Source organism: Paractinoplanes ovalisporus (genome assembly GCF_016834655.1).
Lineage (GTDB): Bacteria > Actinomycetota > Actinomycetes > Mycobacteriales > Micromonosporaceae > Actinoplanes > Actinoplanes ovalisporus.
The window spans coordinates 1-57,671 of record NZ_JAENHP010000036.1; the positions used below are offsets into that span (position 1 = coordinate 1).

Annotated in this window: 48 protein-coding genes (1 of these 48 running past the window's edge); 20 read left to right on the forward strand and 28 right to left on the reverse strand. The window is 70.6% G+C overall.

The annotated features are described in order from the left end of the window. Window positions 1–355: 355 nt before the first annotated feature. The 3 genes from JIG36_RS48870 (at window position 356) to JIG36_RS48880 (ending at window position 3,380) form a co-directional block, all read left to right on the forward strand. Window positions 356–1,213: a TIGR03619 family F420-dependent LLM class oxidoreductase gene (locus JIG36_RS48870; protein WP_203383793.1), complete on the forward strand. Its 858-nt coding sequence runs from the start codon at window positions 356–358 to the stop codon at window positions 1,211–1,213. Window positions 1,214–1,628: 415 nt separating this feature from the next. Continuing rightward, window positions 1,629–2,312: an arginase family protein gene (locus JIG36_RS48875; RefSeq protein ID WP_307873225.1), complete on the forward strand. Its 684-nt coding sequence runs from the start codon at window positions 1,629–1,631 to the stop codon at window positions 2,310–2,312. 657 nt (window positions 2,313–2,969) lie between these two features. Next, on the forward strand, window positions 2,970–3,380 hold the full coding sequence (locus JIG36_RS48880) for a hypothetical protein (RefSeq protein ID WP_203383794.1): 411 nt from the start codon (window positions 2,970–2,972) through the stop codon (window positions 3,378–3,380). 576 nt (window positions 3,381–3,956) lie between these two features. Here the strand turns inward: JIG36_RS48880 and JIG36_RS48885 are convergent. From JIG36_RS48885 to JIG36_RS48905, 5 genes are read right to left on the reverse strand one after another with little or no spacing between them, the layout of a single operon-like run. Then, complete coding sequence (locus tag JIG36_RS48885; protein WP_203383795.1) at window positions 3,957–5,681, reverse strand: ABC transporter ATP-binding protein; 1,725 nt, start codon at window positions 5,679–5,681, stop codon at window positions 3,957–3,959. Beyond that, the gene (locus JIG36_RS48890; protein WP_203383796.1) at window positions 5,678–7,318 is read right to left on the reverse strand and encodes an ABC transporter ATP-binding protein; all 1,641 of its coding nucleotides are present in this window, start codon (window positions 7,316–7,318) and stop codon (window positions 5,678–5,680) included. The genes JIG36_RS48885 and JIG36_RS48890 overlap by 4 nt, the downstream gene beginning before the upstream one ends. After that, window positions 7,315–8,139, reverse strand: coding sequence for an ABC transporter ATP-binding protein (locus JIG36_RS48895; RefSeq protein ID WP_203383797.1), 825 nt, complete (start codon window positions 8,137–8,139; stop codon window positions 7,315–7,317). Before JIG36_RS48895 ends, JIG36_RS48890 begins: the two co-directional genes overlap by 4 nt. A 40-nt stretch (window positions 8,140–8,179) precedes the next feature. Continuing rightward, on the reverse strand, window positions 8,180–9,238 hold the full coding sequence (locus JIG36_RS48900; RefSeq protein WP_307873226.1) for a FecCD family ABC transporter permease: 1,059 nt from the start codon (window positions 9,236–9,238) through the stop codon (window positions 8,180–8,182). After that, complete coding sequence (locus JIG36_RS48905) at window positions 9,235–10,272, reverse strand: FecCD family ABC transporter permease (protein WP_203383798.1); 1,038 nt, start codon at window positions 10,270–10,272, stop codon at window positions 9,235–9,237. The genes JIG36_RS48900 and JIG36_RS48905 overlap by 4 nt, the downstream gene beginning before the upstream one ends. A gap of 163 nt (window positions 10,273–10,435) precedes the next feature. Here JIG36_RS48905 and JIG36_RS48910 point away from each other — a divergent pair, with 163 nt between their 5' ends. After that, window positions 10,436–11,494, forward strand: a complete 1,059-nt coding sequence (locus JIG36_RS48910; RefSeq protein WP_203383799.1) for an iron-siderophore ABC transporter substrate-binding protein — start codon at window positions 10,436–10,438, stop codon at window positions 11,492–11,494. An 82-nt stretch (window positions 11,495–11,576) separates the two neighbouring features. Here the strand turns inward: JIG36_RS48910 and JIG36_RS48915 are convergent, their stop codons facing one another. Both JIG36_RS48915 and JIG36_RS48920 read right to left on the reverse strand, forming a co-directional pair. Next, the gene (locus JIG36_RS48915; protein ID WP_236049969.1) at window positions 11,577–14,387 is read right to left on the reverse strand and encodes an AbfB domain-containing protein; all 2,811 of its coding nucleotides are present in this window, start codon (window positions 14,385–14,387) and stop codon (window positions 11,577–11,579) included. Between the two features lie 154 nt (window positions 14,388–14,541). Then, entirely contained in the window at window positions 14,542–15,696 is a 1,155-nt protein-coding gene (locus JIG36_RS48920) for an acyl-CoA dehydrogenase family protein (RefSeq protein ID WP_203383800.1), read from the reverse strand. Window positions 15,697–15,786: 90 nt separating this feature from the next. Between JIG36_RS48920 and JIG36_RS48925 the strand changes: the two genes are divergently transcribed. The 3 genes from JIG36_RS48925 (at window position 15,787) to JIG36_RS48935 (ending at window position 24,055) form a co-directional block, all read left to right on the forward strand. After that, window positions 15,787–17,145, forward strand: a complete 1,359-nt coding sequence (locus JIG36_RS48925; protein ID WP_203383801.1) for a UDP-glucose dehydrogenase family protein — start codon at window positions 15,787–15,789, stop codon at window positions 17,143–17,145. 120 nt (window positions 17,146–17,265) lie between these two features. Next, on the forward strand, window positions 17,266–22,392 hold the full coding sequence (locus tag JIG36_RS48930) for an SCO7613 C-terminal domain-containing membrane protein (RefSeq protein ID WP_203383802.1): 5,127 nt from the start codon (window positions 17,266–17,268) through the stop codon (window positions 22,390–22,392). Between the two features lie 1,000 nt (window positions 22,393–23,392). Continuing rightward, the gene (locus JIG36_RS48935) at window positions 23,393–24,055 is read left to right on the forward strand and encodes a histidine phosphatase family protein (protein WP_203383803.1); all 663 of its coding nucleotides are present in this window, start codon (window positions 23,393–23,395) and stop codon (window positions 24,053–24,055) included. Window positions 24,056–24,099: 44 nt separating this feature from the next. On the opposite strand, the gene JIG36_RS48940 is transcribed toward JIG36_RS48935, so the two are convergent. The 13 genes from JIG36_RS48940 to mca all read right to left on the reverse strand — a co-directional run bounded on the left by JIG36_RS48940 (window position 24,100) and on the right by mca (window position 37,230). Next, on the reverse strand, window positions 24,100–24,591 hold the full coding sequence (locus tag JIG36_RS48940) for a GNAT family N-acetyltransferase (protein WP_203383804.1): 492 nt from the start codon (window positions 24,589–24,591) through the stop codon (window positions 24,100–24,102). Window positions 24,592–24,605: 14 nt separating this feature from the next. Continuing rightward, window positions 24,606–25,352, reverse strand: a complete 747-nt coding sequence (locus JIG36_RS48945) for an SAM-dependent methyltransferase (RefSeq protein WP_307873227.1) — start codon at window positions 25,350–25,352, stop codon at window positions 24,606–24,608. Window positions 25,353–25,483: 131 nt separating this feature from the next. After that, the gene (locus tag JIG36_RS48950; protein ID WP_203383805.1) at window positions 25,484–25,936 is read right to left on the reverse strand and encodes a SitI3 family protein; all 453 of its coding nucleotides are present in this window, start codon (window positions 25,934–25,936) and stop codon (window positions 25,484–25,486) included. A gap of 12 nt (window positions 25,937–25,948) precedes the next feature. Continuing rightward, on the reverse strand, window positions 25,949–26,344 hold the full coding sequence (locus JIG36_RS48955; protein ID WP_203383860.1) for a CdiA C-terminal domain-containing protein: 396 nt from the start codon (window positions 26,342–26,344) through the stop codon (window positions 25,949–25,951). Window positions 26,345–26,670: 326 nt separating this feature from the next. Further along, the gene (locus JIG36_RS48960; protein ID WP_203383806.1) at window positions 26,671–27,021 is read right to left on the reverse strand and encodes a type 2 periplasmic-binding domain-containing protein; all 351 of its coding nucleotides are present in this window, start codon (window positions 27,019–27,021) and stop codon (window positions 26,671–26,673) included. Between the two features lie 336 nt (window positions 27,022–27,357). After that, a complete protein-coding gene (locus tag JIG36_RS48965; protein ID WP_203383807.1) occupies window positions 27,358–27,777 on the reverse strand; it encodes a glutaredoxin domain-containing protein in 420 nt (139 codons plus the stop codon). Window positions 27,778–27,787: 10 nt separating this feature from the next. After that, window positions 27,788–28,285, reverse strand: coding sequence for a 5-(carboxyamino)imidazole ribonucleotide mutase (gene purE / locus JIG36_RS48970; protein ID WP_203383808.1), 498 nt, complete (start codon window positions 28,283–28,285; stop codon window positions 27,788–27,790). Next, on the reverse strand, window positions 28,286–29,428 hold the full coding sequence (locus tag JIG36_RS48975; protein ID WP_203383809.1) for a 5-(carboxyamino)imidazole ribonucleotide synthase: 1,143 nt from the start codon (window positions 29,426–29,428) through the stop codon (window positions 28,286–28,288). Window positions 29,429–29,456: 28 nt separating this feature from the next. Continuing rightward, window positions 29,457–31,550 carry a thioredoxin domain-containing protein gene (locus JIG36_RS48980; protein WP_203383810.1) on the reverse strand — a complete coding sequence of 698 codons (2,094 nt, stop codon included), beginning with the start codon at window positions 31,548–31,550 and terminating at the stop codon, window positions 29,457–29,459. A 12-nt stretch (window positions 31,551–31,562) separates the two neighbouring features. After that, complete coding sequence (locus JIG36_RS48985) at window positions 31,563–33,062, reverse strand: ADP-ribosylglycohydrolase family protein (RefSeq protein WP_203383811.1); 1,500 nt, start codon at window positions 33,060–33,062, stop codon at window positions 31,563–31,565. Between the two features lie 40 nt (window positions 33,063–33,102). Then, on the reverse strand, window positions 33,103–35,640 hold the full coding sequence (locus JIG36_RS48990; RefSeq protein WP_307873228.1) for a putative bifunctional diguanylate cyclase/phosphodiesterase: 2,538 nt from the start codon (window positions 35,638–35,640) through the stop codon (window positions 33,103–33,105). Window positions 35,641–35,890: 250 nt separating this feature from the next. Then, complete coding sequence (locus tag JIG36_RS48995; protein ID WP_203383812.1) at window positions 35,891–36,247, reverse strand: hypothetical protein; 357 nt, start codon at window positions 36,245–36,247, stop codon at window positions 35,891–35,893. A 101-nt stretch (window positions 36,248–36,348) separates the two neighbouring features. Continuing rightward, a complete protein-coding gene (gene mca / locus JIG36_RS49000) occupies window positions 36,349–37,230 on the reverse strand; it encodes a mycothiol conjugate amidase Mca (protein WP_203383813.1) in 882 nt (293 codons plus the stop codon). 111 nt (window positions 37,231–37,341) lie between these two features. Between mca and JIG36_RS49005 the strand changes: the two genes are divergently transcribed. Both JIG36_RS49005 and greA read left to right on the forward strand, forming a co-directional pair. Further along, window positions 37,342–37,761, forward strand: coding sequence for a DUF4307 domain-containing protein (locus JIG36_RS49005; protein ID WP_307873229.1), 420 nt, complete (start codon window positions 37,342–37,344; stop codon window positions 37,759–37,761). 161 nt (window positions 37,762–37,922) lie between these two features. After that, on the forward strand, window positions 37,923–38,417 hold the full coding sequence (greA, locus tag JIG36_RS49010) for a transcription elongation factor GreA (RefSeq protein WP_203383815.1): 495 nt from the start codon (window positions 37,923–37,925) through the stop codon (window positions 38,415–38,417). 129 nt (window positions 38,418–38,546) lie between these two features. Here the strand turns inward: greA and ilvA are convergent, their stop codons facing one another. From ilvA to JIG36_RS49025, 3 genes are read right to left on the reverse strand one after another with little or no spacing between them, the layout of a single operon-like run. Next, on the reverse strand, window positions 38,547–39,794 hold the full coding sequence (gene ilvA / locus JIG36_RS49015; protein ID WP_203383816.1) for a threonine ammonia-lyase: 1,248 nt from the start codon (window positions 39,792–39,794) through the stop codon (window positions 38,547–38,549). A 23-nt stretch (window positions 39,795–39,817) separates the two neighbouring features. After that, window positions 39,818–41,176: an amidase gene (locus tag JIG36_RS49020; RefSeq protein ID WP_203383817.1), complete on the reverse strand. Its 1,359-nt coding sequence runs from the start codon at window positions 41,174–41,176 to the stop codon at window positions 39,818–39,820. A gap of 15 nt (window positions 41,177–41,191) precedes the next feature. Beyond that, a complete protein-coding gene (locus JIG36_RS49025; protein ID WP_203383818.1) occupies window positions 41,192–42,343 on the reverse strand; it encodes a cystathionine gamma-synthase in 1,152 nt (383 codons plus the stop codon). Between the two features lie 24 nt (window positions 42,344–42,367). On the opposite strand from JIG36_RS49025, the gene JIG36_RS49030 reads away from it, so the two are divergent. The 4 genes from JIG36_RS49030 to JIG36_RS49045 all read left to right on the forward strand — a co-directional run bounded on the left by JIG36_RS49030 (window position 42,368) and on the right by JIG36_RS49045 (window position 45,619). Further along, a complete protein-coding gene (locus JIG36_RS49030) occupies window positions 42,368–42,781 on the forward strand; it encodes an HIT family protein (protein WP_203383819.1) in 414 nt (137 codons plus the stop codon). A gap of 47 nt (window positions 42,782–42,828) precedes the next feature. Beyond that, entirely contained in the window at window positions 42,829–43,491 is a 663-nt protein-coding gene (gene msrA, locus JIG36_RS49035) for a peptide-methionine (S)-S-oxide reductase MsrA (protein ID WP_203383862.1), read from the forward strand. A 137-nt stretch (window positions 43,492–43,628) separates the two neighbouring features. Beyond that, window positions 43,629–45,059: an ATP-binding protein gene (locus JIG36_RS49040; RefSeq protein WP_203383820.1), complete on the forward strand. Its 1,431-nt coding sequence runs from the start codon at window positions 43,629–43,631 to the stop codon at window positions 45,057–45,059. 230 nt (window positions 45,060–45,289) lie between these two features. Next, on the forward strand, window positions 45,290–45,619 hold the full coding sequence (locus JIG36_RS49045) for a hypothetical protein (RefSeq protein WP_203383821.1): 330 nt from the start codon (window positions 45,290–45,292) through the stop codon (window positions 45,617–45,619). Here JIG36_RS49045 and JIG36_RS49050 read toward each other — a convergent pair. Next, window positions 45,616–45,789: a hypothetical protein gene (locus JIG36_RS49050; RefSeq protein WP_203383822.1), complete on the reverse strand. Its 174-nt coding sequence runs from the start codon at window positions 45,787–45,789 to the stop codon at window positions 45,616–45,618. The two genes, JIG36_RS49045 and JIG36_RS49050, sit on opposite strands and share 4 nt — an antisense overlap. Window positions 45,790–45,909: 120 nt before the next feature. Here JIG36_RS49050 and JIG36_RS49055 point away from each other — a divergent pair, with 120 nt between their 5' ends. The 4 genes from JIG36_RS49055 (at window position 45,910) to JIG36_RS49070 (ending at window position 50,092) form a co-directional block, all read left to right on the forward strand. Further along, window positions 45,910–47,322, forward strand: a complete 1,413-nt coding sequence (locus JIG36_RS49055; protein ID WP_203383823.1) for a CYTH and CHAD domain-containing protein — start codon at window positions 45,910–45,912, stop codon at window positions 47,320–47,322. A gap of 55 nt (window positions 47,323–47,377) precedes the next feature. Next, window positions 47,378–48,337, forward strand: coding sequence for a polyphosphate kinase 2 (gene ppk2, locus JIG36_RS49060; RefSeq protein WP_203383824.1), 960 nt, complete (start codon window positions 47,378–47,380; stop codon window positions 48,335–48,337). Between the two features lie 310 nt (window positions 48,338–48,647). After that, entirely contained in the window at window positions 48,648–49,559 is a 912-nt protein-coding gene (locus tag JIG36_RS49065) for a ribonuclease Z (RefSeq protein WP_203383825.1), read from the forward strand. Then, window positions 49,559–50,092: a GNAT family N-acetyltransferase gene (locus tag JIG36_RS49070; RefSeq protein WP_203383826.1), complete on the forward strand. Its 534-nt coding sequence runs from the start codon at window positions 49,559–49,561 to the stop codon at window positions 50,090–50,092. Before JIG36_RS49065 ends, JIG36_RS49070 begins: the two co-directional genes overlap by 1 nt. A 572-nt stretch (window positions 50,093–50,664) precedes the next feature. On the opposite strand, the gene JIG36_RS49075 is transcribed toward JIG36_RS49070, so the two are convergent. After that, on the reverse strand, window positions 50,665–51,009 hold the full coding sequence (locus JIG36_RS49075) for a hypothetical protein (protein ID WP_236049972.1): 345 nt from the start codon (window positions 51,007–51,009) through the stop codon (window positions 50,665–50,667). Between the two features lie 288 nt (window positions 51,010–51,297). Between JIG36_RS49075 and JIG36_RS49080 the strand changes: the two genes are divergently transcribed. Both JIG36_RS49080 and JIG36_RS49085 read left to right on the forward strand, forming a co-directional pair. After that, a complete protein-coding gene (locus JIG36_RS49080; RefSeq protein ID WP_203383827.1) occupies window positions 51,298–52,242 on the forward strand; it encodes a S1C family serine protease in 945 nt (314 codons plus the stop codon). Between the two features lie 167 nt (window positions 52,243–52,409). Continuing rightward, the gene (locus tag JIG36_RS49085; protein WP_203383828.1) at window positions 52,410–52,724 is read left to right on the forward strand and encodes a DUF1330 domain-containing protein; all 315 of its coding nucleotides are present in this window, start codon (window positions 52,410–52,412) and stop codon (window positions 52,722–52,724) included. 85 nt (window positions 52,725–52,809) lie between these two features. On the opposite strand, the gene JIG36_RS49090 is transcribed toward JIG36_RS49085, so the two are convergent. From JIG36_RS49090 to JIG36_RS49100, 3 genes are all read right to left on the reverse strand, one after another. Continuing rightward, window positions 52,810–54,936, reverse strand: a complete 2,127-nt coding sequence (locus JIG36_RS49090) for a TPM domain-containing protein (RefSeq protein ID WP_307873230.1) — start codon at window positions 54,934–54,936, stop codon at window positions 52,810–52,812. Between the two features lie 277 nt (window positions 54,937–55,213). Continuing rightward, complete coding sequence (locus JIG36_RS49095) at window positions 55,214–56,572, reverse strand: cystathionine beta-synthase (protein ID WP_203383829.1); 1,359 nt, start codon at window positions 56,570–56,572, stop codon at window positions 55,214–55,216. Window positions 56,573–56,575: 3 nt separating this feature from the next. Then, window positions 56,576–56,920 carry a YkvA family protein gene (locus tag JIG36_RS49100; RefSeq protein ID WP_203383830.1) on the reverse strand — a complete coding sequence of 115 codons (345 nt, stop codon included), beginning with the start codon at window positions 56,918–56,920 and terminating at the stop codon, window positions 56,576–56,578. Window positions 56,921–57,103: 183 nt separating this feature from the next. Between JIG36_RS49100 and JIG36_RS49105 the strand changes: the two genes are divergently transcribed. Continuing rightward, a protein-coding gene (locus tag JIG36_RS49105; RefSeq protein WP_438870815.1) for an SGNH/GDSL hydrolase family protein crosses the window boundary here: on the forward strand, window positions 57,104–57,671 show its 5' portion. Its footprint extends 494 nt past the window's final position; only the first 568 of its 1,062 coding nucleotides appear in the window; its start codon is at window positions 57,104–57,106; its stop codon lies beyond the right edge, outside the window.

The following is a 57,671-nucleotide window of genomic DNA, read 5'->3' on the forward strand; positions in this document are numbered from 1 at the left end:
ATCTAGCCGCGGTCGCGGCCGAACTCAACAGCCGCCCCCGCATGACCCTCGACTGGGACACCCCCGCCGAACGCCTCGCTAAACTCCTCAACACCGACCGTGTTGCAACGACCCCCTGAAACCACCCTCCCTGAGGGCATGGAAAAAATACGCGCCCGGTCCGACAGAAACGGGAGCCTGTCCACAGGTCGGCGCATGGCCGGCACGGCGTTTTCCACAGGCGCCACGCGGCGCTTTGCGCGTCTCCGCAGGTGGGGCGTGCTGCCGGCTTTCTGAGTGAGGGTGCACACGCTGCGCTCGTTGTGGGGCCACGGATAGCGTTCTCGTGGCGACAGGCGTCGGACGGAGGCACGGCATGAAGTTCGCGATCAGTTATGGCACACCGGCGTTCGGCACGGATCCGGACCGGATGATCGCGTACGCGCAACACGCTGAGAAATGCGGGTTCGAGGCGCTCTACATGCCGGAGCACGTGGTGCTCTACCCCGGGGCCGCGTTCGGGGAGATGGAGATTCCGCCGGATCTGCCCTACGTCGACCCGCTCGAGGCGCTCAGCTTTGTCGCGGCGGCCACCAGCCGGATCCTGCTCGGTACGGGCGTGGTCCTCATTCCGTACCAGCACCCGGTTGTTCTCGCCAAACGCCTGGCGACCATCGACGTGCTCTCGAAAGGACGGATGCGCCTCTTCACCGTCGGGCTGGGGACTCTTCCCGGCGAGGCGGCGGCCCTCGGGGTCGACTTCCGCTCGCGGGGGCGCCGGGCCGACGAGGCGATCGACGTCCTGCGGCTCCTCTGGTCGGGCGGGGCCGAGGGGGTGAGCTATGAGGGCGAGTTCTTCAACTTCGACAACCTGGTGAGCTTCCCGCATCCGGTGGGCGACGGCATGCCGATCCATGTGGCCGGTTCCAGCCGGGCCGCGGCCCGTCGAGCCGGTTCGCGGGGTGACGGCTTCTTTCCGGGTGGCATGTTGTCGCCCGAGGAGAGGGCGGCCCAGCTTGCTCTGGCCCGAGCTTCGGCGCTGGAGGCCGGGCGCGACCCCGACGCCCTCGAGTACACGCGCTGGGGCGGCATAACCATGTCTCCCGAGCGGGCCGCGGCGCTGGCCGAAGAAGGCGTGACCCGCGTCGTGGTGGGCGCTACCTCGGATGATCCCGCTGAACAGGAGGATCAGATGTCGGCGTTCGCCGAGCGCTTCAGCCTCGCCGCTCCCTGACCCCTCGCCGCTACCCCGGTCGGCATCCGGCCGAGACCTGTGCCGCGGGCGGTTTCGGGGTGGTCGGCGTTCGCTGTTCCCTCGGGACGGCGGTTGTTATGCCCGCGAGTGGGTGAGCCGGACTGGTCGGCGGTCGCTGCCTCTTCGGGACGGCGGCTGCCGGCCTGCGGGAGCGGGTGACTCTTGGAAGGATGAGCTGCATGAATCGTCGGTGGGTGGTGTTGGGGGTGCCTTCCAGCGCCGGTGCCCACACGCCCGGGGTTGAGCAGGGGCCGGGCGCGTTGCGTGAGGCTGGGCTGATCAACGATCTGAAGGCCGGCGGGCTCGACGTCGAGGACCGTGGGGATGTCCGCGGGTTTCGCTGGCGTCCCGACCCTGCACGGCCGAACGCTCAGAACGCGGCACCGTCGCGGCCGTGGCCGAGGATGTCGCGGTGGCGGTGCAGGGGATCCTCGACGCGGGTGGCACGCCGCTCGTTCTCGGCGGGGATTGCAGCATCACCGTCGGTGTGATGGCTGGATTCGACCGTGTCGCACGGGAACCGGCGCTGCTCTATATGGACGGTGGGCCCGATCTCTTCACCCCGGAGACACGCCCGAACGGGAACCTCGACGCTATGGGTGTGGCTCATCTGTTGCGGCTTCCGGGGCACCTGCCGGAGCTGGCCGCGATCGGCGAGCCGCTGACGCCGGCGCGAATTGTGTCCTATGGGGACGCTCTGCCCGAGGCCGGGGACGACCTCGAACGCGACCTGCTGCGCGAGCTGTCCATCTCCCGGATCGCGGCCGCCGACGTGCATCGCGATCCCCGAGCCGCCGCCGAGAGGGCGCTGGAGGCCGTCGATGGTTCCTTCGTGCTGCACTTCGACGTCGACGTGTTGCGGTTCGTCGACACGCCGATAGCCGACGTGCCCGACTCCGGTGGTGCACCGGTCGGTCTGTCCCTGCATGAGGCGATGACCAGCCTCTCCGTTTTCGCCGGCAGCCCCGCACTGGCCGCCCTCGTGATCACCGAGGTCAACCCGGATCACGCGCCCGATCGCGACGTGCTGAACGACTTCGTTACGGCCGTGGCCACCGCACTGGCCGCCCATCAATAGACGCGCGACCGGCCGCTGCGTCTCGACGTGGCGCCCCGGACTACACGCGCCGCGATTTGATCCGGGCGCAAGCGGGGCGGTCACGGTGACGAATCGTGATGGGACGAATCTGGGCGCGGGCGTTGAACGGCTCGAACGCGCCAAGCGCACGGGGCAGCCTTACCGGTCTTCGCCTTACGCGCGAGGCGATAGTGGCGCAGGGCGAGGACAACGCGAGCGGGTCAGCGCGCACGCCAGGACAAAGCGAGCGGTTCAGCGCGCAGGGCAAGGACAACGCGAGCAGCACGGTCCGTAGGGCGAAGACAACACGAGCAGTTCAGCCCGTAGAGCAGGGACAACGCGAGCGGCACGGCGCGTACGACGAAGACAACACGAGCGATTCGGCGCGTAGCGCGAGGACAACGCGAGCAGTTCAGCCGTAGAGCAAAGACAACGCGGGCGGCTCGGCGCGTACAGCGAGGACAACGCGAGCGGTTCGGCGCGTAGGACAACGCGAGCGGGTCAGCGCGTCCGATTCGCGGCTGCTGTGACCGGCAGCACAAACGGTCAACCAAGATCGTCCGAAAGTACGTATTCGCTTCTTGGTGAGGCTTATGCCCGATATGCCAGGATCTCTGGCAGAAGGCAGCAAGGCAGAAACCAACTTCGGAGGTAGATATGAAGAAGGCCCGGACGTTCACGATGCTGGCGATGGGCCTGGTCGCCGGCGCCACGATGGCTGCCGGCCCGGCGATGGCGGCGGACAGCGCCGGCACCCCGGCCGCCAAGCCGTCGACCACGACCAAGGCGCAGAAGGGCTGGGACCGCGACCGGGTCGTCGGCTACTTCCGGTCGCTGCGCGCCTGCGAGAAGGCCGGCCGCATCGGTGAGTTCACCAACCGGTGGGACGACTACGACTGCGACCGCGTGCGCTTCGGCTTCAAGCGTGGCCTGTGGGCCCTCGAGGTCCAGCGCGACTGGCGCGGTGGCGGTCACGGCCACGGCCCGTGGGGCAACGGCCACGGCGGTCACGGTGGGCACGGCGGCGGCCACGGCCACGGCCACGGCGGCCCGCGCGGCCACCGCTGAACAAGCATCGCTGAACAAAGAAGCTGAACCAGAACAAGAAATGCCGCTGAGCAGCAGGGCCCCGGCCGAGTAGTCCGGCCCGGCCACCTCGGGTCGCGGGCGCGACGGTTCCGTCCACGCCTTCGCTCCCGCACCGCTCGTTCCACCCCGGTGCTCGGGCCGCATCTCCACCGATGCGGCCCGAGCGCTATTTGTCTTCAGCGGGAACGCTCACCCGACGAGGAACAGGAAACGCGCCGGACGATCCCGGCGAGCCCGGACCAGCGACGCGCCAGACGGGCCGAGGCGAATCTCAAGAAGCCCGAGCCGGTGACACGCCAAACGGGCCAAAGCGAATCCCAAGAAGCCCGAGCCGGTGACACGCCAAACGGGCCAAAGCGAATCCCAAGAAGCCCGAGCCGGTGACACGCCAAACGGGCCAAAGCGAATCCCAGCGGGCCCTGGCCGGCGACACGAAGCGGGCAACCCAGGAAGTCCACCCCGCGCAGATCACAGCGTCGGGACAGCGGCGATCAGACGAGCGAGGTCAGGTTGATCCGCCGCCGCAAGTCACGTGCGGACGAGAGCGAGGGTAAGTCACGCCTTCTGGTCGCGCTGGCCGGACCACGCCTGCCATAAGGTCGCGTATGGGCCGGGCTCGGCCACCAGGGTCTCGTGCGGTCCGATCTGGACGATGCGGCCCCGGTCGAGAACCACCACCCGGTCCGCGGTCACGGCCTGGGTCAGGCGGTGCGCCACGATCACCGCGGTCCGGCCCTCAAGCGCCGCCGCGGCCACCCTCTCCAGCAACCGGGCACCCGCGCTGCCGGCCTCGGCCGTGGCCTCGTCCAGGATGGCGACCGGCGGGTCGGCCAGGATCAGGCGAGCGAAGGCCAACTGCTGGGCCTGCGCCGCCGTCAACGCGTGGCCGCCCGCGCCGACCTCGGTGTTCAGCCCCTCGGGGAGCTGAGACGCCCAGCCCAGCGCGTCGACCGCGGCGAGCGCCGCACGGACCTCGTCCTCCGTCGCGCCGGGCCGGGCCAGGCGCAGGTCGTCGGCCAGGGGGCCGGCGAAGACGTGGACCTCCTGGGTGATCAGGGCGACCTCCCCGGCGGGCACGTCAACCGTTCCCGCCGTGGGCTCGTGGACGCCCGCGATCACCTTGGCCAGGCTGGTCTTTCCGGCGCCGGTCGAGCCGACCACGGCCACCCGCTCGCCCCGGCGCACCGACAAGCTGACGTCGTGAAGCACCGGACGGTCGGCCTCGTAGCCGAAGGACAGGCCGGTGACTTCGACGGCGGCCGGGGAATCGGTGGTGGGGAGAACGGCCCGCGGCGGCACGGCGAGGTCGGCCACTCCGACCAGGCGGTCCAGGCCCGAGGCGGCCGCCTGGGCGTCGTCGACCAGGGCCAGGGCCGTGTTGATCGGGTTGAACAGCCCGTGGAAATACAGCGCCGCGGCGGTGGCCGTGCCGATGCTGACGGCGTCACCGCGTACGAGGAAAAAGCCTGTCGCCAGCACGGCAGCGAGCCCGGCGAACTCGGCGACGTGCAGCCGGGCGTAGAACCGGGTCTGCAGCGCGACTCCCCGCAGCAGCAGGTCGACCGCCTGCTGGGAACGGGTGGCGACACGCCCGCTGTGGTCACCGGCGATCCGGAACGTACGGATGGTGGAGGCGCCGTCGATCGTGGCCAGCAGGTGCTGCTGCTGGGCGGCCACCGCAACACGCTGCTTGGCATAGAGCGGCACGGCGCGCCGGGCGTACCAACGGACCGTGTACGCCTGCACCGGCACCGCCACCAGCGCGGCGAGCAGGAACCGCCAGTCGAGCACGGCCATGCCGCCGAGGGTCAGCACGATGGTCAGGATCGCCCGGGTGAACTCCGGCAACGCCGAGCGCGCCGCCTCGGCCACGACCGCCACGTCGTTGGTGACACGCGAGGTCAGGTCGCCCGCGCCGGCGCGTTCCACCTGTTCCAGCGGCAGCCGCAGCGCCGACTCGACGAACCGTTCGCGGATGCGGGCCAGCGTGCTCTCGCCGACCTGGGCCAGCAGGGCGATGCCGAGACCGGCCAGCGCGGCGTCGACGAGCGCCACCGCCACCAGCGCCACGCCGGTCAGCACGAACTCGCCGGTCGTGCCGGCGCCCGAGGCGAGGTCGACGATGCGGCCGAGCAGCGGGGGCGCGAGCAGTCCGGCGATCGTGCCCGCGATGAGCAGCACCACCGCCCCGGCGAGCCGTCCCCGGTCGGGCCTCAAGAAGACGAGCAGAGCGGCCCGCGTACGCGCCCCGGCCGCGATCGGAAGCAGGGTGGTCGTCATGCCAGCACCGTCTCCCGGTAGGTCTCGTCGCCCGCGGCCAGCTCACCGTGCGTCCCGTCGGCGACCACCGCACCCTCGTGCAGCATCACCACCCGGTCGGTGACCGCCAGCAGGGCGGGGCTGGTGGTGATCAGCACCGTGGTGCGGCCCTCGCGCATCGCCCGCACCCGCTGGGCGATCCGGGCCTCGGTCACCGCGTCGACGGCCGTGGTCGGGTCGTGCAGCACGAGCACCGGCGCGTCGGCGGCCAGCGCCCGGGCCAGCGCGATCCGCTGCCGTTGCCCGCCCGAGAGGGTGCGGGCGCCGTCGCCGAGCACCGAGTCGAGGCCGGCGGGCAGGTTGCGGGCCACCTCGTCGGCGTCGGCGGCGGCCATCGCGGCGTCCACCGTCGCCGGTCCGGCCCGGTCGAGCGCGACCGCCGAGCGGACCGTGCCGTCGAACAGGTCGGTGTGGTGTTCGACGGCCAGGACCGCGGCGCGCAGCTCCTCGGGCCGCAGCGACGACAACGCCACGCCGTCGAGCGAGACCGTGCCGTCGGCGGGGTCGAACGACCGGTTCAGCAGGCGGACGATCTCGGTGGCCTCGGCCGGGTCGGTGGCGACCACTCCGACGATCTCTCCGGGGGCGAGTTTCACGGCGATTTCCCGTACGCGCAATTCGATCGCCCCCCGCACCGGCGTGACCGGGGTCTGTTCTCCCCCGGCGACGGCTTCGTCGGCCGACAGCACCGCGGCGACCCGCTTGGCCGACGCGCGGCCCTGAGCCAGGTCGGCGCCCACCCAGCCGAAGGTCGACAGCGGCCCGACCAGGAACTGGGCCAGGCCGACGGACGAGATGAGCTGGCCCACGGTGATGTCGCCGCGCACCGCGAGGATGCCGCCGACCACCGCGATCACGGCCAGGAACAGCCCGCTGACGACGATGACGATTCCCTGGTACGCCGTCTCGGCGCGCGCCGCCCGCACGGTGGCGGTCAGCGCGGTGCGGCTGCGCACCCGGTAGCGCTCGACCGCGGCCTCCTCGGCCCGCAGGCCCTTGACCACGCGCAGCCCCGCGACCAGGTCGGCCGCGATGCCCGAGGCGTGGGCGCCGTGCTCCTGCTCGGTCTCGCTGCGCGCCTCCAGCGGCTTGCCGATCAGGCGGGTCAGCCACATCAGCGGCGGGAGCCCGAGCAGCACGAGCAGACCGAGCGGGATCGAGATGGACAGCAGCAGGACGGCCGAGAAGATGACGGCGATGACGGCCGCGGTGCCGTACACGATGGCGACCGCGACCGCGCCGACCCGGGCGGTGTCGCTGGTGGCGATCGAGACGAGCGCGCCGGGCAGACGACCGGTCTCGGCCCCGCCGCGGTCGTGCAGAACCCGTCGGGTCACCTGGAGACGCAGGTCGTGCGCGGCCTGTTCGGAGGCGCGTTCCCCGGTACGGGCTCCGTAGCGGAAGCTGTAGCTCAGTCCGATGTAGATGGCGCCGAGCACGCCCAGCCACAGGAACAGGTCACCGACCCCGCCGTCGACGGCCCGGTCGATGATCACGCCGATGAGGAACGGGACGGCCGCCTCCCCCGCCTGGTGGCAGGTGGCCAGGAACGTGCTGAGGACGATCAGGCGGCGCTGCCGGGTGAGGGCCTGCTTCACGCGCGGGCTGCCTCGGGCGTACGGGCGCCGCGCCGGCGGTGGCGGTCGGCCGGGACCACCATCGGGGTGCCGGTCTCGGGGTCGTCGATGACCCGGCAGGGCATCGCGAAGACGTCTTCGACCTGCTGGGCCGTCATCACCTCGGCCGGGGCGCCCTGCGCGATCACCTTGCCCGCTTTCATCACGATGAGTTCGGTCGCGTAGCGACACGCGTGGTTGAGGTCGTGCAGCACCGCGACGATCGTGCGGCCCTGTTCGTGCAGCTCGGCACAGAGGTCGAGCACCTCGAACTGGTGGGACAGGTCGAGGAAGGTGGTGGGTTCGTCGAGCAGCAGGATCGGGGTCTGCTGGGCGAGCGCCATCGCCAGCCAGACCCGCTGCCGCTGACCGCCGGAGAGCTCGTCGACGAACCGGTCGGCCAGGTCGGACACCTCGGTCAGGCGCATCGCCTCGGTGACGGCCGCCTCGTCCTCGGGCGACCACTGCTTGAGCAGCCGCTGGTGGGCGAACCGGCCGCGGGCCACCAGCTCCTCGACCACGATGCCGCCGGGCACGATCGGCGACTGCGGCAGCATGCCGAGCTGCTTGGCGACCTGTTTCGAGGGGTACGAGGCGATGGCCTGCCCGTCCAGGTAGACCGCGCCGGACTGCGGCTTGAGCACCCGCGCCAGCGATTTGAGCAACGTCGACTTGCCGCAGGCGTTAGGGCCGACGATGACGGTGAACGAGCCGTCGGCGATCTGGACGTCGAGGTGCTCGGCGACGACCCTTTTGTCGTACGCGAGGGTGACGTCCTCGGCCCGCAGACGTGCGTCGTTCATGCTCGCGCTCCTGCTTTTCGCTTCTCGCTTTCGCGGAGAGTCATGCTCGCGCTCCTCGCTTCTCGTGGAACAGCAGCCAGGTCAGGTAGACGCCACCGAGGGCCGCGGTGATCACGCCAACCGGGATGTCGTTGCCGGGCAGCGCGTTCTGGGCGGCCCAGTCGCCGGCCGAGAGCAGCGCCGCACCCATGCCCGCGGCGGGCAGAATGCCGGAGCTGGGCGAGCTGCTGAGCCGGGCGGCGAGCGGCGGGGCGGCCAGGGCCACGAAGGCGATCGGGCCGGCGGCGGCGGTGGCACCGGCCGACAGACTGACGGCGGCCAGCGCGAGGACGGCCCGGCTGCGCTCGACCGGGACGCCGTGCAGGACCGCCATCTCGTCGCCGAGCGCGAGCATTTTCAGGTGGCGTCCGTAGTGGACGACCAGCGGCACCAGCACGACGACGGTGACCGCGACGATCACGACCTCGGTCCAGCCACGGCCGTTGACACTGCCGATCAGCCAGACCTGCGCCGCGATCGCCTCGTTGAGCTGGGCCCTGTAAATCAGGTAGGAGTTCAGGGCCTCGAGCAGGGCCGAGACGCCGATGCCCATGAGCACGAGCCGGAACGGCTGGACGCCGCGGCGGAACGCGAGCAGATAGACGACGACCGCGGTGACCACGCAACCGGTGATCGCGCCCGCGCTGACCTGCAGGCCGCCGCCCCCGACGATCAGCATGACGATCAGGGCGCCGCTGGCCGCGCCGGTGGTCAGGCCGACAAAATCCGGGCTGCCGAGCGGGTTGCGGGTGAGGCTCTGGAAGACCGCGCCGCTCGCGCCCAGAGCCAGGCCGACCAGCAGCGTGACCAGCACCCGGGGCAGGCGCAGCTCATAGACGATGAAGTCGGTGCCCGCGGTCCCCTTACCGGCCAGGCTCTTGAGCACCTCGCCCACCGGCACCGGGAAGTCACCGGTCGTCAGGTTGACCAACGCCATGGTCAGGGCGATCAGGACGAGGACGACACCGACGATCAGGGCGCGGGGATACAGCCGTACGGAGAAGGCACCGGCTCGGACGACGGCGCGCTTGGCCGGCCGTTTCTCCAGGGTGGCGGTCACAGCGAACTCAGCCGTCGGCGGCGGCAGAGCGCGATGAACAGGGGCGCGCCGAGGAACGCGGTCACCACGCCGACCGGCAGCTCGGCCGGGGCGACCAGCACCCGGCCCAGAACGTCGGCGCCGAGCAGTAGGGCGGGACCGAGGATCACCGCGTAGGCCAGGATCCAGCGCTGGTCGGAACCGACGATCATGCGGGCCGCGTACGGGACGGCGAGCCCCAGGAACCAGATCGGGCCGGCCGCGGCGGTGGCGGCGCCGCAGAGCAGGGTCACCGCGAGCAGGCCGAGGGCGCGGATGCGCGCGGGACGGGCACCGAGCGACGTGGCCGACTCGTCGCCCAGGCTGAGCGCGTTGAGCTGGCGGCCCAGCACGAGCGTGAGCACGACGCCGGCGACCAGGAACGGCAGGATCTGTGTGACGGTCGCCGAGTCGCGGTCGGAGAACGAGCCCACGTCCCAGTGGCGGTAGCGGTCGAACGCCTCCCGCCGCAGCACCAGGATGGCCCAGACGATCGCGCCGAGCACCGCGGTGATCGAGACGCCGGCCAGGATCTGACGTTCCGGTGTGGGGTGCCGACCGGTGCCGCCCAGCGCGAACACGGCGGCCGAGGTCAGCGCGGCGCCGGCGAAGGCGAACCAGACGTATCCGGAGGCGGTGGTCACGCCGAGGAACGCGATCGCGACCACGACGGCGGTCGAGGCGCCGAGGTTGACGCCGAGCAGGCCTGGTTCGGCCAGCGGGTTGCGGGTCAGCGCCTGCATGACCGTGCCGGCCAGACCCAGGGCGGCGCCGACCCCGAGGCCGAGCACCGTACGCGGAAAGCGCAGGTCGTGGACGATCGCCGATTCGGCCGAGCCGTCGGGATGCCAGAGGACCCGCCACACAGTGGACAGGTCGATCGTGCGGCTGCCGATCGCGATGCTCAGGGCGAGCGCGACAAAAAGGACGGCCACGGCCACCGCGAACCCGATCCAGCGCCGCCGGGCTCGCTGCCGATGGGGACTGGCCGGGGGAGCCGTCAGCACGGCCGTCAACGTGGGCTCCGTCCTGGCTCGGGGTGTGACGTCCCGGAGTTCCGCGTTCGTCCCGGAGTTCTGCGTTCAGGCCTCGGGGTTCTCCGTTTAGGTGAGGCTAACCTACACTCGCGTCGAGGTCACCCGGCCCGAGGGTGTCTCACGTTGCAGAAAGGACCAGCCCGTGCGGCTTCCCCATATTCGGCGGATCGCGACCGTGGCCGCGGCCGGACTTCTCCTGGCGCTGACCGCGTGCGGACCGAACAGTGCGAACGACGAGCCGGCGGCCTCCGGCGCGAGCGCTTCGACGGGCGCCGACGCGTCCGCCTTCCCCGTGTCGATCACCCACAAGTTCGGCACCACCGAGATCAAGGCCGAGCCCAAGCGCGTCGTCACCGTCGGCCTGGTCGACCAGGACGCGCTGCTCGCCCTCGGTGTCGTGCCGGTCGCGACCTCCGAGTGGTTCGGCGAGAAGCCGGGTGCCATCTGGCCGTGGGCCGAGGCCGCACTCGGTTCGGCGCCCCGGCCCCAGGTCCTGACCTCCACCGACGGCATCCAGTTCGAGAAGATCGCGGCCCTCAACCCCGATCTGATCCTGGCCATGTACGCCGGGCTGAGCGACGAGGACTACGCGAAGCTGTCGAAGATGGCGCCGACCGTGACGCACACGAAGGACCAGGTCGACTATGGCATCGGCTGGCAGGAGCTGACCCGTACGGTCGGCGAGTCGGTCGGGCGCAAGGCCCAGGCCGAGAAGCTGGTGACCGACACCGAGGCCCTGTTCACGAAGGTCAAGCAGGAGCACCCCGAGTTCGCCGGCAAGACCGGGCTGATGGCCACCACGTACGAGGGTTACTGGGTCTACGGCACGCAGGACCCGCGCGGGCGCCTGCTCACCGACCTCGGCTTCACCCTGCCGGACGGCCTCGACGAGGTGACCGGCAAGGAGTTCGGCGCCAACCTGAGCAAGGAGCGCACCGACCTGCTCGACGTCGACATGCTCGTCTGGATCGTCGACAAGTACGACGCCGACAAGAAGAAGGTCGAGTCGGACCCGCTCTATTCGAAGCTGAAGGTCAAGACCGAGGCCCGCGACCTCTACGTCGAGAACCTGGAGCAGGTCGGCGCCGCGACGTCGTTCATCTCGGTGCTGAGCCTGCCCTACCTGCTCGACAAGCTGGTCCCCCAGATGGCCGCCGCCGTCGACGGCGACCCGGCCACCGCGGTGGTCCGCGCCAGCTGATCCGTCAGGGGTAATGGGGCCAGGCCGAACGGCCTGGCCCCATGTTGTCGCTTGTGGATAACTCGAAACAGCTGTGGATAACTTACGGGGCCCAGGGGGCGACGACGTTCCAGCTGCTGTCGGCGGTCAAGGTCTGGGGGCGGTTGAAGCCGGCGCCCGCGGTGCCGGCGGCGATGTAGGCCTGGGACTCGAAGTGGCGCAGGTAGTTGCCCGGCAGGTTGATCGACTCCAGGGTCACTCCGGTGCCGCCGACGCCGGGGCGGGCGCAGAACGTGGCGTCGGCCGCGAACAGCGCCGAACCGTCGTTGGCGGCCAGGCGGATACGGCTGTCGGCGTGCCGCAGGAACTGGCCCGGATAGTTCGCCGACTCCAGGGAGTAGCAGGACGAGTCGGACAACCCCCGCCGTACGGTGAAGGTCGCGTCGGCCTTGAGCAGGGCGCTGCTCCCGGCGTTGACGATCTCGGTGAAGCCCAGGCTGTCGGCGTGCCGCAGGTAGCGGTCGGTGTGACCCCACGTGGTGACCTGCAACGACCGCCGGGCGCCGACCGGCAGCTGCGCCGAACTGCGCCACAGCGCGGGGGCTGACAGGTTCCAGGTGGCGTCGGCCGCGAACCCGCTCGCGGTGTCCCAGGCGTTCGGGCCGCCGCTGCGGGCCAGATAGACCGCGTCGGCGTAGTGGCGCAGGTACGAGCCGGGGAAGTTCAGTGACTCGAACGACGTGCCGCCGACGGCCAGGCCCGGACGCTGGCACCAGGTGGCGTCGGCCGCGAACGGGCCGCCGGTGTTCGCGTCGAGCCGCACCCGGCTGTTCGCGTGGCGCAGGTAGCGGCCGGGGAAGTTGACCGACTCGAACGAGTAGCAGCGTGCGTCGGCCAGGCCGGACACCGTACGGAAGGAACCGTCCTGTCTCGCACCGTCGGCGCTCGCGCTGGTCAGGACGTCGGTGCGGGCCAGGGAATCGGCGTGGCGCAGGAACCGGTTGGTGAGGCCGGACGTGGTGACCTGGAACGAGCGGACGTGGCCCAGGGTGAGCGGCGCCGCCGAGTTGAGGTTGCGGGAGGCGTTGATCAGGTTGGCGTGGGCCGTACGGACCTGGTTGGTGTCCACCTTCTGCACGCGGCGGTCGTAGGTGAACAGCCCGTTGTACTCACCCTCGACATCGGTGATCTCCGTATAGACGTACGCGGAAACGCCCTTGGTCGTCATGAGCTGCTGCACGTCACGGACCATGCCGGTGTAACGGTCGTTGAGCTGCGCGTTGCTCGAGACCTGCTCGTAGGCGAAGAACTGGCCGTTCGGGCTGTACTCGTGGCCAGGGTTGCGCAGGCCGATGCCACCGAACTCGCCGAGCACCGACACGCGCGTGGCCGACGGGTTGGGCGCGTCCGGTCCGGTGTAGACGTGCCAGTCGATGATGTCGCCGGTGCCGGGGTCGCCCTTGGAGACGCAGCAGTTGTAGCCGCTGTGCGCGTTCATCAACCGCGTCGGGTCGTACGCCTTGAGGTCGCGGGTGATGCGCTGGGTGTCACCGAGGTTCCACTCGCCCCAGCCCTCGTTGAACGGCACGTAGGTGACGACCGACGGGAACGCCCGGTGCTCGTCGATGATCTCGCGGGCCTCGGTCTCGAACTGCGCCGTCTGGGCCGCGGTGCGGGACTGGTCGAAGGCCGGCGTTGACGGGATGTCCTGCCAGACCAGCAGGCCGAGGCGGTCGGCGTGGTAGTACCAGCGGGCGGGCTCGGTCTTGATGTGTTTGCGGACCATGTTGAAGCCCAGGTCCTTGTGCTTCTGCAGGTCGGAGGCGAGGGCGGCGTCGGTCGGGGCGGTGTAGAGACCGTCCGGCCAGTAGCCCTGGTCGAGCGTGCCGATCTGGAAGACGAACTCCCCGTTGAGGGTCGGCCGGAGCTGGCCGTTGACCATCTTGGTGCCGACCTCGCGCATGCCGAAGTAGCTCGTCACCTGATCGACCGTCTGATTGTTGTTTCTTAAGGTCACGCGCAGGTTGTAAAGGAACGGGTCGTCGGGCGACCAGCGGCGCGCGTTCGGCACGGGGACGGTGAACTCGGTGAAGCCGCCAGTGGCGCTGCCCACCACAGTGGAGCCGTTGAGGGCTTCGGCCAGGACGCTGTGCCCCGACACGTTTCCGCGGGTGAACACCCGTACGCGGGCCGTGTTGTTGGTGATGTTGGGATAGATGTCGACCGAGAAGATCGAGCTCACCGGGGTCGGCTCCAGCCAGACGGTCTGCCAGATGCCCGAGTTCGGCGTGTAGAAGATCCCCTCGGGGTTGTTGACCTGCTTGCCGACCGGCTGCTTCTCGCCGCGCCCGTCGGTCGGGTCGTAGACGCGCACGATCAGCTCATTGTTGCCACCGTTGAGCGCGTCGGTGACGTCCACCTCGAAGCGGTCGTAGCCGCCCTTGTGGGTGGTGACCTGACGGCCGTTGACCCAGACGGTGGCCTCATAGTCGACGGCGCCGAAGTGCAGCTGGACGCGGCGCCCGTTCCAGCCGGCCGGGACGGTGAAGGTGCGGCGGTAGAACATCAGGTCACGCTGGTCGTTGCGCATGATCCCGGAGAGCGCCGACTCGACCGGGTACGGCACGAGGATGCGCTCGGGCAACGTCTGCCCCACCGGCGGCGCGGCGTTGCGGTTGACGTCGGTGGGGTTGAGGAACTCCCACTCGCCGTTCAGGGACTGCCAGTCGGGGCGGGTCATCTGGGGGCGGGGATATTCGGGGAGCGGGTTGGTGGTGGACACCTGGCTGGTCCACGGCGTGGTCAGGGGCGGGGTCTTGGGGACGATGGCGGCGTTCGCGGGGGACGCGACGCCGACGAGGGAAGAGGCCGCCAGGGCGAGCACGGCCAGCAGGGAGGGGACGCGGTGGCGCATCGATCTCCTTGAGGCTCGAACGGGATGTGAACGCATCTACACATCGATGAACTTCTTGTGTCAAGAAGTTTCGAAGAAACGCACACGTTCCTTGCCCATCCACACAGCAAAAAGGACGCCCCTCGGGAGGAGCGCCCTTTTATGAAGGAGAAGGTCAGTCCTTGAGGAGCTGGCGGGCCATGACGACGCGCTGCACCTGGTTGGTGCCCTCGTAGATCTGGGTGATTTTGGCGTCGCGCATCATGCGCTCGACCGGGTAGTCGCGGGTGTAGCCGTAACCGCCGAGCAGCTGGACCGCGTCGGTGGTGATCTCCATGGCGGCGTCGGAGGCGAAGCACTTCGCGGCCGCGCCGAAGTAGGTCAGGTCGGCGTCGCCGCGCTCGCTCTTGCCGGCGGCCACGTAGGTGAGCTGGCGGGCGGCCTCGAGCTTCATGCCCATGTCGGCGATCATGAACTGGACGCCCTGGAAGTCGGCGACCGGCTTGCCGAACTGCTTGCGCTCCTTGACGTAGTTCTTCGCGAAGTCGAGCGCACCCTGGGCGATGCCGAGGGCCTGGGCGGCGATCGTCACGCGCGTGTGGTCGAGGGTCTTCATCGCGGTCGCGAAGCCGGTGCCCTCGTCGCCGATCATGCGGTCGGCCGGGATGCGTACGTTGTCGAAGTAGACCTCGCGGGTGGGCGAGCCCTTGATGCCGAGCTTCTTCTCCGGCGCCCCGAAGCTGACCCCCTCGTCCGACTTCTCCACGACGAAGGCCGAGATGCCCTTCGAGCGCTTCGACGGGTCGGTCACCGCGAAGACCGTGTAGAACTCGGACACGCCCGCGTTCGTGATCCAGCGCTTCACGCCGTTCAGAACCCAGAAGTCCCCATCACGTACGGCCCGGGTCGTCATCGACGCCGCGTCCGAGCCGGCCTCGGGCTCCGACAGGCAGTACGAGAACATCGCCTCACCCGACGCGACCTTGGGCAGGTACTTCTGCTTGAGCTCTTCCGAGGCGGCGATGAGCAGCGGCATCGTGCCCAGCTTGTTGACCGCGGGGATCAGCGACGACGACCCGCAGGCCCGCGCCACCTCCTCGATCACGATGGCCGTGGCCAGGGCGTCCGCGCCGGCGCCGCCGTACTCGACGGGGATGTGCGGGGCGTGGAAGTCGCTGGAGCGCAGTGCGTCGTACGACGCCTTGGGGAACTCACCGGTCTCGTCGGCCTCGGCGGCGTTCGGCGCCACCCGCGCGTCACAGACCTCGCGCACCGCGGCGCGGATGGTCTCGTGGTCCTCCGGCAGCTGGTAGACGTCGAACTCACTCATGGCCTGGCCCCTTCGCTTCAAGCAGTCTGCCGCTATGTTACTGGCGCGTAGCGTACGCCCACCAGACATGGAGTCGTTAAGTCAGGCGTGATGCGTTTGTCATTCCTGGGCACCGGTTACCTCGGTGCCACCTACGCCGCCTGTTTCGCCGAGCTCGGCTACGAGGTGCTCGGTTACGACGTCGACGACGCGAAGATATCCAAGCTGGCGGCCGGGCAGGCCCCGTTCCACGAGCCCGGCCTCGACGACCTGCTGCGCCGCGGCCTCGCCTCCGGCCGGCTGCGCTTCGGCACCTCGATGGCCGAGGTGGCCGACTTCGCCGACGTCCACTTCATCTGCGTCGGCACCCCGCAACGCCCGGACGGCATGGGAGCCGATCTCACGTACGTCGAAAGCGTCGTCACCACCCTCGCGCCCCTACTGACCCGCCGCGCCCTGATCGTGGGCAAGTCGACCGTCCCGGTGGGCACCGCGGCCTGGGTCGAGCAGCTGGTCGCCAAGCACGCCGACCCCGGCCTCCAGGTCGAGGTGGCCTGGTCGCCCGAGTTCCTGCAGGAGGGGTACGCGGTCGAGGACGTGCTGCGGCCCAACCGGATCGTCGCCGGGGTGCGCTCGGAGTGGGCCCGCGACCGGCTGCACGCCGCCCACAAGGGCGTGTTCGACCTGGCCGCGACCGAGGACCGCGACGTGCCGGTGGTGGTCACCGACTTCGCCACGGCCGAGCTGGTCAAGGTCGCGGCGAACGCGTTCCTGGCCACGAAGATCAGCTTCATCAACGCGATGGCCGAGGTCTGCGAGGTCGCCGGGGGCGATGTGACGCTGCTGGCCCGCGCGATCGGCTACGACCCGCGGATCGGCAACCGGTTCCTACAGGCCGGGCTGGGTTTCGGGGGTGGTTGCCTGCCCAAGGACATCCGCGCGTTCCAGGCCCGGGCGCAGGAGCTGGGGGCGGGCGAGGCGCTGCGCTTCCTGCACGAGGTCGACCTGATCAACACGCGGCGGCGCGGGCGGGCTCTCACGCTGGCCGCCGAGCTGCTGAACAGACCGGTCGGTCCGGCCGGTCCCGACCTCTCCGGGACCCGCATCGCGGTTCTGGGCGCCACGTTCAAGCCCAATTCCGATGACGTACGCGATGCGCCCAGTCTCGCCGTCGCGTCCGCCCTGGCCGCCGCCGGTGCCGCGGTCACCGTCTACGACCCGCAGGGCATCCCTAACGCCCGTGAGGTGCAGCCCTCCCTGACGTACGCACCGACGCTGACCGACGCCGTGACGGACGTCTCTCTCGTGGTTGTCGCGACCGAGTGGGCCGAGTTCCGCAACGCCGACCCCGTGCTCGTCGGCGATCTGGTCGCCGAACGCAAGGTCATCGACGGGCGGAACTGCCTGGACCCGGGCCAGTGGGCACGGGCCGGATGGACCTATCGAGGGATGGGCCGTCCACCGGCATGAGCGCCGATGTCGCCCTCTGCGCGTTTTCTATAGATGTCGACCGCCGTGAGCCTGTTCTAATGAGGTGTCGTACCGGCATGCTCTAGTGAGACGGGGTGGCCGGCAGGTCGAGGAGGTTCCGTGGCGCAGGCTGAACAGCCCGACGGCTACGACGATGAGCTGGCCCGCATCGAAGCCTCGATCGCGGATCTGAAGATCCGTGACATGGCCGCGGCGAAGGAGCGCACCCAGATCGCCGCCAAGATCCAGGCGGCGCAGTTTCAGCGCGACATCCTCTCCCATGCCAACCAGCAGAAAAAGGCCGCCAAGACCGCCAAGACCCGCCGCGTACGCCGTCGCGGGCCCGACGAGTTCCCGCCGCCGCCCCCGCCCACGGGTGCCCCCTCCGAGGAACCGCCGCCACCCCCGCGCAGCGGCACACGACGGGCCGGCGATCAACCGCCCCCGCCGCCCAACTGGTCACCGCCGGGCGCGGCGCACACCGGCCCGCCCGGGGTGGCCACCGACGGCGTGACCATGCTGGTCGACGACCCGCCGCCGACCGAGCGGGTCGCCCCGCCGCCGCGCCGTTCGGCCGGCTTCACGGGCGCCGAGCACCACCCGCCCGAGGCCTCCTCGCAGTCGGTGCAGAACATTCTGCTCGCCCTCGGCGCGCTGCTCATCGGCGTGGCCGCGGTCGTGTTCGCCGGGGTGGCGGTCAGCAACCCGTTCGCCCGGGCCTTCATCCTGGCCCTGGCGACGGCGATCGCCCTGTTCGCGGCTCCGGGCATCGCCCGCCGGGGCCTGAGCTCGACCGGTGAGACGGTCGCCTGGGTCGGCCTCGTCCTGCTGCCGCTCACCCTGTTCGCGCTGCACGGCAGCACGCTGACCGGGGGCGAGAGCGTCCCCGTCCCGCTCTATCTGGGCATCACGTTCGCCATCACGGCCGTCGCGGCTTTCCTGTACGCCGGGATCACCCGTCTCGCCGCGCCCCGCTACGCGACCGTCGTGGCCGTCCAGCCGGTGCCGCTGCTGCTGGCCGACCCGATGATCCAGAGTCCGGCCGGCTGGGGCATGGCCCTGACCGTGGTCGCCGTGCTCGACCTGCTGCTGCTCACCACCGTGATCCGCAAGGGCCGGCTGCTCCCCCGCTGGCCGTGGGGCCGGCCGGTGCCCGCCGACCGCAAGCCGCAAGACCCGGCACCGGTCGCCGAAGACGCCCCGGAACGTCCTGAGTCGGCGGCCGAAGAGCCCGACCTGGTCATCCCCGGCATGTCGGGGGCCCGCCGGCCCGGCAGCTGGCTGCGCTCGCGCATCTTCCCCGGCCCGCGCCCCGGTGACGCCCCGCCCGCCGGGTCGGTGCCGGTCGCCCTGCCCGCCACGCCACCGTCGGCCGACTGGCTCCGCGAGCTGACGTTCGCGCTGCTCTGCGTGGCCGGCGCGGGCGCCCTGCTCTATTCCTCGGTGGCGCTGCTGCAGGCCCAGGTGCTGCCCGACGCGCTGCGCTCCGGCCTCGTCCTGGTGCTGGCCGCGCTCATCGCCGGCACCGCGGCCTACCTGCTCGACAACCAGACCGCCCGCAACATCGCCGGCGGCGTCCTGGCGCTGGCCGTGATCGGCGCGACCGCCCGCATCGCCGACGTCGTCTCGCCGCACTGGACGCTGGCCGTCGCCGCGGCCGCCATCGCCGTCACCGGCGCCGTGGTCACGCTGGTCCCGCTCGAGGTGCGCCGCGGCCCGCAGATCGCCTCGGCGGTCGCGCTCGCCATCATCGGCGTGATCCTGGTGATCAACTGCCTGCGCGCCGCGCTGGCGCCGCTCGGGGCGGCCCGCCCGGTGTGGCACGCCGACATGGCGAACTACGCGCAGCGCATGTCCGAGGCGGCCGGTGACCTGGGCTGGCTGCTGGCGTTCAGCGCGCTGCTGGTCACCATCGCCGCCGCCCTGGCCCTGCCGCCCAGCCTGCGGCACGAGGGCGCGGTCGCCGGCATCGCCCTGACCGCCCTGGCCCTGCCCGCCTCGCTCGGCCTGAACTGGTCCGAGGCGCCGTGGCCGCTGGTCATCGCCGCCGTCGGCCTGGGCGCGGCCGGCCTGGCCGCCACCACCCGGCGCATCGCGATCGTGCACGTGGCCGCGGCCGGCGTGGTCGGTTTCTTCGGGGCCGGGGCCGCCCTGGGCGCAGCCTGGCTGACCGCCGCCGTGCTCACCGCGCTGGCCGGTGCCGGTGTGATGATCGCCGTGGCGGCCCGGCAGATCCCGATCCGGCTCTACGCCTGGCTGGTCGGCGACTGGGCGTCCGGCGCGGCCGCGCTGGCCCTGCCCGGCGCCGTGGTCACCGCCGCGCTCGCCGTGGCCGACCGCGGTGACGGTCCGCCGCCCACCGAGGCGGTCACCGTGCCCGCGCTCGCCGTCGGCTTCCTGGCCGTAGCGGCCACCCTCAGCTATGCGGCCGTCTTCCAGGTGGCCCGCCGCGACATCAGCCTGCCGCTGACCGTCGGCACCGGCCTGGGCGCGATCGCGCTGGCCCTGGCCGCCCTGCTCGCGCCCGGCGCCACCGCGCCCGACGTCTGGGTCGGCGCGCTGCTGCTGGTCGCGGCCGGCCTGCTGTTCTTCTCCAAGTCGATCGACAGCGGGCGGCGCAGCGATCGGGTGCTCGACGGCCCCGACATCGCCGCCGCGGCCGCCACCGTCGCGATCTGCGGAGCGCTGGCCCGGGTGTTCGCGCTCGCCTTCCCCGCGGCGCCGCTCGCCGTCGCGGGCGTGGTGGTGCTGATCGTGGCCCTGGGCGTGGCCGTGCTGCCCGAAGACTGGAGCCGGGGCCCCAACCGCGGGCTGGCCGTCGCCGGTGCGGTGGTCGGCGCGATCGCCGGCTATCTGGCACTGGCCGGGGCCGTCCGCATGCTCTCGGTCCCGGCCGAACTCTGGTCGGCCGACCTGACCGACATCCCGAAACCCGGCGCCGGAGCCTGGCAGGCACCGTTCGCCCTGGTCGCCATCGCGATCGCCGCCGCCATCGCCGCGCCCCGCCCGTGGTCGCACCTGTTCTCGGCGATCGCCGGGGCGCTGGCCGCGATCGGTGCCCCGTTCGCGCTCGGGCTGCCCTGGTGGTCGCCGCTGCTCGTCGGCGGGGCGGTCGCGGTGGCGTACGCGATGGCCTCGATCGCCACCATCGACCCGATCGCCGCCCTGTGCCGCGCCGGGGCGGCCGCCGTCGTGCTGCTGCACGCCGTCGTCTCGTCGCTCGCCCGCCCCTGGTCGACCGCGCTGTGTTTGCTGCTCGTGGTGATGATCGGCGCCCTGACCGCGGTGATGGCCCGCACACGGGTCGCCACCATCGAAGACCCGCCGCCCGGCACCCCGCTGCCGCCCCCCGGCCGGTTCTGGTCGCCGTCCACGGTCACCGAGGCCGACCTGGCCCGCGACGACACCGGCATGCCCCGGCACCGCGCCCAGATCGGCGGCGCCGCCACCGGCGCGATCATGCTGGCGCTGCCCGGCGTGCTGGCCTCGGTCGGCGCCGACCAGGGCCACGGCGCGCTGGTCGTGCTGACCGCCGCGCTGGCCGGGTCCAGCCTCAGCCTGGCCCTGCTCGCGCTGGCCGGCCGCTACATCCCGCAGTTCCTGCCGTGGTCGACGGTCGGGCTGGTGCTGGGCGCGACGATCACCGCGTTCGCGTCGATCCCGACCCCGCACCCGACGGCGCTCTACGCGGCCGCGGCGGCCCTGCTCGGGGTGATGGCCGAACTGTTGCGCGGCTCGATCCCGGCGCCCGGCCTCACGCTGGCCCGCGAGGGTGCCTTCTCCGGCACGAGTTTCCGGGCCCGCCGCTGGACTTCGGCCCGCCCGCTCGGCCTGACCGGCCGCTGGCTGGTCGACCCGGCCACCAGCGCGATCGTCCTGGCCCTGGTGCCCACGATCCTGGCCATCTTCTCGATCGCGCCCGCGCTGCGGGCCGCCCTGATCGACCCGTTGGGCCAGATGCGGCACATCTGGGACGGTCCGATCCCCGCGCTCTCGGCCCCCTCTTCGGGCTACGTCGACGGCACCAGCGTGCTGGCGATCGTGCTGCTCACCGGCGCCGCCGCGCTGGCCGCGATCGGCTTCGGCGGGCGCGCCTCCGAAGCCGTGCCGGTGATCCTGCCCGGCCTGGCCATCACCATCCTGATCACCCCGATCGCGCTGCACGCGCCGTACCCCACGGCCACCACCGCGGCCCTGGTCGTCTTCACCATCGCGATGCTCGGGCTGGCACTGACCCCGCCGCCCGCCGGCCGCCGCTCGTCCCTGCTCGGCACGGTCCGCACGATCGTCTTCGTGATCGGCCTGCTGGCCGGCAATGCGGGCCTGGCCGGCAGCCTCGCCCAGCAGCGGCTCACCCTGTTCACGCTGGGCAGCGCCATCTTCGTCGGCCTGGCCGCCGCACTGGCCGGCCGCAGCCGCAGCGCCCGCGTGCTGGGCTGGATCTTCGCCGCCGTGATGGGCCAGTTCTTCGTGCTGACGGCCGCGATCGCCGCCGGGGTGGAACGCCCGTGGGCCGCGTTCGGTGTGCTGGCCGTCGGCGCCGCGCTGCTGATCCTCGAGGCGACGGTCCCGCGGCTCGGCCTCCCGCAATACAAGACCGAGGCCACGACGATCGAGTGGAGCGGCTACGCGTCCGCGGTGATCGCCGGCGTGATGGCCTTCGACTCCCCCGCACACCTGGCCGCGATGCTGGCGGCTTGGGGCGCGGTGCTCGGCTTGGCCGCGGCTCGCGTGGGCCGCCCGCCCAACCAGCGGCGCGCCCTGTTCTGGACCGCGGTCGGCTTCGAGGTGGTCGGCTGGTGGCTGTTCATCGCGCTGGCCGACGTAGCGCTCCCCGAGGCCTACACGCTGCCGTTCGCCGCGCTGGCCCTGCTGGTCGGCGTGGTCGAGTCGCGCGACCGCCCCGAGCTGAGCAGCTGGGTGGCCTACGGCCCGGCGTTGCTGGCCGCGTTCGTCCCCACCATCGGCATCGTGCTGGCCGGCGACGGCGGCGAGCTGCGCGAGGTCCTGCTCCTCCTGGGCGCGGTGGCCACCCTGATCGTCGGTTCCCGCAACCGCCAACAAGCCCCCGTGGTGGTGGGCGCCGCCGCCACCACGTTCGCGGCGATCCATTTCGCGGTCACGCTGGTCGGCCCGTGGCTGGTCCTGGTGCCGCTGGGCGTGATCCTGCTCTGGGTCGGCGCCACCAACGAAAACCGTCGCCGCACACGCGAAGGCTTGCGCGGCGCCCTGGTCCGCATGCGTTAACCCTTCCCTTCCCCGCGTACGCATCGAGTCGTCCACACTTGCCGCGCCAGCCCTTCCCACGCGTGCGCCCGACGTGGCCCACTACGGCGACGCAACCGTTCCCACACGTACGCCCGACGCGGCCCACAACAGCGACGCGGGCGTTCCCACACGTACGCCCGGCGCGGTCCACGACGGTGATGGTTCAGCCAATCCGCCCGCGCGTCGGGAGTGGCGTCCCCGCGACAGCGAAGCCATTAATCACCACGCCCGCGGACCGGGTCAGGCTGCCGCGACGAACACAGCGGACCAACAGGTCGAGTTCGGTTTCCGGGGCGGCCGGGCCGTACATGTCGTAGAAGACACCCCCAACGCAGCGCGGCCCCGCCCCACGCGTGCTGGTCTGATGTGCCTGACGCTCTTGAGGCGTGCCCCCGAGCCGCACACCTCCACGCCCCCTTCTTGGCTGTGGTGCCGACGCTCCATTCCCCTATCTTCGGCTCACGCCTCCGCCTGCTGCAGGCCCGTCAGCTCTCCTGTGGACAACTCAAAAAGCGACCAGCCCCCGCCTGTGGACAGCCCAGGCAAATCCCAGCTTGCCCGCGTAGTGTCGTGGGTAGGGTCGGGGGAACCCCCGGTCGGGTGGGCCCCCGTTTGAGAGAGATCAACTAGGTCGGCTGGTCGGCTGGTCGGCTCGAGCCCACTGGTCGCGGTCCCCGCCCTTGTACGAATACACCCCGGGGAACATGCGCATCAACTAGGTTGCTGGTCGGCTCTCAGTTCCACAGTGGCGGGCACGCCACCCAGCGAGCACACGTCGCGGGCATCGACGACCCGGGACAGCGGCTGTGAACCCTCGTCACCCGCCCGCCGCACATGGAGCCGCGCCACCAACAACGCACTGGGGTGCCGACGAGCACAGCGCGAGACCGACGCCGCACTCTGAGAAGCGCGGGACGCACGACGCATGCTTCCGCACCCACGAGGGCCTGTCTGGTGCGCATGCGGTAGAACCACTCCCATGCGTACGCTCCATGTCGTCACCCACCCCGAGGCCACGCATCACGTCGACGGGCTGGTCGGGGGCTGGTTCGACTCCGACCTCACACCGGGCGGACTTGCGCACGCCACGCGGATCGCCGATGTCCTCGCATCACGAACGTCGGGCGTGCCGGGCACCTCGGCGGTTTCGGGCACCTCGGGGGCTTCGGCGGCCTCGGGGGTCGAGGTCTGGTCGTCCGATCTGCTGCGCACCCGCCGTACGGCCGAAGTGATCGCTCCACGTCTCGGCGTCCCGGTCGTCTTCGACGAGGGGCTGCGTGAGAAGTCGTACGGGGAAGCCGGCGGCCGACCGCAGTCCTGGCTGGACGCCCGTTTTGTGCCGCCGCCGCGCGAGGGTGAACGCATGCGCCACGACGAGGGCATCCCCGGCGCCGAGACCAAGTGGGATCTGGCGGTACGCGTGTACGCCGCGACCGCCCGCATCCTGAAGTCCGACGCGACCCATCAGGTGATCGTCACGCACGGCATGGCCGCCACGTTCGTGCTGGCGGCCTGGATCGAGATGCCGATCGAGGCGGCGGGCCGGGTCGCGTTCCGCTTCACGGCCGGCGGCGTCACGACGCTGCACGAGGACGACTACTTCCACAACCATGCCGTCGTACGCCTCAACGAACAGATCTAGGACGGCCTGGCGCCGCGACCGCCCCGCGACCACAACCAGGAAGGCTAGACGGCCTTCTCCATGACCCGGGTCGGGCGGCCCTTGGCGAGGTCGGGGCGCAGGTCGATCTGGCGGTAACCGAGCGCCTGCCAGAACAGGAGAGCGGGCTCGTTCGACGTGAGAACACCGAGGCGGAGCGCGGTGGCGCCCATGCGGTGGAACCGTTCCTCGATCGCGGTGACGATCGCCCGGCCGTGGCCCTGACGGCTCTGCCGGCTGTCCACAATCAGCAGCCCGATCCACGGGTGGCCGTCGATCGGGTGCTGGAGCAGCAGTTCGGCGAACCCGACGATCACGCCGTCCTCGTCACGGGCGACCAGGGTCTCGGAGCCCTCGGCGGTGGCCTCGTCACGGAGGATCGCCTCGACCCCGGCGCGTGTCATCGTGCCGGGGTCGAGGTCACCGCTGACCCGCCAGTAGTCGGCCTGCGAAGCGCAGATCGAATAGAGGCAGTCGAGTTCCGACCCGGCCAGGGTGGCCGCGCTCAGGCTGATCACCCTGGCAGCGTAGGTCAGCGCTTCATCAGAGCAAACACTCCCCAGCCGAGATAGCGCCGCTGATATCGGACATAGTCCAGCGGAGCGGTGTCGAGCTCATCCCGGAAAGCCAGGGCGAGCTCGTCGTCCGGGTTCTCGTCGAGCCACCGGCGGACGGTCAGCCACTGGGCCGCGACGTAGCGGTCCCAGCTGTCCTCGTCGGCCAGCACCATCTCGACCAGGTCCCAGCCGAGCGCACCGAACGACTCCACCAGCCCCGGCAGATCGGAAAAATCATCTTTCTTCTGTACGTGGGAGCCCCGCACCGCCGCTTCGTCGGGTGGGTCCTGGCGCCAGAACGGCTCCCCGATCAGCATCAGCCCACCGGGTCGCAGGCTGCGGTCGAGCAGTTCCACGGTCCCCCGCAGCCCGTCGCCGATCCAGGTGGCCCCGATGCAGGCGACCACATCGACGGGTTCGGCCGCCACAAAGCCGGCCGCGTCGTCGTGGACGAAACTCACCCGCTCTTCGACGCCCAGCTCACGGGCCCGGGATCGGGCCTGCTCAACAAAGACGCGGCTGATGTCGACACCGGTGCCGGCGATGCCGTGGTCCCGGCCCCAGGTGCAAAGCATCTCGCCGCTGCCACTGGCCAGGTCGAGCATCGTCATCCCCGGCCGCAGCCGGAGAACCCGCCCGAGAAGCGCCAGCTTCCCTTCGTCGATCGGGTTGTGGATGCGGTGGTGCTGCTCGCGAACAACAAAACTACGTGGAAGGTCCACTTCGAGGATTCCTAACGTCGGACGAACGATCGGTCAGCTCAAATCCGACACAAACCCTCATACAATGCACCTCCACCAGCCGTTTCGCCCGACCGTAGGCCCACCGGCCGCGCCCCGCCACCGATTTCCGCTCAGCCCGGGATGACCTGGTCAGCCCCGTCGTAGTGCTCCCACCACTCGGCTCGCCGGTGCTTGGTGGTCACGCCGTTGAGGCGCCGGAGCAGAAGGATGTCACCGTTGAAGGAGAAGGCAGCGTCCTCATCGCCGGTGTCCAGCACACGCCGGACGACGGTGAGCATGTTCCGCACCTGCCAGCCGATGTCGTCCGCCCACTTGTCGAAACGGAAGCTGACCGAGGTGAACGGGCTCGGCTCCCACTCCCATGAGCCTTCATCGGAGACGACTTCGACGTAGCGGCTCGCACCCGATCGAACGGTGACAACAAAGCCGTACGTCTCGTTGAGGGCAGCAACCAGGAGCGGCGCCGTCCCGACGGGCCGCTCGTCCAGCACGGGGAAGGCGCGCGCGGCGACCTGCTCGACAGGTGTCCCACCGGCGAGAACCAGCCCGTATTCGATCGCCATCGTGCCTCGCTCTCATTCTGCTGCCGGCGGGAGGTCCAGCTGGATGATTTCGCCGTCGGGCGTGATCGCCTTGGCCTCCTTCAATCCTTCCATCGGCCAGTCTGCGAACTGCCTCCGCAGCGCCGACACGTCGCCCCGCCAATCTTCGAGGTTGATGACCACGCGCTGCGTCTGAAGCTCGTCGATCTTCTCTTGCTGGATGTAGCGCCAGATACCGCGTGGCGTCTTGTCCGGGTTCGTCGGCGAGTAGCAGTCGAAAACTTTGCCTTCGAGCAGATAATCCGGGTTCTTGTTCGGATCCCCATGGTCACCGGTCTCGAGCCGCGCCTGCTCTATCTCGTCGGGCGTGGGGTTCTGCTTGATGCGCCACCCCTGGGCGGCGAGGATCACGGCGGCGGAGTTCTCCATCTCGTTCGACCGTAATGTCGACTCGTCCGGAGTACCCCTCACCACTGCCCTCGGGCCGCCTGGGACGCCTCCCACCGCGCCGGTCGGGTGCGTGATCAGGTTGTCGTGACGTCCGGGTCGCCCGACCTTGAACGCGCCGGCGACCTGCCCCTCGGCCTCGTCCATGGATCCCGGCCCATCGCCGGAGCGCGGCCTCGGTGGACGCCCGCCGGGCGGGCCGGGCGTGTCGCTGCCGCCGCCTGGAGAGTCGGGCGGGTCGTTGCCGCCGCCGTGTGGTCGTCTCGGCATGACGCCGGCACCGCCCCTCGCGCTGAGTCACCCTCCAGTCATTGAAATCGATGGAAGCAAACACAAGTCAGCCGCGGCCGCGGACCACTGCGGGGTTCGAGGTCGGTCGGAGACGGGGATCGCGGCCGGGTTGGGGTGGCACAGCTGGGGATGGCCAGTTCGGCGCATGGGCGGTCGCCGTGGGCTCGGATGATGTCGGCCCCTACCTGGTTGGTCAGGTAGCGCAGGAAGCTCGCCGCCAAGGAGTGGGCGTCGGGGTCGCCGTGGGTATAGCCGAGTTCGGTCTCCCAGAACGGGTAGGTGCCGTGGTCGGCATCCAGGACCGTGGCCGAGCGGTCGGTGGCGGCGCCGAGTTCGCTGTAGCCCAGCGCCCCGGGAGTGTCGGCCACGGTACGCAACACGTCGTCGGTGGAGTTGCGGGCGCACCGCACCACCCCGGCCGGCGAACCCGGGTCGCGATCGTGGCAGTTGTCCGAATTGCTTCCGGGCTCCCGTACGCCGTCGAGAACTCGGCGCCGAAACCGAATCCGGCCGACGCGCAGGCGTCCTGATAGGACCGGGCGGCGTAGGCCCCACCAGCCCTCTTGGTGCCGTCGCTGTCGAGGGCGGCCAGCACCTTGTAGTGGTCGTGCCGGTTCAGCCACGCTCCACCGGAGTTCGATGACCGCCTCCGAAGAAAGGTCTGCACCGATCGTAGGAGCGGCCCCTGAACGGGATCCGAGCTCTCAGTGAAGGTTTCGGACCAGCTCCGGTGAAGGGTTCACATAGGACTTCCCGGGGGCCACCACCGTGGGCACGGTCTCGTTGCCGTCGGCCACCGCCCGTACGGAGGCGGCCGCTTCCGGATCACTCCAGATGTCGACCCAGTGGTAGCGACCGGCCTGACGCGCCAGCGACGTGCGCATCCGCAGGCAGTAGGGGCAACCCGGTCGCCAGTAGATGATCGGACGGCCGTCGGCGGCTTGAGCGGCGCGCGCTTCGGCGTCGGTGACCGAGCGCGGGAAGGCGGGCGGCGAGAACAGCACGGCGAAGAGGGCGCACGCCGCCATGAACAACGTGCCGGCCAGTGTCGAGTTCCTGAGCAGCAGCGCGCCGCCCAGAATGCCCGCCACCAGCAGAACGACCGACGGACGCCAGCGCCTCATAACAACGAGACTAGCCGAGCAGGCGCTGCCGGAGCGCGGCGTCCTTCTCCTCCACCAGCTTCTCGAGACTGGCCTGGAAGTTGGCCATCTTGGCCTGTAGCAGCGGGTTGGAAGCACCGAGAATGCGGACGGCCAGCAAGCCCGCGTTGCGCGCCCCGCCGATCGACACGGTCGCCACCGGCACCCCGGCCGGCATCTGCACGATCGAGAGCAGCGAGTCCATGCCGTCGAGGTGCTTGAGCGGGACCGGCACCCCGATCACCGGCAGCGGGGTCAGCGCGGCCACCATGCCCGGCAGGTGGGCCGCTCCCCCGGCGCCCGCGATGATCGCCTTGAGGCCCCGCTCGGCGGCGGACGACGCGTAGTCGACCATCTTGCCGACCGTACGGTGGGCCGAGACCACGCCCACCTCGAACGGCACCTCGAACTCGGCCAGGGCGACCGCCGCGGCCTCCATCGTGGGCCAGTCCGAATCGCTGCCCATGATGATCCCGACGAGCGGCGCCATCTATCGGCCCTCCTGAAGCCACTGGGCGGCCCGGGCCGCGCGGGCCCGCACCGAGGTCATGTCGTCGCCGAGCACGGTCACGTGACCGATCTTGCGACCGGGCCGGACCAATTTGCCGTAGAGGTGGACGCGGGCGCCTGGGTCTTCGGCGAAGAGGTGGTGCAGCCGCTCGTCGATCGACATGCCGCCGGGCTCGCCGCCCAGCACGTTCGCCATCACGACGGCGGGAGCGGTGAGCGAGGTCTCGCCCATCGGGTAGTCGAGCACGGCCCGCAGGTGCTGCTCGAACTGCGATGTGCGGGCGCCCTCGATTGTCCAGTGGCCGGAGTTGTGCGGCCGCATCGCGAGCTCGTTGACGACGATGCCGCTGTCGGTCTCGAACAGCTCGACCGCCAGCAGGCCGACCACGCCGAGCGCGTTGGCCAGGTCGATCGCCAGCTGCTGAGCCTCGACCGCCAGCGATTCGGGCAGGCCGGGCGCGGGCGCGAGCACCTCGACGCAGATGCCGTCCTTCTGCACCGTCTCGACCACCGGGTAGGCCGCGACCTGCCCGAACGGCGAGCGCGCGACCAGCGCGGCCAGCTCGCGGCGCAGCGGCACCTTCTCCTCGACGATCAGCGGCGTGCCGGTCGCGACCAGCTCCTCCGCTTCCGCCGGAGAGGAAAGCATCCATACGCCGCGACCGTCGTAACCACCGCGGGTGGCTTTCGCGACGACCGGCCAGGAACCGCCGGCGAAGTCCGAGATGTCGGCGGCGGACGAGACGGCGGACCAGCGCGGCACGGGCGCCCCGAGAGCGGCCAGACGCTCCCGCATCATGCCCTTGTCCTGCGCGAACACGAGCGCGGCCGAGCCCGGGAAGATCTTGACGCCCTCGGCCTCGAGCGCCTCGATATGCGAAGTGGGCACGTGCTCGTGGTCGAACGTGACCGCCTCGCACCCCTTCGCGAATTCGCGCAGCGCGGCCAGGTCGGTGTGCGAGCCGATGCGCACGTCGGCCGCGACCAGCGCGGCGCTGTCGTCGGGCGACACACTGAGCACGCGCAGTGACTGGCCGAGGGAAATGGCAGCCTGGTGGGTCATCCGGGCCAGCTGGCCACCGCCCACCATGCCGACTACGGGCAGACCGGTTCGGGTATCCATCGCCCGCTCAGCCTAGCCAAGGGCCGGGTCAGGTCAGGCGGGTGGTCAGCTCTTCGGGGCTGGTCACCGGGCGATCACAGACAAAACCGCGGCACACGTACGCCGTGGGGACGCCACCCTGCAGCGGCCGGTCGGCCAGCAGCGGTACGCCGGGACGGTCGGGCTCACCCGCGACGACCACCGTTCCGGGCGGCGCGTGCCGGTGCGCCGCCGCCAGCAACGGGCCTTCCTGGCCGGCCGGGGCCGCGATGGCGATCTCGTACGGGCCGGTCAGCGCCGCCTCGGCCACCGCCGCCGAGTAACCGGCGTAGCGCGGGTGCTTGCCGATCACCGGCCCGGCCGTGGCCAGCGCCGCGTCGGCCGCCTCGCGGTAGCTGGGTTCGCCGCTGAGCGCCGCGTACGCCACCAGGGCCGCGCAGATCGCCGACAGCCCGGACGGGGTGGCGTTGTCGGTCGGGTCGGCGGGCCGGGTGACCAGGCGCTCGGCGTCGTCGGCGGTGTCGTAGAACCCGCCGTCGCCGGTCGGGAAGTGTTCCAGCGCGGCGTCGAGCAGTTCGCGGGCCCGGTCGAGCCAGACCGCGTCGGCCGTCAGCTGGTGCACGGCCAGGAAGGCCTCGGCCACGCAGCCGTAGTCTTCGAGCACACCGACCGGCTCGCCGACCTGGCCGTCACGCGAGACCCGCCGCAGGCGCCCGTCGACCACGTGCCGGGTCGCCAGCACCTCAGCGATCTCCACCGCCGCCGAAGCGACCGCCGCCCCCGACGAAGCGACCGCCGACGCCGAAGCGTCCGTCGAAGCCGAAGCGACCGCCGCCGACGAGGCGACCGCCGCCGAGGAAGCGCTCGCCGGGGAGGACGCGGCGCCGGTCAGGATGCTGTATTCGGCCAGGGCGGTGACGGCCAGCCCGTTCCACGAGGCCACGACCTTGTCGTCGCGGGCCGGTTGAGGGCGGCCGGCCCGGGCCGACAGCAGGCGGGCCCGCACGTCGTGCCAGCGCGCCACCAGCGAAGGGTCGGCGGCGTCGATGTCGCGGGCCAGCACGAGCACGCTGCTGCCGTGCTCGAACGTGCCCTCGGGCGTGACCCGGAACAGGTCGGCCGCCCACTTGCCGTCCTCCTCGCCCAGCGCCTCGACGAGCTGGGCCGGGGTCCAGGCGTACGTCAGGCCCTCGACCCCGGCCGCGTCGGCGTCGAGCGCGGAGGCCAGCCCACCGGCCGGGGTGCCCAGATCACGCAGCAGGAACTCGGCCGTCTCGTCGGCGATCCGGCGGGCGTACGGGTCGTCGGTCAGCCGCCACAACTGCGTGTAGACCTGCAGCAGCACGGCGTTGTCGTAGAGCATCTTCTCGAAGTGCGGCACCGTCCAGGACGCGTCGACCGAGTAGCGCGCGAACCCGCCCGCCAGCTGGTCGTAGATGCCGCCGCGGCCCATCTTCTCGGCCGCGAACCGCACCGCCTCGAGCGCCTCTTCGCTGCGGGTGCGCTGGTAGTGGCGCAGCAGGAACAGCATCGCCATGTGGGGCGGGAACTTCGGGGCGCCGCCGAAGCCGCCGTTGGTCAGGTCCTGTTCGGCCAGCAGCCCGTTGGCCGCCGCGGCCAGCAGCTCGGAGGAGACCGGCGCCTTGGGCCCGCCGACCAGCTGCGAACCGCCGATCGCCTTCACCACGTTGGCGCCCTGCTCGATGACCTGCTCGCGCTGGTCGCGCCAGGCCGTGGTCACCGAGGTGAGCAGGTTCGCGAAGTTGGGCTTCGGGAAATAGGTGCCACAGAAGAACGGGTCACCCTCGGGCGTGGCGAAGACCGTCATCGGCCAGCCGCCCTGCCCGGTCATGGCCTGGGTCGCGGTCATGTAGACAGCGTCGACGTCGGGCCGTTCCTCCCGGTCGACCTTGATCGGGACGAAGCCCTCGTTCATCAGCTTCGCGATCTGCTCGTCCTCGAAGGACTCGTGCGCCATCACGTGACACCAGTGACAGGCCGCGTAGCCGACCGAGATCAGCACCGGCACGTCGCGGCGTCTGGCCTCGGCGAACGCTTCGTCGGACCATTGCCACCAGTCGACCGGGTTGTCGGCGTGCTGGAGCAGGTAGGGCGAGGTTGCGCCGGCGAGACGGTTGGCCATGTCTCCAGCCTCTCACTCACGGCCGGTCGCGGCGCGCGGCGTGCCGAATGCGGCGACAACGTCACGAAGTTCGTAGTTGACGTAATACCCGTGCCCGTCGAGGAGGCTGCGCATCTCGTCCAGGGCGGCCCGGCCATCCTTTCCCGTACGGATCATGGTGTAGCGCGCCGCCACGGCCGGTGTGCGGCTCTGCCCCGCCGCGCAATGCAGCAACACCTGGTGACCCTCGTCACGCAGGGCCGCCACGGCGCGGGCGGCCTGGTCGAGGGCGAACGCCGTGTTCGCGTTGGCCCCGGGCTGATCGACCAGCCACACCTGCACCTGGTTCTCCACCGGCACCCGGCCGAACTGGGCCCGCCCGACCCGGCACAGCGACACCACCGCCGTCGCCCCGGCCGCCACGGCGTCGGTCACGAGATTGCCCAGGATGACCCCGTCGTCATCGGGATGCGGAGTCATCAGCGCCTGCGGGATCGGCCCCTCCATCCGGTCGCACCCGGGCCAGCCCACCCGGTCGGCCTTCCCGCCGCCGGCGGTCAGCAGGGCGAGCGCGATCAGGTCGGCGGCCCGCTTGCGCTCCCATCCGTGGACGGCCCGCTGCCACTTCAGCGGTGTGGCGGAGGCACCCCACCGGGCGCCCAGCAGCGCCCCCGCGATGGCCGCCACCGTGTCGGTGTCGGTCCCGGCGCCCACCGCCGCATACAGCGCGTCGCGCAGGTGGTCACAGGCGAAACTCCCCGCCGCCGGGTCGTCGGCCGGAACCGGGGTGGGCGAGATCGCCGACCAGGCGGCCTGCAGCGCGGTGACCACGAAGCCGTTGCCGGAGAAATGCGACGGTTCATGCCGTTCGGCGTCGTCGATCGCCGCGACCCACTGCTCGCGGCGCTCGGCCGGGATCAGCTCGAGCCCCTCCCGCAGCCCGTCGAACGTCCCGTCGAGTACGGCCCGCCGCACGGCCGCGCACCACAGCACACACGCGTCGCCGGCCAGCGGGTCGAAGTGGGTCAGATCACTCACGGCCCGAGCCGCCTCGGCCATCGCCTCCGGATCCTCGAGATAGGCCAGGGCGACCACCCCCGTACGCATGAGGGAACCGTTCCCGGCACTCCGGCCGGTCTGCTCGTGCAGCTCACGGGCGGCCTCGCGCATCGCGACACCCAGGCCGTCGATCGGATGATCACGAACCGAGCCGAGCACCTGGCGGGTCTGCACGCCGATGTCGGTGGCCCCGCCGGCCCGCCATCGCACGAAGTTCGCCGCGATGCGGTCGAGCGCCCACGGTTCGCGCAGGTCGGCCCCGGTTGCCGCGACCTCGGCGATGCACACCGCCATCTGGGTGTCGTCGCTGTATTCGCCGGGCGCGTAGTCCCCCAGCCCGCCGCCGCTCATCCGCGGAACCTCGCCGGCCGGCGGCGGAGAGGCGAACTCGTAAGGCACCCCGAGCGCATCTCCGCAGGCCGCCGCCAGCAGCACGCCGGCCACCCGATCCATCTGCACCGCGCTTCGATCCATGCGCGGGATTCTTGCGCGCCGGTACGACAAAAACGGGAAGCTAGACCGCGTCGTCGGCGCGCAGCGGGCGGATGTTGTCGAGGGCCGCCTCGGCCAGCTGGGTCAGGGCACCCACGATGCGGTCGGCCGGCATCGGCTTGCAGAAGTGGTAGCCCTGGGCGGTGGGGCACTTGAGGGCGATCAACGCGGCCCGCTGCTCGGTCGTCTCGACCCCCTCGGCCACCACCCGCACGCCCAGGCGGGCACCGAGCTCGACCGCGCCCCGCACGACCGCCTCGGCCGCCGTCGACTCGATCATGTGGTCGACGAACGAGCGGTCGATCTTGATCTCGTCGACCGGGGCCCGGGTGACGATCGCGAGCGACGAGTAGCCCGTACCGAAGTCGTCGAGCGACAGCTGGATGCCGTGGTCGCGCAGCTCGGCCAGGACCTCGTCGACGATCCGCTCCTCGCTGACCGCGACCGACTCGGTGATCTCGAGGACCAGGTAGGAGGCGGGCGCCCGGTGCCGGCGCAGCGCCTCGGCGACCTGGGCCGGGAAGCCGGGGTCGAGCAGGCTGCGGGCCGACACGTTGACCGAGACCGGCACGTCGACGCCGGCCGCGTGCCAGCTTCCGGCGGCCGACAGGGCCAGGTCGAGCACCCGGGCCGTGAACGCCGTGTGCAGCTCGGCCGAGTGCTCGACGGCCGGGATGAACTCGTTCGGCGAGAGCTGGCCCCGGCGCGGGTGCTTCCAGCGCACCAGCGCCTCGACCCCGGTCGGGGCGGCGGTGACCAGGTCGACCGCGGGCTGCAGGTTGAGCATGATCTGGTCGTCGGTGGCCAGCGCGTCCTGGAGCTCGGCCAGCAGCGCCAGCCCGTCCGTGGTCACCGCGTCCTGGCTGGCGTCGAAGACCGAGACCGACACCTGCTGCCGCTTGGCCTGGTGCAGCGCCAGGGAGGCCCGGCGGACCAGCTCGCCGAGGTCGGCCCGGCCCGCGGGCGTGGCCGCGACACCCACCGCGACCTCGACGGCGAGCCGTACGCCGGAGACCTCCATCGGCCGGATCAGGTGCTCGACGAGCTCGCGGGCGCGGCGCAGGGCCATCGGCAGCGGCGACAACGCCCGGGCGCCCGAGTCGGTGAGGCCGGCGACGACCGGGATCAGCAGGGCGAACTCGTCGTCGCCGGTGCGGGCCACCAGCTCGCCGTCGCGGGCCAGCTCGCTGAGCCGGTCGGCGACCTCGCGCAGCAGCTCGTCGCCGTGCCGGTGGCCGAGGGTGCCGTTGACCTCGCGGAAGTCGTTGATGTCGAGCAGCAGCAGCGCGACCGAGCGGCGCCGGTCGAAGGAGCGCAGCAGCCGGTCGCCCTGGGCCAGCAGGGTGGTGCGGTTGAGCAGGCCGGTGAGCCTGTCCTGGGTGAGGTCGCGGGTGGACTGCTCCTCGAGTTCGGCCACCCGGGCCCGGGTCGCGGCGTCGTGCAGCGCGCCGGCCAGCACGTCGCCGAAGGCTGAGATGGCGGCCTCGTCGCGCGGCGCCGGCAGGGTCGGCTCGGCCAGCCAGACGGTCAGTTCGCCGACCGTCTCACCGGCGACCGCCATCGACCGGGTGATCGCGGGGCCGGGCAGCCCGGCGATCGCGTTGTCCTGGCCCGGGCCGTCCTGGGCGTAGCCGCGTTCGCCGTCCTGGTCGCGCACCTCGATCTCGACGCGGCGGGCGCCGAAGACCTCGAGCGCGGCGCCCAGCCCGGCCCGCACCACCTCGGCCTCGGTGCCGCCGGGCAGGGTCGCGGTGGCCGCCGAGAACGCCTCCCACATGCGACGTTCCTCTTCGGCGCGCAGGTGGAAGCGGTAGGTGCGTTGCAGCAGCCACAGCCCGGGCGCGAACGCGAGCAGCCAGAGCGGGCGGCCGACCAGGGCGTGGACGGCGCCCAGCCCGACCGCCACGTTGCCGACGAACATCGGGACCTTCGCGTACGAGGCCCGGACGAGGATCTGCCGAGCCGGCGCGTCGCGGTGCAACGTGAGGGTCAGCGTCGCCAGCCCGAACGTGACGAGCAGGTAGGTGAGCGCGCCCGCGACCAGAGCGGCCGACATGCGCGGGCTCAGCACGGCGGCGTCGCCGGACACGAGCGTGGTCACCAGCGTGGCGCCGGCCGCACCGAGGCTCTGCGAGGCGGCCAGGTGGGTCATCTCGGCCAGGTTGCGGTGCGAGTCCCACCAGGACAGCAGGGCCCACGCCGCGAACGCCCCGACGAGCGTGGCGGCGGGCAGATAACCGGGCGGCGCCACGACGAAGCCGATGATGAAGGCGGCCTCGCCCCAGCTGACCGACACGAAACCGCGGCCGAGGCGGAAGCGCAGGCGTGCCAGTTGCCCGGCCGCGACGAGGGCGACCACGAGCGCGACGCCGGCCACTGGGGAGAGTGGACGGTCGGCCGGGAGACCGGCGGGCAGCAGCACACCGAGAACGGCGATGAGAACGGCCGCACCGGCCACGGAAAAGGCCAGTGCGCGGACCCCTCGGGAACGGCCGGCGAGCCCCGCCACGTCGATCCAGGAACGACGGACGCGGGCTTCGGCGACCGGCGGGGCGGTCACGAAAAACCTCGCCTGAACAGCGGCACTGGCGGATGCACGTGCATCTGCAGTGGAGAAAAACGCGGGCGGGGAATGGACATTTTCGGCGCCCCCTTCCGCGCAGGGATCAGGGGCGGTTAAGCCCCCGGGCGGAAGGCTAAATCAATACCGATGAACGCAACAGGGCTTGACGCACGACGCGTAGAGGCTTTAAGTCTGACCAATACGGTGAGTGCTGTCGCCCGGCGCGCGCAAACCGCGTGCGACGAGGTCAAACGCGCCGAGTGTCGCCGTCTGCCGACTCGCCGTGACGCTCAGTAGTATCGGCTTTGACCTCGTCGTCCGCACCTCCACCGGGGGTCTCCGATCGATCCGCATCAACGTCTCCCGTAGCCTCACCGGCGCCGGAACGGTCGAGATCGGCGTTCAGCCGAGCGATCTCAGCCTCACGCTGCGTCTGCTTCGCGTCAGGAAAACTGTCGGGAAGCCGACGCAAGCGCTTGTTCATGTTGCGGATCAGCAGAACAGTCGCTATGGACATGAGCACAATGACGAACAGGCCCATCGGGCCGGTCAGGCCGCCCGAGCGCGTGTCGCCGAAGTTGTTGACCGCGACGGAGATGTCCATAGCCCGAGACTATGCCTTCAGTCCTGTTTTGGGTGGCGGGCGGGGTGGTCGGACGGGCCTTCAGTCCTGCTTTGGGTGGCGGGCGGGGTGGTCGGACGGCGTCAGTGGGCGTCGACCGACTCGCGGATGCCCGCGAACAGGTCGGACTCGGGGACGGGGCTGTCGACCAGCGAGCGGGCGAGCTCGAAGTCTTCGGTCGGCCACACCTTCTGCTGGAGCTCCAGCGGGATCTTGAACCAGAAGCCGTCGGGGTCGACCTGGGTGGCGTGGGCCCGCAGCGCCTCGTCCCGCGTCTCGAAGTATTCGCCGCACTCGACGCGCGTGGTGATCTTGTCGCCGCGGTCGTCGCGGTCGGCCCACTTCTCGAGCCATTCCGTGTACGGCGACTCGAGCCCCGCCGCGATCATGCCCTCGTGCAGCGCCAGCATGCGCGCCCGGGTCCAGCCGGAGTTGTAGTAGAGCTTGCTCGGCTGCCACGGCTCGCCCAGCTCGGGGTAGCGCTCCGGGTCACCCGCCGCGTCGAACGCCACCACCGAGATGTTGTGGCACATGATGTGGTCGGGGTGGGGGTAGCCGCCGTTCTCGTCATAGGTCGTCATGACGTGGGGACGGAACTCGCGGATCAGCTTGATCAGCGGGAGGGCGGCGGTCTCGGGGTCTTCCAGGCCGAAGGCACCCTCGGGCAGCGGGGGCAGCGGGTCACCCTCGGGCAGGCCCGAGTCGACGAAGCCGAGCCACGCCTGCTCGACACCGAGGATCTCGCGCGCCCGGTCCATCTCGGCGCGCCGGATCGACGACATGTTCTCCAGGACGTCGGGGCGGTCCATCTTCGGGTTGAGGATGCTGCCACGCTCGCCACCCGTACACGTCGCGACCATCACCCGGACGCCCTCGGCAACATAGCGCGCCATGGTCGCGGCGCCCTTGCTGGACTCGTCGTCGGGGTGTGCGTGCACCGCCATGAGACGCAACTGCTCGGCCACTGAATTCTCCTCGGACCTGTACCCGCGGCAGGCGGGCCGGTGTCGACTGCGAAGATGGACCCTGCCATTCTTGCGGATCCCCCCGACAAGAAACGCACGAGAGGTGCCCAGGTGAGCGAGACGCGCACCACAGACCCGGTCTTCCCGCCGGGACGGTACGGCAAGCGCCGCTCCGGCCGGCGCCGGCCGGTGCTGCCGATCGTGGCGCTCGTGCTCGTGGTCGGGGCCTCGCTGCTGCTCTCGGTCCGGCTGTTCCAGCAGTTCGGCCAGACCGACTACGACCCGCAGATCGTGGGCTGGGACGAACCGTCGGCCACCGTGATGACCATCCAGTTCAAGGTCCGGGTGCCGGCCGGCGGGGCCGCCGAGTGCATCCTGCGCGCCCGCGACTACGACGGGTTCGAGGTCGGGCGGCGTACGGTGGTGGTCCGGGCGGCCGGCGACGCGAAGACGATCGACGCGAACGAGACCGTGCCGACCACGGCCCGCGCCAGCGTCGGCGACGTCGTACGGTGCCAAGCGGCCGCATAGGGCCGCACCCGCGCCCGTTGAAATAGTGCGAGATCGCGCAAACCAGGCGGCGTGCGTACCGCTGGTAAGCTAAGTAATTCGCTCCGTTCAGCATCCCCGCCAGTGGTGCTGAGCGCTTTTCCTTTTGATAAGTCGTCCCCCGTTCAGCAAGGAGATCGACCGTGTCCAGTTCAGAGGCGCCCAAGACCTGGCTATCTCAGGACGCTTACGACCGGCTGCAGGCCGAGCTCGACGAGCTGATCGCCGGTCGCCCCGCGATCGCCGCGGAGATCAACGCGCGTCGCGAGGAGGGTGACCTCCGCGAGAACGGCGGTTACCACGCCGCCCGCGAGGAGCAGAGCCGTCAGGAAGGCCGGATCCTTTACCTGAAGGAGTTCCTGCGCAACGCCGAGGTCGGCGAGGCCCAGACGGCGAACGAGGTGACCCCGGGTTCCGTCGTGACGATCTACTTCGACGACGACCAGAGCGACACCGAGACGTTCCTGCTCGGCTCCCGTGAGATCGCCTCCACCACCGACCTCACGGTCTACAGCCCCGAGTCGGCGCTCGGCACGGCCATCCTCGGCGCGAGCGAGGGCCAGACCGTCACCTACACGGCGCCCAGCGGCTCCGACATCAAGGTGACCGTGGTGAAGTTCGGCCCGTTCGAGGGCTGACCAAGCTTTTTGAAGGCCCGCGGCGAGCGCCGCGGGCCTTCTTTACTTACTGACGAGCCCGGATGAAGCGGCTGGTCCAGACTGACGAGCCCGGAAGAAGCGGCTGGTCCACCCCAGATGGAACAGGCGCTAAGGCGTGGTGTCGGCCAGCAACGACACCCGGTATCCCGAGTCGCGCAGCGTGCTGATCAGCGCCGCCGAGTGGTCGGGCCCCCGGGTCTCGACCGAGAGCGCCACCTCGGCCTCGCCGAAGCTGAGCCGCGGGCTCTGCCGCGAGTGCGACACGTCGACCACGTTCGCCCGCTGCTCGGCGATCTCGCCCAGCAGCCGGGCCAGCTCGCCGGGCCGGTCGGTGCAGCGCACCGCGAGCCGCAGGAACCGGCCGGCCGAGGCCAGACCGTGCTCGATCACGCGCAGCAGCAGCATGGGGTCGATGTTGCCGCCGGAGAGGATCGCCACCACCGGGCCGTCCGGGGGCGGGGTGTAGGCGCCGGTCAGCAGGGCCGCCACGGCCGCTCCCCCGGCCGGCTCGACCACCATCTTGTGCCGTTCGAGCAGCACCAGCAGCGCCGCCGACAGGTCTTCGTCGGTGACCGTCACGACCTCGTCGACCAGCTTGCTGACGTGCGCGAACGGCAGGTCACCGGGTTTGAGCACGGCGATGCCGTCGGCGATGGTGACCCCGCGGTCGAGCTTGACCGGGCTGCCCGCGGCGAGCGAGGGCGGGTAGGCCGCCACGCCCGCGGCCTGCACGCCGATGACCCGGATGTCGGGCCGCAGCGCCTTGGCCGCGACCGCCACGCCCGAGATCAGCCCGCCGCCGCCCACCGCGGTGACGATCGTGGTCGCCTCGGGGCACTGCTCGAGGATCTCCAGGCCCACCGTGCCCTGCCCGGCGATCACGTCGGGGTGGTCGAACGGGTGGATCAGCACGGCCCCGGTCTCGGCGGCGAAGAGGTGGGCCGCCTCCAGCGAGTCGTCCACGGTCGTGCCCGCGTACTCGATCGAGGCGCCGTAGCCCCGGGTCGCGGTGACCTTGGGCAGCGGCGCGCCCTCGGGCATGAAGACGGTGGACCGGGCGCCGAGCAGGCCGGCCGCGAGCGCGACCCCCTGGGCGTGGTTGCCGGCGCTGGCCGCGACCACTCCGCGGGCCCGCTCGGCGGCCGAGAGCCGGGCGATGCGGGTGTACGCGCCGCGGACCTTGTAGGAGCCGGCGCGCTGCTGGTTCTCACACTTGAGCCAGGCCGGGGTGCCGGTGATCTCGGTGAGCGGGCGGGACGGGATCATCGGGGTGGTCTTGACCACGTCGCTCAGCAGCTCACGCGCGGCCCGGATGTCGGCCAGCCCGAGCAGATCGAGCGGGTAGGGGGCGTTCATTGTTTGAATGCTGCCACTCCGGCTCAGCCGAACGCGTAGCGCTGCCAGGGGTTGAGAACTTCGAACTGGCCCGCGACGGCCAGCAGGAGCGTCTCGGAGTCGGGCGGGCCGACGAACTGCACGGCCAGCGGCAGGCCGTCGGGGCGGGTGCCGACCGGCACCGAGATGGCCGGCAGGCCCGCGACGTTCCAGGCCGCCGAGAACGGGGCGTACCGCATGCTGACCGACATGTTGTGCCGCCACGAGCCGGACGCGTGGCCCTCGGCGAGCGGCGGGGCCGAGGCCAGCGCCGGGAGGAGCAGCAGGTCGATCGCGTTGTCCTCGAAGAACCGGATGGACATCTCGCGGAACGCGTCCCGCTGTGACTGCCGGACCAGGCCGGCGCGCAGCGCCCATTTGCCCATGCGGATGTGCTGCCGGGTGCGCGGCTGCAGCTGGGACAGCTGATAGGCCTGGGACTCCCGGTAGGCCGAGGCGAACCAGGTGGCCAGGGTGCCGACGCCGAGCGTCTGGGGGTATTTCGGGTTGGCCGTGACCGTGTCGTGCCCGGCCTGCACCAGCAGTTTGGACGCGGTGGTCACGGCGCCGAGGTTGGGCTCGTCGGCCCGTACGCCGGGAAGGGGTGACCGGGTCGAGACGCCGACCCGCAGCTTGGCCGGCTCGACCAGCTTGATCGGGTCGCGGCCGGCCAGCACCGAGAAGCCGAGGGCGGCGTCCGAGACCGTGGTCGTGAGCACGCCGTTCTCGACCAGGTCGTACCAGTTGGTGATGCCCAGGTCGGCCGGGACGACGCCGCGGCCCGGCTTGAGCCCGACGAGGCCGCAGCACGCGGCCGGGATGCGGATCGAGCCGAGGCCGTCGTTGCACTGGGCGATCGGCACCAGGCCGGAGGCGACTGCGGCCGCCGCGCCCCCGGAGGAGCCGCCCGGCGTGCGGTCGCGGTCCCAGGGGTTGCGGGTCGGCGAGTCGGCCTCGTCGGTGACCGCCCACAGGCCCATCTCGGGCATGCGGGTGATGCCGACGACCACCGCACCGGCCCCGCGCAGCCGACGGACCACCTCGTGGTCCTCCTCGGCCACGGCCGTGCGGGCGGCCGCCGAACCGTTCCAGGTCGGCAGGCCCGCGACCGGCGTGTTCTCCTTCACCGCGACCGGCACCCCGGCCAGCGGCAGGTTGGAGAGGTCTTCCTGGTCGTCGACCTTCTCGGCCTCGGTGATGGCCTCGCCCCCGCGGATCACCCGGAAGGCGTCCAGCGTGGGGTCGGTGATCGAGATCTGTTCCAGATGGTCGGCGACGACCTGGGTGGCGGTGATGTCACCACGCCGCACAGCGCGCGAGATCTGCTTGGCGGTGGCGCCTACCCAGGTCGTCCCGTCCGTCATTTCGTGCTCCGTATGTCAGCCGAGTGCCTGCTCCAGGTCCGCGAGCAGATCGTCAACGGTTTCGATGCCGACAGACAGTCGCACGAGATCGGCGGGGACTTCAAGCGCGGAGCCCGCAGCGGACAGGTGTGTCATCTGCCCGGGGTGCTCGATCAGCGACTCGATGCCGCCCAGCGACTCGGCGAGCACGAAGAGCTTTGTCCGGTTGCAGATATCGACGGCCTTTTCCATGCCACCGGTTGCCCGGAAAGACACCATTCCGCCGAAGCGCTGCATCTGCTTGGCCGCGACCTCGTGGCCCGGGTGTGATTCCAGTCCCGGATAGAGCACCTCGGAGACGGCCTTGTGCTCACGGAGGTAACCGACGATCCGTTCGGCGTTGTCGCAGTGCCTTTCCATCCGTACGCCGAGGGTCTTGACGCCCCGCAGGGTGAGCCACGCGTCGAAGGGCCCGTTGACCGCACCCATCGCGTTCTGGTGGAAGGCGAGCTGGTCGCCGAGGTCGTCGGAGGCCGCGATCAGGGCCCCGCCGACCACATCGGAGTGACCGCCGAGGTATTTCGTGGTCGAGTGCACGACGACGTCGGCGCCCAGGGCCAGCGGCTGCTGCAGGTAGGGCGAGGCGAACGTGTTGTCGACCACGAGCAGCGCGTCGTACTCGTGGGCGAGCCCGGCCAGGGCCGCGATGTCGGCGATGTTGAGCAGCGGGTTGGTCGGCGTCTCGGCCCAGATCATCTTGGTCACGCCCGGGCGGAACGCGGCCCGCACCTGGTCGAGGTCGTCCAGCGGCACGGCCGTCCACGAGAGGCCCCAGTTCTCGGCCACCTTGGCGAAAAGGCGATAGGTTCCCCCGTACGCATCCCCGGGGATCACCACGTGGTCACCCGGACGGCAGACGGCGCGGAGCAGCGTGTCCTCGGCGGCCAGACCGCTCGCGAAGGCCAGGCCGCGGCGGCCGCCCTCGATCGCGGCCAGGCACTCCTGCAGCGCGTCGCGGGTGGGGTTGCCGGAGCGGCTGTATTCGTAACCGAGCCGGGGCGCGCCGACGGCGTCCTGGGCGTACGTGCTCGTCTGGTAGATCGGAGGCACGACCGCGCCGGTCCGGGGGTCCGGATCCTGGCCGGCGTGGATGGCGAGGGTGTCGAACCCGTAGTCGTTAGCCGTCATGCTCGGCAAGGCTAGTCTCACCAGGTGGCATCGTGCGTCTTCTGCGACATCGTGGCGGGGTCGGTGCCCGCCTTCAAGGTCATCGACTCGCCCGACGGGGTGGGTTTCCTCGACACCCGGCCGGTCTTCAAGGGCCACGTGCTGATCGTGCCCCGCGCCCACGTCGTCACCTTCCCCGATCTACCCGCCGGTGACCTGCCCGGATATTTCGGGCTTGTGCAACGGGTCGCCGCCGCCGTCCCCGAGGCGCTGGGCGCTCAGGGGACCTTCGTGGCGAACAACAACGTCGTCTCCCAGTCGGTGGCGCATCTCCACTTCCACGTCGTACCGCGTACGAAGGGGGATGGTCTGCGAGGCTTCTTCTGGCCCCGCACCAAGTACGCGAGCGACGAGGAAGCCGCCGAGTACGCCGCCACGATCGCCGCCAAACTCGGGTAAGGGTTGGCTAACCCCCGGTGTTACATCACCGGATGAAGGGAGTGACCGTGTTCCTGCGGCACAAGAAGCTCGAGCTGATTACCCCCGACCAGGCCCTGCCGGGCCGGCTCCTGGAGATGCCGGTGGCCGACACGCACACCGTGCTCGGCACCCCGCTGAAGGGCCCGTGGCCGGCCGGCCTCGAGGTCGCGGTCTTCGGGATGGGGTGTTTCTGGGGCGCCGAGCGGATCTTCTGGCAGCTGCCGGGCGTCTATTCGACCTCGGTCGGCTACGCGGGCGGATTCACCAAGAACCCGACCTACGAGGAGACCTGCTCCGGTTCGACCGGCCACACCGAGGTGGTCCAGGTCGTCTACGACCCGAGCCAGATCCAGTACGCGGACCTGCTGAAGGCGTTCTGGGAGAACCACGACCCGACCCAGGGCATGCGCCAGGGCAACGACGTCGGCACCCAGTACCGTTCCGCGATCTACACGACCACGGACGAGCAGGCCCGGGTCGCGCAGGCCTCGCTGGAGGCGTTCCAGCCAGTGGTCACGGCAGCCGGCCGCGGCAAGATCACCACCGAGATCGGGCCGCTCACCGCGTACTACTACGCGGAGGACTATCACCAGCAGTACCTCAGTGACAGCAAGAACCCGTACGGCTACTGCAACCACGGCCCCAACGGCATGACCTGCCCGGTCGGGGTGGCGTGCACGGCCGACTAACAGCTCAGTCCGCCTCCCCGCTACTAGAAGCGGTACTCGAAACAACGCAGTGGGGCGCGACAAGGCCATCCACCTGGCAAAACGCGCTGCGAGGCATCCTCTTACACCCCTACTCTAAACGGTTTAGAGTAGGGGTCATGCCTTCCAATCAAGTCGATGCCGCGCTCGCGGCTGCTCCCGCAGCCGTCGGCAAGCTACTGCTTGACGCACCCGAGGATCAGTGGTTCGACCGGAAGGCCGCATCGATCCAGCCCAAGAAGCTGGCCGAAGCGCTTGTAGCCTTCGCGAACGCCGAAGGTGGCACTGTCGTCGTCGGATTGAACCGCCCTGAGGTTCAGGGCCTGAACCGCGTGCATGGCAAGATCAACGACCTCCGGCAGACGCCGATCGCCCTGACTTCGCCGCCCGTCCGCGCCGCGTTCGAAGAAGTTCCGTGCGTCAACAGCGCCGGCGAGAATGACATTCTCCTTGTCATCCGCATTGAACCTGGCGAACGCGTACACGAAACCAGCAGTGGCGAATGCTTTCTCCGTGTCGGGGACGAGAGCCACCGCTTGACCTACATCCAGCGTCGAGAGCTGGAGTTCGACAAAGGCCAGGCACAGTTCGATGGATTCCCAGCCGACGGCGTTTCCTTCACGGAAATCGACGCCGCCCTCGTCGAGGCGTATCAGCGACGGATCGGCGTGAATTCAGGCTCGGTCGTGGACGTCTTCAACGCCCGTAGTCTGCTGACGCTCAAGGGCCAGATCACCAACGCGGGATACCTACTCTTCGGCAAGTCCCCACAGGTCCTCTTCCCGCAAGCCTACATTCGAATAATTCGATTTCTCGGGGTGGAGCGCGGCACGGGAGCCAGGCTGGGCGTCGAGGAAGGTACGGATATTCGGATCGAAGGGTCACTTCCCTGGGCCGTACAACGAGCTAGTGCCGAGATCGAAAGACTGATACCGCAACGACGTTCGCTCTCCTCCAGCGGCCAGTTCGAGGCAACACCTATCGTGCCTCGCGACGCCTGGCTGGAGGGTCTGGTAAATGCAGTGATCCACCGCTCATATAGCCTCTCGGGCGACCACATCCGTGTGGAGATCTATCCGAACCGGATAGAAATCGAGAGCCCCGGAAGATTTCCCGGCTTGGCCAATCCCAACAAACCGCTCGAGATCAGCCGCTTCGCTCGCAACCCACGGATCGCGCGCGTCTGCGCGGATCTGCGCATCGGTTTGGAGCTCGGCGAGGGCATCAAACGAATCTTCGAGGAGATGCGACGTGTCGGCCTGGAAGATCCCGTTTATGTCCAGACGCAGGGAAGTGTGCGTCTGACCTTGGCCGACATTCCCCGTCTCGACCCTCGTATCGAGGCCCGCTTGCCACACGGCAGCCACCGCATACTCGACCTCCTGAGGGCAGCGTCCAACCCCCTGAGCACGGGCGATGTGGCGGCGGCCCTGGGCATGAGCCGGCCGTGGACAATCCTCCGCCTGCGCGCGCTGCAGGATGAGGGACTTCTGACCTGGAACGGCAAGAGCGCCCGCGACCCGCGAGCCGTCTGGGCGTTGAAGGAATAGATCGGCGTACAGCTCTCAACCCTGTTGAGGGCCGACACAGAGGCCGTAACGCCGATGCCCCAACGGCATGACCTGCCCGGTCGGGGTGGCGCGCACGGCCTGACCCAGGTCACAGAGACGGCCCCGGCAATTGCCGGGGCCGGTTTTCATGCCTGGGGGTGTAAAAGATCGACATGTCCCGACATGTTCCGCACACTGGAGATCGACAGCGGTACAGCGGGAGGTGACACGTGCCCACCTTTTACAACCACGATGAACGCGACGCCTGGAATCTCGCGGAGTCTCTGGTCGAGCAGGCCGAGGAGTCGATGCGTGAGGCCGAGCAGGCACTCGAGACCTGGAAGACCGGCAAGGAGATGAACCGGCTGCGCTGCATCCGCAAGGGGATCAGCGAGTCGGACGCGGAGATCCGCTGGTCGGCGTCGACCACCGCGAAGAACGCGATCACCAACAACGGCTTCTATGTCGGACTGGCCACGATGTATTACGGCGCGGCCGCCGCGAACTTTTCGCGGGCGCTCTATCTGCGCAGCCTCGGCGGGCGTCCGATGGCGGCCTAGGAACCCTCCTCCTCGGAGGCCTGGGTCTGCACAGCCGGCGACTGATTGCGGGGCTGCTGGTCGGAGGGCGACGCCGAAGCGGGCGTCGCCAGCGCCAGACCGAGCACGGCGCCGGCGCTGATCAGACCAAGGCCGGCCAGCGAGACGGGTCGGCGGTTCTGCTTCTCCATGGACGAATCCTCCGTATCAACCGGCACTCCAGGGTGGCAGCCGCACCTGTGACGCCGCTGTGCAGAACCTGCCAAACGCTTGGCCTGTATGAAGGTCACCCGTTCGGGCAGTATTAACGGATGGAGATCGCCAGCGAAACAGAGCGTAAATATGACGTCCCCGCCGAGTTTCAGCTGCCCGATCTCGCCGGACGGGCCGGGATCAGCAGTGCCGACGGCGCCGAGACCCACGACCTCGACGCCACCTACTTCGACACCGACGACCTCACCCTGATGCAGAATCGCCGGACACTGCGGCGGCGCACCGGTGGCGGCGACGCCGGATGGCACCTCAAGACGCCGGGTGACAACGGAAGCCGTACGGAACACCGCTTGCCTCTCGACGGCGACGAGGTGCCGGCCGAGCTCACCGCCCAGGTCCGGGCCATCATCCGCCGCCGGGAGCTCAAGCCGATCGCCCGGCTGCGCACCCACCGCGTCGAGACCCCGCTGCGCGACGCCGCCGGCAACACGCTCGCCCTGGTCGCCCAGGACCAGGTGATCGCCGAGCGCGACGGCCACGAGCAGCGCTGGCAGGAGGTCGAGGTCGAGCTGGTCGAAGGCGGCCCCAAACTGCTCGCGGCGGTCGAGAAACTGCTGTTCAAGGCCGGTGCCGCCCCCGCCTCGGGCCCGTCCAAGGTCGCGCGGGCGTTCGGCGACCGGCCCACCGTCACGCCCCCGCCGCCGAGCAGCAACCCCGTGCTCCGGTACGTCCAGGAGCAGCACGACGCCATCACCGGCTACGACCCCGGGGTCCGTCAGGGTGACCCCGAAGCCGTGCACAAGATGCGCGTGGGCACGCGGCGCCTGCGCAGCACCCTGAAGACGTTCAAGCGCTCGTTCCCCGAGGCGGCCGACCTCAACGGCGAGCTCAAGTGGCTGGCCGACCTGCTCGGCCAGGTGCGCGACGGCCAGGTGCAGGAGGGCAAGCTGCTGGCCGGGCTCGACGACGCCGGCGAGCAGTTCGCCCCGGTCGCGGCCCGCATCCGGGCGCACCTCGACGCCCAGGTCGCCGAGGGCCGGGCCGCGCTCGACGAGGCGCTCGAGGGCGAGCGCTACCTCACCCTGCTCGACCGCATCGACCAACTGGCCCGGCAGAAGACGGCCGAGAAGGATCCGATCCGGCGCGCGCGCAAGAGCCTGGCCAAGGCCGACGGGCTGCTCGACGAGGCGCTGGCCCACGGCGAGGACCACGAGCTGCACGACGCCCGCAAGGCCTACAAGCGGGCCCGGTACGCCGTCGAGGTGTTCGAGCCGGAGGCCGGCAAACCCGCCAAGAAGCTGGTCAAGGCGCTGACCGATCTGCAGGACGTGCTCGGTGCGCACCAGGATTCGGTGGTCGCCCGCGAGCTTCTGCACGAGCTGGGGCAGGACAGCTTCTGGTTCGGCGTCCTGTGGGCCCGGCAGGAGCAGGTGGGCAAGGACACGTACGGGGAATTGCCGGTCGTCGTCGAAAAGTCGCGAAAAGCGAAGCTTCGCACGTGGCTGAACTGATTGTTCACCTACCGGCTCGTTGAATTGTCACCCTGCGTGGGTATGTAGTCATGCCATGCAGGCGGAGCACAACGGTCAGGTGAACGACGTCGACTCGACCACCGAGCCGTACGACGGGCCGGTCGCGGAACTGGGCGGATACCGGGTCGCGGACGACGATGACGACGACCCGGTGCTGCTCAACGCGGACGGGTCGCCGGTCGACACCTGGCGTGAGGAATACCCGTACGACGAACGGATGGCCCGCCAGGAGTACGACCACCACAAGAGGCTGCTCCAGATCGAGCTGCTGAAGCTGCAGAACTGGTGCAAGAGCAGCGGCGAGCGTCTCGTGATCCTGTTCGAGGGGCGGGACGCGGCCGGTAAAGGTGGCACGATCAAGCGGTTCATGGAGCATCTGAACCCCCGCGGCGCCTCGGTGGTCGCGCTCGAGAAGCCGAACGAGCGCGAGGGCACGCAGTGGTATTTCCAGCGCTACATCAGCCACCTGCCCGCGGCCGGTGAGATCGTGCTGTTCGACCGTTCCTGGTACAACCGGGCCGGCGTCGAGCGCGTCATGGGCTACTGCACCCGCCAGGAATACCTCGAGTTCATGCGCCAGGCCCCCGAGCTCGAGCGCATGCTGGTCCGCTCCGGCGTCCACCTGGTCAAGTTCTGGTTCTCGGTGACCCAGGGCGAACAGCGCACCCGCTTCGCCATCCGGCAGGTCGACCCCGTGCGGCAGTGGAAGCTCTCGCCCAACGACCTCGCGTCGCTCGACAAGTGGGGCGATTACACCGAGGCCAAGGAGGCGATGTTCTTCTACACCGACACCGCCGACGCGCCGTGGACCGTGGTGAAGAGCAACGACAAGAAGCGCGCCCGGGTCGAGGCGATGCGGCACGTGCTCAACCGCTTCGACTACGACAACAAGGACGAGGAGCTCGTCGGCCGTCCTGACCCGCTGATCGTGGGCCCGGCCGCGCTCGCCGTCGAGGGCACCGAGATGTCGCCCCGGGTGTTCCCGCGTCTGTAGCCGTCGGCCCGGATATTCCCGCGCCGGTAGTGATTCAAAAAGTGTTGGCGGGGCGCCCCTCCCATGGTTAACGTGGCCGTACACGTGAAGGGAGGTGGTCCGAAGTTGTATAGCAACGGGACTCGTGAGGTGGCTGTCCGCTAGCCGCTGTCCTCGACAGCTTCGTAGTTGTAGTACGTCGAGACCGTGTGGCAGCGGTGCGGCGAATTTCAGGTAGCCACCCGACCCCTGGGGATCCGGCCTTGTCCGACCGGACCGTGCATACGTGTGCGGAAGTCCCCAGGGGTCGCTTCATTTCCGGGGGTTTTCGGTGCGCGAGTTGGTGTTGCTCGGCACGGCCAGTCAGGTCCCGACCCGGCTTCGCAACCACAACGGATACCTGCTGCGCTGGGACGACGAGGTGATCCTGTTCGACCCGGGCGAGGGCACCCAGCGCCAGATGCTGATGGCGGGCCTCGCGGTCACCCCGTTGCGGCGGATCTGCATCACCCACTTCCACGGCGATCACAGCCTCGGCCTGCCCGGCATTCTGCAGCGCATCTCGCTCGACAAGGTGCCGCACCCGGTGACGGTCCACTACCCGGCCGCCGGCCAGGAGTTCTACGACCGGCTGCGCCATGCCACCAGCTACTGGGACAACGCCTCCATCGTCGCCGCGCCCGTCTCCGGTTCCTCCTGGTCCGCTCCCACACCGGCGGGCCGGCTCACGGCGCTGCCTCTCCGACATTCCCTTCCCACGTACGGGTACCGGTTGGACGAGCCGAGCGGACGGCGCATGGTTCCGGCCCTTCTGGCCGCCCACGGCATCGCCGGGCCCGCGGTCGGCGAGTTGCAGCGGGCCGGACGGATCGGTGACGTGACCCTCGACCAGGTGAGCGTCGACCGGCCCGGGCAGAGCTTCGCCTTCATCATGGACACCGGGCTGTGCGACAACGTCTACGCGCTGGCGGCCGGGGTCGACCTGCTCGTCATCGAGTCGACCTTCCTCACCGAGGACGCCGACATGGCCGAGCAGGTGGGGCATCTGACGGCAGCGCAGGCGGGCGAGGTGGCGCGGGCCTCCGGCGTACGGAAACTGGTGTTGACCCATTTCTCGCAGCGCTATCAGGACGCGTCGCGGTTCCTCGACGAGGCGCGGGCCTCGTTCGACGGCGAGATCGTGGTCGGTGCCGACCTCGGGCGGGTCCCCGTGCCCCCGCGGCGGGAGGTTACCGTCGCCTGATGGACGTCTCCCTGCGTACGGCATCGGAATCTGACCTTGTCGCCGTGGGGGCGGTGCATCAGAGCTCCCGGGTGGCGGCCTATGCGGGCATTCTGCCGGCGGCGACGCTGGAGCTGCGCACCGCTGAGGCCTTCGGGGAGTGGTGGAGCGAGCGGTATCGCTGGGAGCGGGAGACGCATCGGATGACGGTCGCGGTTTCCGCTTCGGCCGTTGTCGGCTTCACCTATGTCGGGCTGTCGGAGACGCCGGGAGCCACCGAGCTGTACGCCATCCACGTGCTGCCGTCGCTGGTCGGGACCGGGGTGGGGCGGCTGCTGATGGTGGATGCGTTGTCGGCGCTGGCGTCGTTCGGGGAGCCGCGGGCCGTGCTGTGGGTGCTGGCCGCCAACACGCGGGCGCGCAAGTTCTATGAGGCCGGGGGCTGGACGCTCGACGGCGCGACCCGGCGCGAGCCGGTGAACGGTGAGCCGGTCGATCAACTCCGTTACACGCGGACGTTGACCGGCGCTCAAGCTTTGGTTAGCCTACCCTAACTACGGACGCCGCCCAGGCCGCCACGATCCGGGATCGTCCGTTTGTGGATGATGCGTGTCCGCTGTCACGGCCGGCGCATCGACCTTGAATCGGCGCGCCCGGTCTTGCCGGGGCGGGCGCGCCGGTTTCTTCCATCGGCTTGCTCTCACCGGCTCTCTGCCTGGACTTTCTCCCGGCGCGGTCGGCTCTCGCACTCAACGCGGCCGGCCTGGTTCTTACCACGGCTGACCTGGTGTTACCGCGGTTGATTTCTCGCTCGCGGGCGGGTGGGGGCGGGCATTCGGGTTGGCTGGGCGGGAGCGTGGGGCCGATGTGGAACGGGGGAACCTGTGGTCCCACGCTCCCGCCAACCGTCCCGCCCGAACCGGGGGCGCGTCTGGCCGGAGACGCTGGACCGACGGAGGCGTGCCGGTCCTGTCCGATTCAAGGGCGGGTCCTGAGGCGGGGAGGTCGCGACGCTGGCGGGGCGCAGCGGAACTCACCGCCGGACGACGTCATCCCGGGCCGGGTAGCCATGGCCTGCCGGGGGAGGTCAAGCTGACGGGCGACGTCGGTGGCTCGATGGAGTTGTCTAGTCGAAGTAGCCGCGGTTCGGCGTACGGCGGTCGTCGTGCCCCGCCCGCAACCCCGGCATGGCCCTGATGCTGTTGAGGTCGTGACGGATGGTCCACGCTTCCCGCCAGGGCCGGCGGGAGGCGGCGTCGGCCCGTTCGGCGAGCCGCCGCGGTGCACACGGCCAGCGCCATCCACACCAGACACACGAACCGTCCTCGTCCGGCTCCGCATGCCGCCCGAGCATCTGCTGGGCATCCCGCCACAACAGGCGGTCCACGATCTCGTTCGGCATCTCGGCCAGCAACTCGTTCGGCATCTCGGCCAGCATCTCGGTCGGCATCGACTGGTCGGCGATGACCATTTCCCTTACCCCTCCGTCGGCGTTTCGGGTGTCGGTCGGGTCGTCCGTCACGACCCATACAACCGCGGGGCACCATCCTCCGGTCGGACTTTCTGTGCGATTAACGCGACCCAGAGTGACGACCTGGTGTCGCGGCATTTGCACACGTCTGCGTTCCCAGGCCTTTACGGTGTCCGCCCGATGTGGAGCTTCTACGCGGTTTACGCCTTTTACGTCGAGCTCGCGATGTTCGCCGTGGGCGGACGGTGGGCGGGCATCGAGGCCGGTCGGGGGCGTGTTGAAGCACTCATGGATACCGAACACACGGGTGTCGATTCCGGGGCACTCGATGCCTACAGCCGTGTGGTGACCGGCGTCGCCACCAAGCTCCTGCCGTCGGTCGCGGCCCTTTCCGTGCGGAGTTCGCGCGGCCAGGGCGCCGGCTCGGCGGTCACCTTCACCGACGACGGTTTTCTTCTGACCAACGCCCACGTGGTCGCCGGGGCGAACGGCGGCACGGCCGACTTCGCCGACGGCACCGAAACCCGCTTCGACGTGGTCGGGGCGGACCCCCTTTCCGACCTGGCCGTCGTGCGCGTGCACCATCCGGGCGCACCCGCCGCCCCGCTGGGCAACGCCGACGACCTCAAGATCGGCCAGCTGGTCGTGGCCGTGGGCAACCCGATGGGCCTGGCCGGCTCGGTCACGGCCGGCGTCGTCTCGGGCCTGGGCCGCTCACTCCCGGCCCGCGACGGCCGCCGCATCCGCATCATCGACAGCGTCATCCAGACCGACGCGGCCCTCAACCCGGGAAACTCCGGCGGCGCCCTGGCCGACTCGACCGGAACGGTGGTCGGCATCAACACCGCCGTCGCCGGTTACGGCCTGGGCCTGGCCGTCCCGATCAACTCCACCACCCGCGCGATCATCGGCGACCTGGTGGCCAACGGCCGCGTCCGCCGGGCCTGGCTGGGCGTGGCCGGCGTCCCCGCTCCCCTGCCGCCCGCGCTGGCCGAGCGGCTGGGCCAGAAGCTGGGCCTGCGCGTGGTCGAGGTCGTCCCCGGAAGCCCCGCCGGAGCCGCCGGCATCTACTTGGGCGACATCCTCATCACGGCCGGCGGCCAGTCCACCCAGAGCGTCCAGGCGTTGCAGCGCTTGATGTTGGGCCCCGCGATCGGCACCAACCTCCCGATCACCCTGCTACGCAAGAACGCCCTGGTAGACGTCGTAACCGTCCCCGCCGAACTCGACTGACCATCCGCCGGCCGCCGTCCTGGTCGACCGGTTGACCGTCCCTGTCCGAACTCAACTGATCGCCCCGCCTGTCGCCGCCGTGACCGACCGGCAACCGTCCCCCGCCGAACTCGACCGACCGTCCCGCCTCGCCGCACCGGCCACGCGGCCCTGCCATACTCCATCGCATGATCGCTCCCGGCGAGGCGGGAAGCCTCCTGCTCGTGGCCATAGTGGACTTCGCCCCCACGCACCCCGCCGAGGGCAAGCGATACGAGGACGCTGTGCTGGCCCTGCTCCCCCGCCACGGCGGCGCGCTCGAGCAACGCCTACCGAGCACAGACGCCACTTCCGAGGTCCACGTGATCCGCTTCGACTCCCGAGCCGGCTACGAGTCCTTCATGCAGGACCCCGACCGCCAGTCCCTGCGAACCACCCTGGGCGACGCCGCTCCCACGACCCGCGTGATCGAGGTAGCGGACCCGCGTCCCCACGCCGCTTGACGCCCACCAGCAGCCACAGCCCGCCCGGTTCGCCCCTCTTGTGCACGGCCGCCAATCTCGGTTCCGCGCGAACTCAGCTCGTCCGTCAGAAACGGCCGCCGCCTCCCCTCCGACCGCCGCCACCACCACCGCCGGACGTGCGACGACCCCGTGAGCCGCTGCCCCCAAAGCCGCCGCCGCGATAGCCGCCACCGCGGGAATGTCCGCCGCCGGACAGGATGCCGCCCAGCACCGCGCCGGCGAACGCGCCCGCGTCGAAGCCGCCCGACTGCCCCGGACCGCCGCCCCAGCCGGACCCGCCGCCTCCCCAGCGCTGCACATCGAGCCGGGCGGCCTGGCCCGCGTTCGCCGCGAGACGGCGCGCCTGGCGGGCCTCGGCCAGAGCAGCCGCCGGGTCGGTGCCGGCCAGGCTCTCGGCCACCGACAGATGCCGCAACGCCTCGGACAGCGTCGCCCGCGCACCGGAGTCGACCGCGCCCCGACGGGTGGTGATGAAGTCGTTGGTCGCGGCCACCTCGGCTCGCGCCACCGGCAGTTCCTGGGCCAGCAGCCCACGATCGTGCGCCAGCCGCTCGGCCACGTCGCGCGCCTCGGCCAGGGCCGCGTCGAGGGCGGCGTCGGCTGCCTGCAGCTTCGCCACCGCCTCGACCGGATCGGGCCGGGACACCGCCAGCGCCGTCGTGACCTCGGCCAGCGCCTGCTCTCCACCCGAGATCGCCGACGCCAGCCCCGCCGGAGCCGCCCCGCCCGCCAGCATCGCGGCCCGCCCCGCGGCGATCTCCCCGGTGATCTCGACGATCAACGCCTCGGCCGCGGCGCGCGCCCCCGGCAGGTCGGAAGCCGTCCGCTCGACGGCCACCACCAGCTGCTCAGCCTGATCCACCGCCTGCTCCGCGGCCCGCACAGCGAGAGCCGCCTCGGCCCGATCCCCACCCGGCACAGCGCCACCGCCAGCAGAACCGCCGACCGCGCCACCAGCAGAGCCGCCCGACACACCGCCAGCAGACTCGCCCGCGCCGCCAGCAGAACCGCCCGCCGGGCTACTAGCGGCCGCAGCGCCATCACTGCCGCCCGCGTTCGCGTCGGCAAGGGCCTCGCGGGCCGTTCCCAGGGCGGAGGCCGCGAAGGACAACCGTTCACGGGCCTGGTCCACGTTGGTGGCTATCGCGGTTACCCCGCGGCCGGACCAGGCGGTGAGCACCTGCTGGGCGGTGGCCTCGGTCGCCGGCAGCGCGGCCTCGACGGCGGCCCTCCGCTTGTCGATCTCGTCGGCGGCTTCGGCGGCGCGACCCTCCAGGTCACGCAGCCGGTCGAACGCCTCGGATTCGGCGTCGAGCCGGTCGTCCGCCGTACGGCAAAGCTCGATGATCTTTGTCAGTGTCTCGCGACGCCGGGGCTCGTCGGGCGCGGGCTCCTCGTCGAGGGTCATGCGCAGCCGGAAGGCCTCGGCCACGTCACGCCGGGACGACTCCAACGCGGCCTGGAACGGCGCCGTCGCCGCACTGCCGTACTGCGCGGCCGCCAGCCCCAGCTCCCGCTCGCCGGCCCGCAGATCGTCGTCGAGCTCGATCAGCAACGCGTTCGCCTGGTTGGTCAGCTCGTCGAGGCTGGGTCCGACCGGCGCCGGCGGCCCCGCGGGAGCGCCGGCCGGGGCGGGCCGGCGCCGTCGCTTGAGCCAGAACCACGCGACCGCCACGATCACGACCAGCACGATGACGAGCCACACCCAGCCGAAGCCGCCGGGACTCGCCGCATCGGCATAGCCCTCGGCCCCGGCGATCACCGCGCCCGACCAGTCGTTCCGGCTCAGCGCGGGCTCGATGTTCTTCTCGGCGACGTCGGCCAGCTCGCCCTGGCTCAGTCGGGAGTCGTCGGGGAACGAATATGCGTACGCCCGGTCGCCGACCGCCACCGCCAGCAGCGCGTCGCGGTCGCCGAGGTCGCTGAGGCGGGCCGTCTCGTCGGTCCACTGCTGCGCCGGGGTGCCGTCGAACGACTCGACCATGACCACGAACAGCTGGATGCCGGTCTTGTCCTGCAGGTCGGTGAGCGCCGTGTCGACCGCACCCCGGTTGTTGAGCACCCCGGCCTGATCGGTGACCTGGGTGGCGAGCCTCTCGGGCGCCTGGGCCACGGCCGGCCCCGCCAGGAGCACGGCAGCGGCCGCAGCCACCAGGGGTAGAACGAGCAGTCGGCGCAGCTTCGATGTCACCAGCCCAACCTAGGCCCCCGAGCCCGCCGCGTCTTCCTCGATCCCAGCTCTGTGGATAACCCGGAAACGCCTCCGTGGGGGCCTGTGGACAAGCAGGTCGGGCGCGGGTCGCACTGTTTTAGGGTGGAGGCCCCCTGGTCGGGTGGGCCGGGGAAGTTGAGGGGACGAAACGGACTTAAAGGTGACTCGCGATGATGGGTGGGGGTGCGGCGATCGGAACGAAAAGGGCCGGCACAACTGACAGCTGCGCCGGCCCGGGAAGAACAACAAAGCGGAACTACGAGAGGTGCACCAGGAGGTCCTGCCGGGTCAGCACACCCGCCGGCTTGCCGTCGACCAGGACCATCGCGGCGTCGGACTTCTCCAGCAGCGCCACCGCCTCGCTCACCGGCTGGCCTCCGCCGATCATCGGGAGCGGCTCTCCCATGTGGCGCTCTATCGTGTCGTGCAGGTGGGCCTGGCCCGTGAACAGCGCGTCCAGCAGGGCCTTCTCCGCGATCGAACCGGCCACCTCGCCGGTGACGACCGGGGGCTCGGCCTTGAGCACGGGCAGCTGGGAGACGCCGTACTCGCGCATGTAGTCGATCGCGTCGCGGACCGTCTCGGTGGGGTGGACGTGGATCAGCGGCGGCATCGTGCCGCCCTTGCCCTCCAGCGCGTCGGCCACCGTGGGGGCGCCGTCGAGCGTACGGAGGAAGCCGTAACGGGCCATCCAGTCGTCGTTGAAGATCTTGGACAGGTAGCCCCGGCCGCCGTCGGGGAGCAGGACCACGACCACGTCTCCGGCGGCGGCGCGGCGGGCCACCTCGAGCGCGGCCACCACGGCCATGCCGCACGAGCCGCCGACCAGCAGGCCTTCCTCGCGGGCGAGGCGTCGGGTCATCTCGAACGAGTCCGAGTCGGAGACCTCGATGATCTCGTCGCAGATCTCCCGGTCGTACGTGGTGGGCCAGAAGTCCTCACCCACGCCCTCGACCAGGTAGGGACGCCCGGTGCCACCGGAGTAGACCGAGCCCTCGGGGTCGGCGCCCACGACGCGTACGGAACCCTGTTCTTTCAGATAGCGCCCGACGCCGGTGATCGTGCCGCCGGTGCCGACGCCCGCGACGAAGTGCGTGATCCGGCCGTCGGTCTGTTTCCACAGCTCGGGACCGGTCTCCTCGTAGTGGGAGCGCGGGTTGGCGGGGTTGCTGTACTGGTCGGGCTTCCACGCGCCGGGCACTTCACGGGCGAGACGGTCGGAGACGTTGTAATAGGAGCGGGGGTCTTCCGGGGCGACCGCGGTGGGGCAGACGACCACATCGGCCCCGTACGCCTTGAGGACGTTCCGCTTGTCCTCGCTGACCTTGTCGGGGCAGACGAAGATGCACTTGTAGCCGCGTTGCTGGGCCACCAGCGCGAGGCCGACCCCGGTGTTGCCGCTGGTCGGCTCGACGATGGTGCCACCGGGCTTCAGCAGGCCGGCCTGTTCGGCGTCGAGCACCATCCGCAGGGCGATCCGGTCTTTGACCGAGCCACCGGGATTGAAGTATTCGACCTTGGCCAGCACCGTGGCGCTGATGCCCTCGGTGACCTTGTTCAGCTTGACCAGGGGGGTGTCCCCGATGATGTCGACGACGTTGTCGTAGTAGCGCACGTCTTAGGGTACGACGATCCTGTCCTGGCCCCTCTCCCACTCCAGGAAGCGCTCCGTTTCGGCCAGCACCGAGCCGGCCAGCCAGGCGACCATCACGGCGTCGTCGGCCAGCCCGACGACCAGCAGGAACGCCTCGGGGATGACGTCGATCGGGGAGAGTACGTACGCCGTGGCCGCCGCCATCATGGCCAGGCGCATCCCGCCGTCGTACTGACCGCGGGTGGTCGCTTTCATCATGCGCGGGATCGCCGCGATGCGGGTGGACAGGGAGGGCCCGCCGCGGGCCCCCGCCACGAGGGACTTGGCCAGCGCGGTGAACGCCGCCGTCCGTTTCAGCGTCTTCGCCATGCTGTTCTCCTTCCGGTCACTCCAGCATGACTTGAACGCGCCATGATTGCCTCTCGCCGCCGCGCGATAGCCTCGAATTCCCTGCCGGCTTCTGATCTTCGAGACCGTTTTTGATCTTCGAAGGCGGAGTCTGAACTTCGAGGACCGGGCATGAGCCCGGGTCGAGCGACAGCGAGGGAGCCTGTGAGCACCATTCAGATCACCGCGGAGGACCGACGCCGGATCAAACTGGCCGGTCAGATTCTCGGCGGCGTGACGGGCGCCTTGGCCACGGTGACCGCCGTTTCGGCGGGCCTGCTGCTGAGGCAGGCTGCGAAGGCGCGCCGGATCATCCCGATGGCTGAGGCGCCACCCCCGCGGGGCGACGGCCTCTATGGCGGGAAGTTCGGCGGCAAGGCGATCAGCATGGTCATTCTGGGTGACTCGACCGCCGCCGGGTACGGCGTGCACCGTCCCCGCGAGACGCCGGGAGCGCTGCTGGCCACCGGCGTGTCGCGGCGACTGCACCGGCCCGTACGCCTGCATCGCCTGGCCGTGGTCGGGTCGATGTCGTCCGGCCTGCCCTATCAGGTGGACGCCGCCCTGGAATACGAGCCGGACGTCGCCGTCATCCTGATCGGCGGCAACGACGTGACCCACGTGTCGGACCGGGCCGGCGCCGTCCGCCATCTGGGCGAGGCCGTGCGCCGTCTGCGCGACGCCGGCTGCAAGGTCGTCGTCGGCACGTGCCCCGACATCGGCGCCATCCAGC

What these genes read in the sequence shown, in the direction of transcription:
- JIG36_RS48870 (WP_203383793.1), top strand. Translation starts at nt 356, where the DNA reads ATGAAGTTCGCGATCAGTTATGGCACACCGGCGTTCGGCACGGATCCG.
- JIG36_RS48880 (WP_203383794.1), top strand. Translation starts at nt 2,970, where the DNA reads ATGAAGAAGGCCCGGACGTTCACGATGCTGGCGATGGGCCTGGTCGCC.
- JIG36_RS48885 (WP_203383795.1), bottom strand. Translation starts at nt 5,681, where the DNA reads ATGACGACCACCCTGCTTCCGATCGCGGCCGGGGCGCGTACGCGGGCC.
- JIG36_RS48895 (WP_203383797.1), bottom strand. Translation starts at nt 8,139, where the DNA reads ATGAACGACGCACGTCTGCGGGCCGAGGACGTCACCCTCGCGTACGAC.
- JIG36_RS48915 (WP_236049969.1), bottom strand. Translation starts at nt 14,387, where the DNA reads ATGCGCCACCGCGTCCCCTCCCTGCTGGCCGTGCTCGCCCTGGCGGCC.
- JIG36_RS48920 (WP_203383800.1), bottom strand. Translation starts at nt 15,696, where the DNA reads ATGAGTGAGTTCGACGTCTACCAGCTGCCGGAGGACCACGAGACCATC.
- JIG36_RS48925 (WP_203383801.1), top strand. Translation starts at nt 15,787, where the DNA reads ATGCGTTTGTCATTCCTGGGCACCGGTTACCTCGGTGCCACCTACGCC.
- JIG36_RS48935 (WP_203383803.1), top strand. Translation starts at nt 23,393, where the DNA reads ATGCGTACGCTCCATGTCGTCACCCACCCCGAGGCCACGCATCACGTC.
- JIG36_RS48950 (WP_203383805.1), bottom strand. Translation starts at nt 25,936, where the DNA reads ATGGCGATCGAATACGGGCTGGTTCTCGCCGGTGGGACACCTGTCGAG.
- JIG36_RS48955 (WP_203383860.1), bottom strand. Translation starts at nt 26,344, where the DNA reads ATGGAGAACTCCGCCGCCGTGATCCTCGCCGCCCAGGGGTGGCGCATC.
- JIG36_RS48965 (WP_203383807.1), bottom strand. Translation starts at nt 27,777, where the DNA reads ATGAGGCGCTGGCGTCCGTCGGTCGTTCTGCTGGTGGCGGGCATTCTG.
- purE (WP_203383808.1), bottom strand. Translation starts at nt 28,285, where the DNA reads ATGGCGCCGCTCGTCGGGATCATCATGGGCAGCGATTCGGACTGGCCC.
- JIG36_RS48975 (WP_203383809.1), bottom strand. Translation starts at nt 29,428, where the DNA reads ATGGATACCCGAACCGGTCTGCCCGTAGTCGGCATGGTGGGCGGTGGC.
- JIG36_RS48980 (WP_203383810.1), bottom strand. Translation starts at nt 31,550, where the DNA reads ATGGCCAACCGTCTCGCCGGCGCAACCTCGCCCTACCTGCTCCAGCAC.
- JIG36_RS48985 (WP_203383811.1), bottom strand. Translation starts at nt 33,062, where the DNA reads ATGGATCGAAGCGCGGTGCAGATGGATCGGGTGGCCGGCGTGCTGCTG.
- JIG36_RS48995 (WP_203383812.1), bottom strand. Translation starts at nt 36,247, where the DNA reads ATGGACATCTCCGTCGCGGTCAACAACTTCGGCGACACGCGCTCGGGC.
- ilvA (WP_203383816.1), bottom strand. Translation starts at nt 39,794, where the DNA reads ATGAACGCCCCCTACCCGCTCGATCTGCTCGGGCTGGCCGACATCCGG.
- JIG36_RS49020 (WP_203383817.1), bottom strand. Translation starts at nt 41,176, where the DNA reads ATGACGGACGGGACGACCTGGGTAGGCGCCACCGCCAAGCAGATCTCG.
- JIG36_RS49025 (WP_203383818.1), bottom strand. Translation starts at nt 42,343, where the DNA reads ATGACGGCTAACGACTACGGGTTCGACACCCTCGCCATCCACGCCGGC.
- JIG36_RS49040 (WP_203383820.1), top strand. Translation starts at nt 43,629, where the DNA reads ATGCCTTCCAATCAAGTCGATGCCGCGCTCGCGGCTGCTCCCGCAGCC.
- JIG36_RS49050 (WP_203383822.1), bottom strand. Translation starts at nt 45,789, where the DNA reads ATGGAGAAGCAGAACCGCCGACCCGTCTCGCTGGCCGGCCTTGGTCTG.
- JIG36_RS49055 (WP_203383823.1), top strand. Translation starts at nt 45,910, where the DNA reads ATGGAGATCGCCAGCGAAACAGAGCGTAAATATGACGTCCCCGCCGAG.
- ppk2 (WP_203383824.1), top strand. Translation starts at nt 47,378, where the DNA reads ATGCAGGCGGAGCACAACGGTCAGGTGAACGACGTCGACTCGACCACC.
- JIG36_RS49070 (WP_203383826.1), top strand. Translation starts at nt 49,559, where the DNA reads ATGGACGTCTCCCTGCGTACGGCATCGGAATCTGACCTTGTCGCCGTG.
- JIG36_RS49075 (WP_236049972.1), bottom strand. Translation starts at nt 51,009, where the DNA reads ATGGTCATCGCCGACCAGTCGATGCCGACCGAGATGCTGGCCGAGATG.
- JIG36_RS49080 (WP_203383827.1), top strand. Translation starts at nt 51,298, where the DNA reads ATGGATACCGAACACACGGGTGTCGATTCCGGGGCACTCGATGCCTAC.
- JIG36_RS49085 (WP_203383828.1), top strand. Translation starts at nt 52,410, where the DNA reads ATGATCGCTCCCGGCGAGGCGGGAAGCCTCCTGCTCGTGGCCATAGTG.
- JIG36_RS49100 (WP_203383830.1), bottom strand. Translation starts at nt 56,920, where the DNA reads ATGGCGAAGACGCTGAAACGGACGGCGGCGTTCACCGCGCTGGCCAAG.